Raw genomic sequence first — 55,080 nt, 5'->3', positions numbered from 1 at the left:
AATGATCATGCAGGGCTTCGTCGGTTTCCGCATTCCGGTGTGGGTGCGCCGCCTGGTCACCATGGTACCGGCGTTTATCGTGGTGGCGATGGGCGTCAACGCCACCGACGCGCTGGTCTACAGCCAGGTGGTGCTGAGCCTGGCGCTGCCGGCGCCGATGATCGCGCTGGTGATGTTCACCCGTCGCCGTGACATCATGGGCGAGTTTGCCAACGGCCGCTGGACCAGCCTGGCGGCAGTGGTCGGCACGGTGGTGATCGTGCTGCTTAACGTGGTGTTGCTGTTGCAGACTTTCGGCGTCGATATCCCTGGGTTAGGGTGAGACGCGGGAGCGGGGCCCGGCGAATTTGTTGGCGAACAGTTCGCTGATGAAGTCGACGAAAACCCGAATTTTATGGCTGCGATCCCGCAGGCGCGGATAGAGAATATTGATCGGTGCCCCTGTGGGCGCCCACTCCTGCAGTATCGGTTCCAGTTCGCCTGCCTTCAGATAGTTTTCCAGAGTGCAGTCCAGCAAGTAAACCAGGCCGAGGTGGTTCCTGGCCACCTCGCACAGCGATTGTGAATGGTTGAAACTCAGCAGCGGGCTGGGCGCCAGACGGTAGCGCTCGTCACCACGAATGAACTGCCAGTCGTCCGCCGCCGCCGCGCCTGAACGGATAAATCCCAGCCGCTGATGCTGTTGCAGCTGTTCCGGGTGTTCCGGCCGGCCATGGCGCGCAAAATAATCGGGAGACGCACAGCGCAAATAGCGTGGTTGCAGCAATTGACGGCTGACCATCTCGGGTATGTGGCCGGCGCCGATGCGAATAAATACGTCGGCGCGATCTTCCGCCGGATTGACCAGGCGATCGCTAACCGACACGCTGAGCTGCAATTCCGGGTATTGCGCCAAAAAAGCCGGGAGCGCCGGAGCGATATGCATGCTGCTGAGCATCGTGGCTATCTCGACCCGCAGCGGTCCTCGCGGTTGTTCAAAATCGCCCGACATGTCGTTTTTCAGCCGGTCAAACTGCTGCAGGATGTCTTGTGCGGTGCGATAGCAACGCTCCCCGGCGCTGGTCAGCGAGAAGCGCCGGGTTGAACGCTTGAACAGGGGTTGCCCGAACTGTTTTTCAAGCTGATTGATGCTGTATGTGACGCTGGCCGGGGAGAGCCCCATTTTGGTTGCCGCCTGGCTGAACCCCTCCATTTCCACCACCTGGCAGAATACGCGCAGCGCGTGCAGTTCATTCATGTTAACGGCTTCCATTATTTAAATTATTAAAAGAGTATTTTTAAATATGCCGGCTGTCAATTTGACGCAGCATTGGATAATTTATTTTCAGCGTTTTTATTTATCTGAAATTGCATCCTGTATTGCCATAATGAAATAATGCCGAAGAGGATATTTATATGAAAAAATTAACTGCCGTATTGTTATTGGCGGGCGCGGGCTTGTGCGGCCAAACTTATGCCGCAAGCAGCGAGGCCGCATCGCAAAGTTACAGGGTTTCCGCAGAGGCGGGCGTCGCGGCCGAACAGAAGGCGGTGTATGAGCTGATAAACCGCTACCAGACAGCGCTTAACGCCGGCGATACGCAAACGATTTTGTCACTTTTTGCGCCAGAAAGTTACTCACAATGGAACGAAAAACCGACGGCGGACAGCAATGAAAAGCGCCGCCAACAATATGATGACTTATTTAAAAACGAGAAATTTGAAACAGAGTTTGCTTATGACAGCGTCAACGTGAACGGGAATATGGCCTATGTGCGCACGCACCATCATCGCGGAGCAACGGTTACCCGAATAAGCGACGGTGCTACCCTGATCGATTTAAACCGTGAAGTATTTGTATTGGAGAAACAGCAGGGCCAATGGAAGATCGTGGTCTACACCTTTAATACCAACCCGATTCAAGGGGTGAGCTGAGAGGGACAGATAAAGGCCGCGCAAGCGGCCTTCTTAGGGTGTCGCGCGCGGTTACAGGTTCCCCACGCCGCCATCCATCTGCAGCTCCGCGCCGACCATAAACGCCGACTCATCCGCCGCCAGAAACACTGCCGCTTTGGCCAGCTCCAGTGCGCTGCCCATGCGGCCGATCGGCACCAGCGCGCGGATATCATCGCGCAATGCCCGTTCATCCGCTTCCGCCAGCCCCAGTTTTCCCAGCGCCGGGGTTTCGGTCGGGCCGGGGCTGAGGCCGTTGACGCGGATGCCGCGCGCGTGCAGCTCACCGGACAGCGTTCTGGCCAGCGACAGCAAACCGGCTTTGCTGGCGGCGTAGGCGCTGCTCTGCGGCAGGCCGATATGGGCGCTGACCGAACCGCACAGGATCACCGAAGAAGGGTTGGCCAGCAGCGGCAGCAGCGCCTGGATCAGAAAGAACGGCCCCTTCAGGTTGATGTCCATCAGCCGCTGGTAGCTCTGCTCATCCCACTCCGGCAGCGGGCGGTGCGTGACGTCGCCGGCGTTAACGTACAGCACGTCCAGCCGCGGCCACCGTTGCTCCAACTGCTGCGCCAGCGCACGTTGCTGTGGGATGTCGCCGGCGTCGCTCAGCAGCAACAGCGCCTTGCCCGCCAATGCCTGGCCCGCCGCGTCCAGGGCACGTTGGCTGCGGCCGGTGATCGCCACCGTTGCGCCCTCGGCGATGAATTGGCGGGCGGTTTCCAGCCCGATGCCGCTGGTGCCGCCGGTGATCAATGCGTATTTGCTTTGCAGTCGTGACATAACCGATTCCTCTTTAACGTCTGTTACGGCATTATTTGCGCTATAGTTCCTTTTGCATAGTAGGCACCTTTTGGATACTAAAGGACGAGGTGGGATGAAATGACGGCGCGCGCGCCCTTAGCGGCGAAAAATAATTTGTCGGCGTTGCCGACGGCGGGCGAATCCTGCCCGATGGTGGACTTCGTCAATCTGGTGTCGGGCAAATGGGCGATACCCATCCTGTACCGGCTGATTATGATCGATGGCCCGGTGCGATTCAGCGAGCTGCAGCGGGCGGTGGCGCCTATTGCGCAAAAAGAGCTGACGCGCCAGCTGCGGCTGTTCGAGCAGCGCGGTCTTGTGACGCGGCAGGTGTATCCCGAAGTGCCGCCGCGGGTGGAGTACCAGGTCACCACGCTCGGCAAATCGCTGCGGCCGACGCTGGACTCGCTGGCCGAGTGGATGCGCCGACATGCCCCGCAGCTGATCGGTAGCTAGTCGCCGATGCCCGGCGGGTTGATGGTTGAGCGCTCGACCTTTTCGTCGCCTTCGCCCCAGCGTTCCAGCACCTGAGCATATTCGCCGCTGACGATCGCGCCATTGATCGCGGCGTTGACGGCGTTCACCAACCCGTTGCCTTTTTTGGTGGTGACCGCGACGTAGGCCACGTTGGGGCCGATGCCGACCATTTTGGTTTTGCCGGTCAGCGCCGCCTTGTAGGCGCCGGTGGAGTGGGGGCCGAAGAACGCATCGGCGCGCCCGGACTGAATGCTGAGGTTGGTGGCGGCGTCGTCGGTCACGTAGATCGGCTGTACCGGCGGCAGCCCGGCGGCGCGATTCTGCTTATCCCATCCCAGCAGAATGTTTTCCTGATTGGTGCCGGATCCGACGATGATCCGCAGCCCGGCTACGTCCTGCGGGCGATTGATCGAGGTGATATGGCTGGTGGATTTGACGTAAAAGCCCAGCGTGTCCACCCGGTAGGTGGCGAAGTCGAATTTGGTTTTACGCTGTTTGGTGACGGCGATGTTGAAGATCGCCGCATCGTATTTGCCCGCGCTGATGCCCAAGGGCCAATCTTCCCAGGAGGTGGGCACCAGATTCAGCTCCAGCCCGAGGCTGTCGGCCACCAGGCGGGCGATGTCCGGATCGCTGCCGATCAGCGTTTTATTGTCTTCGGCGAACAGCGCCAGCGGCGGGGAGTTCTCGAATGCTACCGCCACCGTCAGCTTGCCGGGCACCGCGAAGTGAAAGTTCGCCGGGATCAGCGCGATAGCCGCCGGGTTTTTCTCCGTGCGTATCGGCTCTCGGTTAGCCTGCAGGTCGATACCGCCCGTCGTGGCCGCCTGCACGGCAGCGCTCAGCAACAGCGCGCACAGCGCCGCAATCTTCAGTGGCATAGTGCCCTCTATCCTTTGTTAATCATGGGGTTACTATTGGCGGCGGCGCGGGGCAAGTAAAGCAACAATAGTGAATAACCAAAGTGAAAAGATGCACAAGCGGGGCGACGGCCTGCGCGAATCTGCAGCACTCGACGTGGAAAGTGCGCAATCAGGTTGAAAGCAGTAGAATTTGTCACTCATACTGCGTACAGCTAATTGTGTAAAACAAGGAACGCCAGATGGCCGAAGAAACGATTTTCAGTAAAATTATCCGCCGCGAAATCCCTGCTGATGTGGTTTACCAGGATGAACTGGTCACCGCTTTCCGTGACATCTCCCCCCAGGCGCCTACCCATGTGCTGATCGTTCCCAACGTGCTGATCCCAACCGTCAACGACGTGACCGTCGAGCACGAAGCCGCGCTGGGCCGCATGATCACCGCCGCGGCGAAGATCGCCGAACAGGAAGGCATCGCCGAGGACGGCTACCGCCTGATCGTCAACTGTAACCGCCACGCCGGTCAGGAGGTCTATCATATTCATATGCACCTGGTCGGTGGCCGCTCGCTGGGGCCGCTGCTGTCACGTTAAGCGAGGAAATCATGCGCGGTAAAAAAACTCTGCGTTGTCTGATGGCGTTGGCGCTGCCCGCCGCGTTGCTGATGGGGTGCAGTTCGCCATCCGGCATCGCGGTTAACCGGGGGCAAACGGTGGTGATGGATCCTTCGGTGCTGACCGCCGGCATTTTTGCCGATACGCCCTCTGTCTCGAACGCTTCCGGCCGGGTGATGGCGACTTCGGTGCTCAATAACAGCCAACCGACGCCGGTCACCGTGCATTATCGTTTCTATTGGTACGACGCGCAGGGGCTGGATATTCGCCCCTTCGAGAAACCGCGTGAGATCGTCGTGGCGCCTAACTCGGACGCCAAAATCTACTCGATTAACGGTAATCTGGAAGCTAAAAGCGCGCGTCTGTATCTGTACCTGTAAGCGCTTGCCAGGTTTGGAGAAAAAGCATGAAAAAGTACGTCTTAGTGGCGCTGGCCGCATTCACCCTGAGCGGCTGTCTGTCGCGTCCGCCTGAGCCGGATCAGCCGTTGCCGCCGGTCACCGTCGAACCAGAACAGCCGACGCCGCCGGTCGAGCAGCCGCAGCCGCCAACTACCGAGCCGGTGCCGCAGCCGCCGAAAATCCAGCAGCTCGACTGGCTGGGCAGCGTTCAGCCGCTGGTGAATCAGATGTTGAAGGCCGATGGCGTCACGGCCGGCAGCGTGCTGCTGCTGGACAGCGTCAAGAACAACACCAACGGCTCGCTGCAGATGGGCAAAGCCACCGCGGCGCTGTATAAGGCGCTGGCGTCGAACTCCACCTTCAGCGTGGTGCCGGAAGCGAAGCTGACCAGCGCCAGACAAACATTGGGCCTGTCGGCGGATGACAGCTTCGGCTCGCGCAGCAAGGCGATTGGCCTGGCGCGCATCGTCGGTGCGCAGTACGTGCTGTACAGCGACGTCAGCGGCGACGTGAAGTCGCCGGCGTTGGATATGCAGCTGATGCTGGTGCAAACCGGCGAGATCGTCTGGTCGGGCAATGGCGCCGTTAAACGCTGAGGCCGCGCTGCGACGATTGATGGAAACCAGACTGCCGGCGGTGAATACCGCCGGTTGTCATTTCAGCCTGGTGCAGGGGCTGACCGGCGAGAGCTGGCGCATTGACGGTTTGGGCATCACGCTGCTGGCGCGACAAAACAGCGCGGAGAAATGCGCGTTGGGCGTGAGCAGGCGGCGGGAGGCGCAGGTCCTGAGGCGCTGCGCGCCGGGGCTGGGGCCACGGGTTTTCGCGCAGAATAATCAGTGGCTTGTCCTCGAATGGCTCGAAGGTGACGTCGTCACAGAAGCTGAGTTTGACAGGCTGAATCAGCGCGGCGAGCTGGCGGCGATGGCGGCGACGCTGCACCGGCGGCCGCTCAGCGGTTACCGGTTGGATCTGCGGCGGCAGTTCCGCCGCTACTGGCAGCAGCTGGATACGCGGCGTTTAACCCCCGCCTGGCTGAGTTGGCAGCGTCATTTCTTACGCTGCGCGCCGCCGCGGCCATTACGCCTGGCGCCGCTACACATGGACATCCATCCGGGCAATTTGCTCGCGACCGGCGAGGGGCTGCGGCTGATCGACTGGGAGTATGCCGCCGACGGTGATGTGGCGTTGGATATCGCCGCGCTGTTTCGCGGCAACGGCTGGGCGGCCAAGCCGCAGCAGCGTTTTTTGCAACACTACGCGCGTCAGGGCTATCACGACGTCGCCCGGCTGCAGGTGCAGGTGCAGCGCTGGCTGCCGTGGGTGGATTATCTGATGCTGCTGTGGTTTGAAGTGCGCTGGCAGCAGAGCGGCGACGCCGAATTTTTGCGCTGGGGGGCGGCGCTGCGCCGGCGATTCTGTTTATCATCATCCGAATTCTGAACGAACAATAATGAAGTGAGGTGCCCGTGGGCCCAGTAATGCTAGATGTCGCCGGCTACGAGCTGGATGCAGAAGAACGCGAGATTTTGAAACATCCGCTGGTTGGTGGATTGATCTTGTTTACCCGCAACTTCCACGATGCGGAGCAGCTGCGTGAGCTGGTGCGCCAGATCCGCGCCGAATCGAACGATCGGCTGGTGGTGGCGGTAGATCAGGAAGGCGGGCGCGTGCAGCGCTTCCGCGAGGGCTTCACCCGTCTGCCGGCGGCGCAGTCGTTTGCCGCGTTGCACAATGCGCAGGAAGGCGGCCGTCTGGCGCAGGAGGCCGGCTGGCTGATGGCGGCGGAAATGATCGCGCAGGATATCGACATCAGCTTTGCGCCGGTGCTGGACATCGGCCACGGCAGCGCGGCGATCGGCGAACGTTCGTTCCACAGCGATCCGCAGCAGGCGTTGGCGATGGCGGAACGCTTCATCCTTGGCATGCACAGCGCCGGCATGAAAACCACCGGTAAACACTTCCCGGGGCACGGCGCCGTCAGCGCCGATTCGCACAAGGAAACGCCGCGCGATCCGCGGCCGCTGGCGCAGATCCGCGAGCACGACATGGCGATCTTCCGCGAGCTGATCAACCGTCAGCTGCTGGACGCCGTCATGCCGGCTCACGTCATCTATACTGAAGCGGACCCGCGTCCGGCCAGCGGCTCGCCTTACTGGCTGCAGCAGATCCTGCGTCAGGAGCTGGGCTTCGACGGCGTGATTTTCTCCGACGATCTGTCGATGGAAGGTGCCGCCATCATGGGCAGCTATGCCGAACGCGGCCAGGCGGCGCTGGATGCCGGTTGCGACATGATCCTGGTGTGCAACCACCGCGAAGGCGCGGTCAGCGTGTTGGATAACCTGTCCCCGGTCAAAGCAGAGAAGGTGAAGCGGTTATATCATCGCGGTCAGTTCACCCGTCAGGAACTGCGCGACTCCGAGCGCTGGCAGCAGGCGCACAAGGCGCTCAGCGCGCTGAGCGAACGCTGGGAGGAGCACAAGCAGCGTTCGCAAGGGTGAATCCAGGCGCCGCACCGCGGCGCAGAGCGGAAATGATGAGGGCCGCGCCCGCGGCCCTTGGCTTGTTGCGAGGATCCACATGATTATCTATTTGCACGGCTTCGATTCCACCAGCCCCGGCAATCATGAAAAGGTGTTACAGCTGCAGTTTATCGATCCGGACGTGCGCTTTATCAGCTACAGCACGCTGCATCCGCGTCACGACATGCAGCATCTGTTGAAAGAGGTGGACAAGGCGGTGCAGCAGGGCGGCGACGCGCATCCGTTGATCTGCGGGGTCGGCCTCGGCGGTTTCTGGGCAGAGCGCATCGGCTTCCTGTGCGGCATTCGCCAGGCGATGTTCAATCCCAATCTGTACCCGGAAGAACACATGCACGGCAAGATAGACCGGCCGGAAGAGTATCGCGATATCGCCACAAAGTGCGTGGAAGACTTCCGCGAGAAAAATCGCGATCGCTGTCTGGTGGTGCTGTCGCGTCACGACGAGGTGCTGGATAACCGGCGCAGCGCCGAATTGCTGCATCACTACTACGAAATCGTCTGGGATGAACAGCAGACGCACAAGTTCAAAAACATCTCGCCGCATCTGCAGCGGCTCAAGGCGTTCAAGGCGCTGGGTTAACAGTTTCATAACGCTGCCGCGAGCCGCTCTCCCCGTTTTTCACCGACGGAAAGTGCGGCTTTTTTGTGCGTCAAAGCCAGATTTTGCGTGGCAATCGGCAAAATTTAAAACTGTGACTCAGCGCTAACTATTTGAATCGCAATCCCCAAAAAATCCCCTCGTCCAGCCTTTAACCAAAAAAAATTGATGTACGTCAATTTTGGTATGACCAAATAACCTCACATGCTATTCTGGCTTCAGAGAGCCGATTTATTTTACGCGAACCCTATGTATTCTAAGGATATTATTTATTTACCCTGGGATAACAAATGGTTCACATTTAGGGGGTTATTTTGACAACGCCAAAGAAGAAAATCGTTATTGTTGGCGGCGGCGCCGGTGGTCTGGAGCTGGCGACCAGCCTGGGCCATAAACTTGGCCGCAAGAACAAAGCGGAGATCACGCTGGTGGATCGCAACCACAGCCATTTGTGGAAACCGCTGTTGCACGAAGTGGCAACCGGTTCCCTCGATGACGGCGTGGATGCGCTCAGCTACCTGGCGCACGCGCGCAATCACCATTTCAGCTTCCAGCTGGGATCGTTGACCAACATCAACCGCGAAACGCAAACGCTGCAGCTGGCGCAGATCTGCGACGAGCAGGGCGGCGAGCTGGTGCCGGCGCGTGAACTGCCGTACGACATCCTGGTGATGGCGCTGGGCAGCACCTCGAACGATTTCGGTACGCCGGGCGTGAAAGAGCACTGCATCTTCCTGGATAACCCACATCAGGCACGTCGTTTCCACAACGAAATGCTCAACCTGTTCCTGAAGTTCTCGGCGCAGCCGGGGCAAAAAGAGCGGGTCAACATCGCTATCGTCGGCGGCGGCGCCACCGGCGTTGAGCTGTCCGCCGAACTGCACAACGCGGTGAAGCAGCTGCACAGCTACGGTTTCGAAGGCCTGGACAACAGCGCGCTCAACGTGACGCTGGTGGAAGCCGGCGAGCGCATTCTGCCGGCGCTGCCGCCGCGCATTTCCGCTGCTGCGCACCAGGAACTGATTAAACTGGGCGTGCGCGTGCTGACCAACACCATGGTGACCAGCGCGGACGCCAAAGGCCTGAACACCAAGGGCGGCGAGTTCATCGACGCCGATCTGATGGTGTGGGCGGCCGGCATCAAGGCGCCGGACTTCATGAAAGACATCGGTGGCCTGGAAACCAACCGCATCAACCAGCTGGTGGTGGAGCCGACGCTGCAGACCACGCGCGATCCGAACATCTTCGCCATCGGCGACTGCGCCTCTTGCCCGAAAGAGGGCGGCGGTTTCGTGCCGCCGCGCGCCCAGTCGGCACACCAGATGGCCTCGCGCTGCGCCACCAATATCCTGGCGCTGATGAACGGCCAGACGCTGAAGCCATACGTGTATAAAGACCACGGCTCGCTGGTGTCGCTGTCGCGCTTCAGCACCGTCGGCAGCCTGATGGGCAACCTGATGCGCGGCTCGATGATGGTGGAAGGGCGCATCGCGCGCTTCGTTTACATCTCGCTGTACCGCATGCACCAGGTGGCGCTGCATGGTTACATCAAAACCGGCCTGATGATGCTGGTGGGCGGCATTAACCGGGTGATCCGTCCGCGTCTGAAGATGCACTGATCCCGCCTTTGTCGACCAACCCGCGCCGGTTCGCCCGCGCGGGTTTTTTTATGGCAGCGCGAGGCGAGCGGCGGCGGTTGCTTGATTCTTCAGCATAAGCTGTCGCCGATATGGGTAAAATTCTTAAGATTCCTCCTAAACAACGGGAAAACAGCCGTTTTCCCGCATTTTTGGTCCCCTTGTCTTATTGCGGGTCCTCAGATCATTGTGCAGACTTTATCTCGTTTACAGACGGCGCGTCGCGCACGCCGTAAACCGGGATACCGCAAGCCGCCCATGCGCAAAATAATAAGCGCGGTGCCATGCCGGTAACAGACCCCGGAAAAAATGCGTGGTAACACTTTCAGGAGGTTTCCTGTGAACAAGTCAATGTTAGCCGGTGTTGGAATTGGTGTCGCTGCCGCTCTGGGGATTGCCGCGGTAGCCAGCCTCGACGTCTTTTCTGCCGGTCCGCAATATGCGCAGGTGCTCGCCGCAACGCCGATTAAAGAAACCATCAAAACGCCGCGTCAGGAATGCCGCAACGTCACCGTGACGCACCGTGCACCGGTGCAGGATGAAAACCGCATCGCCGGTTCTGTGTTGGGCGCAGTGGCGGGCGGCGTGATCGGCCACCAGTTCGGCGGCGGTCGCGGGCGCGACGTGGCGACCGTGGTAGGCGCACTGGGTGGCGGCTATGCCGGTAACCAGGTGCAAGGGGCGATGCAGAACAACGACGTCAGCACCAGCGTTCAGCAGCGTTGCAAAACGGTCTACGACAAGTCCCAGAAAATGCTGGGCTATGACGTGACCTACAAGATCGGCAATCAGCAGGGCAAGATCCGCATGGATCACGATCCGGGCACGCAAATCCCGTTGGATAAAAACGGCCAGCTGGTGCTGAACAGAGCCTGATCGCCACATTCGAATTAAACCCGCGGGCAGTGTTAGTTCTGATCGTTTAACCCGGTTAAGCGAGCGGCGTTAACATTGACGCGGGTTTCTGTTTTTTGCCTGTCTAAGAATTTGCGATCGTTCTAATGTCTGCGTGCGATATCACTGGGCAAAACTTCAAAAAAGCCCCCGCGTTTGTTATATTATTGTGCAATTAAGCGGTGTTATCGGCGCCAATCGCCACACCGGTCAAACCCGAGTATTTCGTCTCGCAGAGATAACGACATGTTAGATTTTCGCTTTCCGACAGCGTTGCAAATGGTCCTTAGCGTCGCCGTAGCTGAAAAGCAGGGCATGCGTTCGACAAGCGCCACCCTCGCCGCCGCTCTGGAAGCCAACCCCAGCTTTATCCGCAAACTGATGGTCCCGCTGACCAAAGACGGCATCATCGTTTCCACCCTGGGCCGAAACGGCTCTATCCACCTCGGCCGCCCGGCGGAAGAGATCACCCTGCGGGACATCTACCTGGCGGTGATCGACGACAAGCGCATCTGGGCTTCCCGTCCTGAAGTGCCGGCTCGCTGCCTGGTGAGCGCCAACGCCTGCTGGTATTTCAAGTCGGTGGTAAACGAGGCCGAACAGGCTTCGCTTGCGGTGCTGGCGCGCCACACCGTGGCCGATTCGCTGGCCGAACTGGAGCGGGGCGACAAGCGCGCCTGTGCGGAGTACGCTGCTGCGCAAGAGGCTGAAACCGCCGATAAATAATCGCGGTTCGCATGCATAAAAAAAGGTCGGGCAATGCCCGACCTTTTTGCATGTTAAGACGATGATTACGCCGTCTGCGGCTGTGCCTTGCGTGCCACCAGGCGGCGCAGGGTGACGTAGAACACCGGCGTCAGGAACAGCCCGAACAGCGTGACCCCCAGCATGCCGGAGAACACCGTGATGCCGGTGACGCCGCGCACTTCGGCGCCGGCGCCGTGGCCGAGGATCAGCGGGATGGTGCCGGCGATGAAGGCGATGGAGGTCATCACGATCGGGCGCAACCGCAGGCGACAGGCTTCCAGCGCCGCTTCGACGATGCCTTTGCCCTGCATTTCCAGCTCGCGGGCGAACTCGACGATAAGAATGGCGTTCTTACAGGCCAGCCCCATCAGAACGACCAACCCGACCTGCACGAACACGTTGTTGTCGCCGCCGGTCAACCATACGCCGAACAGCGCCGACAGCATGGTCATCGGCACGATCAGGATCACCGCCAGCGGCAGCGTCCAGCTTTCATACAGCGCCGCCAGCGCGAGGAACGCCAGCAGCACCGCTACCGGGAACACCACCAGCGCGGCGTTGCCCTGGGTCGATTGCTGATAGCTCAGATCGGTCCACTGAATGTTCATGCCGTTCGGCAACAGCTTATCGGCCATCTGCGTCAGCGCACCCATCGCCTGGGTAGAGGAGAGCACGCGCGGGTCGGCATCGCCGATCAGGTCCGCCGCCGGGAAGCCGTTATAACGGATCACCGGATCCGGGCCGTAGGTGGTGCCGATGCTGACCATGCTGCCGATCGGCACCATTTCGCCCTTGTCGTTGCGGGTACGCAGGTTGGCGATGTCTTCCACGCTGTCGCGGAACTGGCCGTCGGCCTGCGCCATCACCTTCCAGGTGCGGCCATAGCGGTTGAAGTCATTGATGTAAGACGAACCGAGGTAGGTTTGCAGCGTGCTGAACAGCGCATTGAGCGGCACCCCCTGCGCCTTGGCCTTGTCGCGATCGATTTTGGCGTCCAGCTGCGGCACGTTAGCCTGATAGGAGGAGATCGGGAACCCCATGCCCGGCGTTTGCATAATGGCGCCGGACATCGTGTTGATCGCCGTCTGCAGCGCGCCGTAACCCAGTCCGCCGCGATCTTGCACGTACAGCGAATAGCCGGAACCCTGGCCGATGCCGAGGATCGGCGGCGGCATGATCGAGAAGGCGAAACCTTCCTGGATCTGCGAAATGCGCGCGTTGATCTCGGCGTTGATCTGCGCCGCGGTGCGAGTACGGGTGCTCAATGACTCCAGCGCGAAGAATACCGTGCCGGTATTCGGCGTATTGGTGAACTGCAGCGCGTTCAGGCCGGGGAAGGCCACCGCATCGGTGACGCCGTCCACGCTCATACCGATGGCGCTCATCTTGCGGATCACCGCATCGGTGCGCTCCAGCGAGGCGCCTTCCGGCATCTTCACGCCGCCAATCAGATACAGCTTGTCCTGCGTCGGGATAAAGCCGCCGGGCACGGTCTTAAACATCACCCCGGCGGCGGCAAGCAGCAGCAGGTAAACGACGAACACCGCGCCGCGTCGGCCCAGCACGCGGGACACCCCGTGCTGGTAACGCTGCGAACCGCTGGCGAAGAAGCGGTTGAACGGCCGGAACAGCCAGCCGAACAGCCGGTCGATCAGGCGCGACGGCATATCTTTCGGCGCGCCGTGCGGTTTCAGCAAGCGCGCCGCCAGCGCCGGCGACAGGGTCAGCGAGTTGATGGCGGAGATCACCGTCGAGATGGCGATGGTGACGGCGAACTGCTTGTAGAACTGGCCGGTGACGCCGGAAAGGAACGCCATCGGTACGAACACCGCGCACAGCACCACGGCGATGGCGATGATCGGGCCGGAGACCTCGCGCATCGCCTGGTGCGCCGCCGCCAGCGGCGACAGCCCCTCTTCGATATTGCGCTCGACGTTCTCCACCACCACGATGGCGTCATCCACCACAATACCGATCGCCAGCACCAGCCCGAACAGGCTGAGGGTGTTGAGCGAGAAGCCGAGCAGATACAGTGCGGCGAAGGTGCCGACCACGGAGATCGGGACCGCCAACAGCGGAATGATCGACGCGCGCCAGGTCTGCAGGAACAGAATGACCACCAGCACCACCAGGATCACCGCTTCCAGCAGGGTATCCACCACCGCGCGGATCGAATCGCGCACGAACACCGTCGGATCGTACGGCGCTTTCCAGCTCATGCCGTCCGGGAAGCGGGTTGCCAGCTCGGCCATCTTGCCGCGCACCGCGTCCGACAGCTCGATGGCGTTGGCGCCTGGCGACTGGAAGATGCCGATACCAACCGCATCCTTGTTATTGAGCTGGGCGCGCAGCGCGTAGCTGCCGGAACCCATTTCGATGCGCGCCACGTCGCGCAGCCGCACAATCTCGCCGTTGTCGCCGCTTTTGAGGATGATGTTGCCGAACTCTTCTTCGGTTTGCAGGCGGCCCTGGGCGTTGATAGACAGCAGATAGTCGCTGCGCGTCGGCATCGGTTCCGCGCCCAGCTGGCCGGCGGAGACCTGCACGTTCTGCTCCTGCATGGCGCTCACCACGTCGGAGGCGGTCAGCCCGCGCGCGGCAACCTTGTTAGGATCGAGCCAGATGCGCATCGCGTATTCACCGGCGCCGAAGATCTGCACCTGGCCGACGCCCGGCAGACGGGCCAGCTCGTCCTTGACCTTCAGGGTGGCGTAGTTGCGCAGGTAGAGCGAATCGTACTTGCCGGAAGGCGAGACCAGATGCACCACCAGCGTCAGCGCCGGAGACTGTTTCTGAGTGGTGATGCCCTGGCGGCGTACGTCTTCCGGCAGCCGAGCTTCGGCCTGCGCCACGCGGTTTTGCACCTGCACCTGCGCTTGATCGGGATCGGTGCCGGGGCGGAAGGTGACGGTGGTCACCAGCACGCCGTCGGAGCCGGCGACCGATTTCATGTACATCATGTTTTCGACGCCGTTGATCGCTTCTTCCAGCGGCGTGGCCACCGTTTCAGCGATCTCTTTCGGGTTGGCGCCCGGGTATTCTGCGCGCACCTGCACGCTGGGCGGCACCACGTCCGGGTATTCGCTGATCGGCAGCAGCGGGATGGCGATCGCCCCGGCGACAAAAATCAGTATCGACAGCACCGCGGCAAAGATCGGTCGGTCGATGAAAAAACGGGAAAAGTCCATGGGTCAGAAGTCTCGGCTGGGAGCTTAGTTAAGTGCGGAAGCGGTAGTGGTCATCGCGACGCTTTTCGCGTCGACCGGCATGCCCGGCATAAACACTTTCTGCATGCCGTCGACGATCACCCGATCGCCGTTTGCCAACCCTTTCTGCACGATGCGCAATCCTTCGGCCATGCGGCCCACGTCGATGTCGCGGCGCTGTGCCTTACCGTCTTTATCGACGATGTAAACGAACTTGCGGTTTTGGTCGGTCATCACCGCTTTATCGTCGATCAGCATGGCGTTGAACTCGGCGCTGCCGGGCATCTGCACGCGGGCGAACAGCCCCGGCGTGAAGCGACGATCGCGGTTGTCGAGCAGGGCGCGCATGCGGATGGTGCCGGTACCGGCGTTCAGTTGGTTATCGGTGAAATCCACCAGCCCCTGATGCGGGGTGCCGTCTTCACCCACCAGGCCAACTTTCACCGGCAGGCGGGCATCGTGCCGGCCCTGCTGCTGATAGCGCAGGAAGGTGGCTTCATCCACGTCGAAATAGACGTAAACCTTATCGAGCGACACCAGCGTCGTCAGCACGCTGGCGCTGTCGCCAGCGGTGACCAGGTTGCCGGCGGTGATCATCGCGCGGCTGGCGCGTCCATCGATCGGCGCGGTGACGCGAGTAAAGTCGAGATTAAGCTGCGCCATATCGAGCTGAGCCTGCGCCGCCAGCACGTTGCTTTGCGCCTGTGCGGCGGACGAACGACGCTGTTCCCACACCTCTTGCGAGATGGCCTGGGTGCCGATCAGCTTCTCGGTGCGCGAAGATTCGCTGCGCGCCAGGGTTGCCTGATTGCGCGCTCGCACCAGCTCGGCCTGCGCCTGTTCGCGCGCGGCGCGGTAGGTGCGATCGTCAATGGTGAACAGCACCTGGCCTTTCTTCACCTCGTCGCCTTCGGTGTAGTTGACCCGCTCGATGTAGCCGGAAACTCGCGGGCGCAGCTGTACGCTTTGCACTGCTTCGACCCGGCCATTGAACGCATCCCACTGGCTGATCGGTTTGACCACCACGCTGGCGGCGCTGACCACCGGCGGCGGTGGCGGGGCGTTGTGCGCGACGCTGTTGTCACACCCGGCGAGCAGGGCGGCCAGCAGCGCCACCCCGGAGAGCCGCTGGCCCAGAGCGAAGGCGCGCGTGCGGCCGCCGGCGTTGAACGATGAGTTTGGTTGATTTGCCATTATTTTTATTCCGATAAGTAAGCGCTGTCTGGCCCCATACCCAGCCCTGTTTTCCGGGCTTTCCCTTCATGTATGCCTGCGTTCGGCGGAAGGGGCGTTGTGCCTTGTTATGGCCCAACGTTAGGTTTTGAAACATATTGGTGTCACATTAATGTATCAATATCGGTTACATTAATTGGGTGGAGTATAGAGGCGGCTTTCTGGTAAATGCAATAATAAAAATTGCATTTAAAGCGAAACTGTTGCAACGTATGTGCATCGGGCAGAGGGGGACCCTGCCGAATGATGGGAGCATCAGCATGAACACGACGGGTTTCATTACCGATTTGAAGACGTGGATCGACAACAATCTGGAAGAAAAATTGGATATCAACACCGTAGCGGACCGCGCGGGCTACTCCAAATGGCATCTGCAGCGCATGTTCAAGCGCCAGACCGGCTACGCGTTGGGGGAGTATATCCGTATGCAAAAATTGAAGGTGTCGGCGGAGCGTTTGGCCAACAGCGGTGAACCGATTGTCAGCGTGGCGATCTCGCTCGGCTTCGACTCACAGCAGTCGTTCAACCGCAGCTTCAAGCGCCAGTTCGGCCAAACGCCGGGTGACTGGCGCCGTGCGTTGGCGCAGCCGACGGCGGTGAGATGCACGCACCACTGAACGATTGGGCAGTGGGGATAAAAAAGCCTGAATTTGCGTTCGGGCTTTTTTGTCTTTACCTGTGGGGGATTCAAAAGTTGTCGCAACTGCCTGACTTTGCCACCGTGTCGCTGTCGCGGCAGAATATACGAATCGCCTCGTTGAGAGAGTTTGAACGAGAAGGCGTCCTACCCTCCCATTTTGTTAATTAATGGGAGGGGGAGGGGTTAGTCTCTACTGAATAGATCGTTAATATAACTTACGCTATCGCTATGCTGCGTAGAACGAGGCATTTCATTATTATCATCATAATAATCATGGTCATAGCCATAATCTGGGAAATGTGAGGATACGTCAATGTTATCCATCATCGACTCAATATCTCTTTCATCAAATTCGAAAGGGTATTCATCGAGCAATTCATGAAGATAATTCAAAGCGGTATCTTCCGCCTTGTCAAAATCATGAGGGTCTAGATTTTGAATTTTAGCGGAGTCCCCTAGAATTTCATCAAACCCTGACTCCCAAAATTCTATTATATTTTCCTTAAGTTCTAAGAATTTATCTTCATTTTCAATCTCAGGATAAAATGTTATTAGTTTTGCTAGGGGAAGATAGTCCTCATGATATAAAGTGTATTTTTGACTTGAGGAAAGAGCATAGTCAATAAAGTCAATAGCAAAGTTTTTAGAAAAAAGATGTGGTTGTTTATCAATTGCCCATATAAGGCATTCTCCAACTTCAAAATCATAAGATACATGACTTTCCATTATACTAACAAGTTTAGAGGGAGGGATTTTTTCTAATTTGCTAATGTCAGGCATGTCAGACTTCAGGACGCTATAATAAAGGTGTATCACATAATCATTAATTACCTTGGTTTCTTGGTTGGATAATAAAATGTCTATAACTGAATTGAATATGGGCTCGTCTAACTTTTCATTATTTTTTAAAGAGAATAAAGTATTAATAGATTGGAATGTATCAAGCGCTCCAAAATATAATGAAAGAGTTGTGTCATCTTTTGATAAACGATTTATGATGTAGTCAGAAATTGATGGATTGAAAGGGGATATAGTTGCAATTTTGGGTGACTGATTTAAACGTATATTCCTATTGAGAGTTGATTTTAATGATTCTTTAATAAAGTCATCTATTTTATTAACTTTGGTATAAAAATCACTTGGGTATTTTTTATTGAAAACTTGCTTTAGAGCTTTTTTACATTTAGGTTCTTCGATATTGCCGCCATTTAGGACTACAATGCTTACGAGATCATAAATTTCTTCAGGTATTTGTTTCTTAAAGTATAAATCCCAGATGATTTCTGGGTTGTTTAGTGCCTCTTTTATGTAAGGCCAATATTCTTCTTTTGATATTCCAGATAGTCTATCACTATCAGTTATAATTGATATTAGTCGAGGGTTAAAATTCTTGTGTTTTATTATTTCCCAATAGTTTTTGTTCTGAAAATATACGTCTGAAAACTCAGTTGTAAGTGAGCTATGCCAAATGTGATTGTATAAAATATCGGCTTTTTCGGTTTGGGTGAGTTCAGTTACACTTATTTCATATTCACGTTTTTCTATTTTTTCGAAATTAAAAACTTCGCTAATATTTTTTGCTCGATTAAGTATGTTTGATCTTGTAGTTAAGACTAATCTTTTCGTGCTATCTAATGCTATTCTTCGAATGAAGTTCATTATTTTAGAATCGAAATTCCCCTCAATAACATCTAAGTAGTTTGCGCCAAGAAAGTCATCAAAATAAAAAAACTGTAGTTTGTCTGGATAAAAACAAGACTCTGCTTCATTAATTGAATCTTCAATATGATATATTTCATATTTGTTATTTGAATGAAAAAGAGCTAATTGTTTAGCTAATGTAGTTTTCCCAACGCCGGGAGAGCCAGTTATAACAAGTACATGCTTTGTCTTTAATATATCTAAAGATCCCTCAAACTGCTTTGTCTGAATATATCTAGCTGATTCATCATGTGCAGATTTAATGAGAAATTTGCTTTTTTGCATGATCCCATTATTTAAAATATTAATTAAAACATTAGAGCTTGAAATCCAAAGTTTATAAAAATTGGTCTCAACTGATGGATGTCTTGTTAGTAAGTCATTAATGCCTTCTTTTCCGTATATATCCGTTGTGCTTAATATATAAGGATGAAGCGCGGTTTTTATGCTTTCTTTATTCGCTGGGGTCAGTCCAACACTGGTAATTAATATGTATCTATTGGGGCTTAATTTTTTTATTTTAGGTAATTCATCATTTTTAAGTTTCGATAGTAACCCGTTAAAACCTGTTTTAGCGTAATGCTTTGCTTGAATTATCACAGTGTCATCTGCAGATGAATAAAAACGCCCATCTATCCCTTGATCTCTTCCCGGGGTGAACCGTTCAACTGATGCGTTTTCCTGATGACCTATGAGTTCAACAGCTAGTTTTTCAAATTCTTTGTCGTTGAGAACACTAAAATCATAATCATTCATTTCGTTTATCTTCGTAGATTGCTAAACAATTAATGATTGCATAAGTTTCTCGGTGTTTGAAGGAGTTAGTACACAATTTCTTTAGTTCATTCTTGTCTTTTTCGAGTGCGTCTGGTGCTGGGTGAGTTCAGAACTGAGTCTGTACAATAAACACACTATTATCGCGCGTAGGTGAGGGGGACTGGATAGGGAATCCTCAAATATTGGGAAGTCGCCGAAATTTAGACGTACTACGGGGTGATGTAAGAATGGTGAGACGTTTGGTGCGTCGAATGGCACTGGTGGCCCGTGCGTCAATTGTGGCTGGAGGGTTTTATAAGTTTTGTCCGCTGAGCAGGTCCAGCGCAAACTGGCGTTCTTCGGGCTTGAGCCGGTCAATCAGGAATTTAACCAGCTTGTTGCCGGTCAGCCCGCTGGGGCTGAGTGTGTGAGAAAACGAAGCGTTAAAAACGAAAGTGTGACCGCATTCCACTTCTGAGCAAGCGCAATATAAATCAGCCAGTTTTTTGTCTTTCCAGTCTGATTTACGAATGATGGCCGGTGAGCCGTATTCAGGACATCTAATTTTAAAAACTCGCATGTTCACCATCCCGCACGCCATTGCTAACAATGGGGATGATTTTAACTTAACTACGCTCATTTTTCGCCCTTTTCAGCCGTAATTGCCGGGATTTCCACGTCAAAAATCAAATGCAAATGCGTGGGGATCTCCGGGTCGTTAAGCAGATACCCGACCCCACTGTGGACCCGGAGTTCGACGACGAAAGAACGTGCATTCTTGATGTGGTTAAAAAATCGGCACTTCTCAGCAAGGCGGCAGAGGTCATCGCACCTTTACAGGATGCAATCGATCTTGATGAGGCAACCAGCAAAGAAATCGCAGATTTGAAGGTATGGAAAAAATACCGAGTCCTGGTTAACCGGGTTGATGTAACTAACCCTGAATGGCCGGAGGAACCCCAGTAATGTGGCAGGATTCAGTAATTAAAATTGCAGATGATATCGTGGTGACGCTATCGCTTGCGGAGTTCTATGATGAAGACGCCCAGTACCGGCTTGATAACATTGAGCGCAAGAAACAGAACCTGCTGCAACCGGTGGTGCTGAATAACGGTCACGTCTTTACCATTACCCGCGTCACCGTGCGCCCGGAGTCCATTCCTGCTGGGATTGCGCTGTGCGATCAGCTATCGGCGTGTCTCTGGTGACCGATGAAGTGCAGCAGGCATTGCGTAAAGCCGGTATGGCGCTGTCCCGCTACAACGTAGATCGGTTGATTATCAATCGTTTCGACGATACGTACCTGGCGAGCAATATCAATGCTCCGCGAGCTGTCGATTCCATAAAGCAGGCAATCCATAGTGGTATCACGCGTTACCGTGTGAGGGTACTGGAAGTAATTGATCGCTTTAAAGGATATACCCATGTTGCGATTGTTGGTGGTGGAGCCGGCCTGCTGGCTGATGACATTCGTACTCACGTGAATCTGCGTGAAGACCGTTTCTTTGTGGCCCAAGATCCGCAGTTTGCGCGTGGTTCACGGTTTAAAAGCTATTGGCTGACTGAGGTAGTAATGAACCGAAGAAAAGTACTGATTTATCTGCGCCCTGAAACACATGCCAGCGAGCGCTTCGCGGATACGCGAATTGAGGCGCATCACCGGGGCGATCGCGGTGAACTATCACGAACGGCATTACTGGCAGGTATAGCGCTGGGAGAAATTGACCGCCGGTTGCCGTCGGTACTTGCGGCACTGCTGGCTGACAATACGAGTCAGGAAACATTGCGAACCATACTGTCCTGTCATCGTTTCTGAATATTCAGCCGGGTCCTGCTCCATCTGTAGTGGTGGCGGCTACAGACCCACCTCCTGACGTAACGGAAGAACCCACCAGCAGCGTTTCAGCAAAGAATCTGGCGGGTTCTCTGCCAGAATGATTTGTTTTTAATGTTATATTATCACATTGGCAAGCTAAAAAACAGGACGCTCAGCCTTAACGGTGGGGCGTCTTTTGTTTATTTCATTCTGTTCAATATTCCATAACACAATGAATACATGGATAAATCATGTTTCCTGTATGAACGCCTCCCCGTTTGCAAGGCTTCCGTTGTTCTGACATCGACGAGTAGTTGCAGCTTTGTATTCGGACTTACTGCAGTCAGAGCTACGGGTCACTATGAGATTCGCTGACCTGAGCCTTATTCTCCAAGCGGTCTTTATGCCTATGGAAACATTCAGGTTTGTCAGATAACGGTCTTACCGTCTTTGTCATCACTTTGGCCGCCATAGCAACCTTTCAGCATTCACCCTTTTTAAGAGTTAATGTTTATCAATAACAGCCGTTAATATGGCCTGATACTGACATGATTTTTATCGTACTTACGTTCATGGGCAGGTATCGGCGCTCAGCCTGGGATTTTTCCTCTCGCTGTATAGAGTTTACTCACACGTATCGCTGATCCTTATCGATGACCCATCCCAGTCGCTGGATGAGGTGAATATTGCCTCTTTGACTGATCTTCTTCGCTGCGAGTTCAACAATCGCCAGTTGATCGTTTCCTCGCACGAGGATGACATTTCCTCATATATGCGCTATCGGTTTACCAAGGCCGGTTTGAGCACCCGATCGCTTAGCTAAGGAAGCTCTGGTCGCTGCAGGCTGAGTCATCATGATAGGGGCATATGGAGCGTGCCCACAGGTCTATGGACTGAGATGGTCAGGACAATTGATCGTACCACTTGAAGTGCGAATTACCGGAAATCCAGATGGCATCTTCCCCTTGTTGGAACAGTGCAATCTCAAATCAGAAAAGCCTCAATTGGGTTTTGAATATACAGTGCTGTTGATTCATTCAGATGCTAATGTTTAGGGCCGAAATAAAAAAGATTGGACTACAAACATATCTGATTAAGGCATTTAGTATTGTGCCAGGGACATCGCTACGACTGCTGGCTCACGGATGATATGACAAAGGCGATGACAGCCATTACCCGCAGTATCGATCGCGGGATATGGCGGGATTTGATGCAACGCTCTGGAATGCAGAGCCTGATGGACGCTCAGTCCCGTGACGAGTGGCACAGGAGCTTGGAGAAAGACGATATTCCTGCCGTCAGTGAAGCTAATATCCTGAGCACGTTCGAGCAATTACATCTGAATAAAGGCGAGGTGTTTGAGCGCGGTGTGATAAATGTGTTCAAAGGGTTAAGCTGGAATTTTAAGACGAACTCGCCCTGCAAGTTTGGTACGAAAATCATTGTGACTGGGCTGGTCAAATGTGACCGATGGGGATTTGGGCTGAACTGGGGCTGGCAGCGTGACCGGTTAGCGGACCTTGAACGCATGCTGATGCTTCTGGATGGGAAACCTGTTCCCGACAACCGTGCCGACGTCACCCGTCGACTGGGTGACCATATCCATGCGAATCGGCACAGCAACCGTTACGCGGATGAGATGTTTGCAATCAAGTACTTTCAGAAGGGAATTGCTCATATCACCTTTAAGCGGCAAGAACTGGTCGATAAACTGAATGGCATCATCGCCCGCCACTATCCGGGAGCACTGGCAACGAGATGAAAGGGGAGTAAGCTGTCCGATGTCTTCGCAAGCCAGACAGTAATGGCATACTGGATGGCATGCCGAAAAGATGCACAAAAGAAAAAGCGCATGTTAATTAATAACATGCGCTCGTAATATGGCGGTGAGGGAGGGATTGATTCGCTGCGCTCACCCTGCGGGCCGCCGTTGGCGGTCCAAAACGCAGGCGTTTTGTCGAACCCTGTCGATGATTCTCACCCTCCCGGTCAGTGCGCCATGCATACAAAAAAGCCTGAACGTGAGTTCAGGCTTCTTCGTAGAATATGGCGGTGAGGGAGGGATAGATTCGCTGCGCTCACCCTGCGGGCCGCCGTTGGCGGTCCAAAACGCAAGCGTTTTGTCGAACCCTGTCGAGGGTTCTCACCCTCCCGGTCGGTGCGTTATGCAAACAAAAAAGCCTGAACTTTCGCTCAGGCTTTCTCGTTAGAATATGGCGGTGAGGGAGGGATTCGAACCCTCGATACACTTTCGCGTATACACACTTTCCAGGCGTGCTCCTTCAGCCACTCGGACACCTCACCATATTTTTTTGTTGCGAAATCATCGCTGCAACGGGGCGCTACTATAGGGAGTGGGGCCGATCCGGTCAAGAATAATTTCTGTGTTTTTGTTCGTCCGCTCAAGCCGTGCGCACTTTGCTGAAAACTGCGGCGAACGGCAGGGCAGATGTCATGAAAGGGTGAGAAAATCAGAAGTAGGGCTCGTGGATAACCGGCGGAAATGGGGATCATGATCGCAGAGGCTGGGGAGATGCGCAGTGCACCATGCAAAAAAAAGCCTGGACGCGAATCCAGGCTTTCTCTTTGAATTTGGCGGTGAGAGAGGGCTTGATTCGCTGCGCTCACCCTGCGGGCCGCCGTTGGCGGTCCAAAACGCGGGCGTTTTGTCGAACCCTGTCGAGGCTTCTCACCCCTCTCGGCGGTGAGCCATGCAAAAAAAGCCTGGACGCGAATCCAGGCTTTCTCTTTAAATTTGGCGGTGAGAGAGGGGTTCGAACCCTCGATACACTTTCGCGTATACACACTTTCCAGGCGTGCTCCTTCAGCCACTCAGACACCTCACCGTTTTGTTTTCGATAACGCTTTGCGCTGTCGACGGGCGCTAATGTAGGAGAATCTGATCTCAGCGTCAACCCTCTTATTTCATTCTCATGACTGTTTAGCCAAACTTGCAGCAATTTGCTGATTTACCGAACGATATTCCCACTCGTGGCCACACGTGGGCAGGGTAGACCGCAGTCGGAATCCATAAAAGACGATTGTTTGACCTTTTTCTGTACAGGTAGCTCAATATATCGCCACTGACGTTAGGTTGTCTGCTGTTATATGCATTAATACTGGATTATTAGTCAGATGTGTCGCTAAATGGAATTGTGTCGGCGCGGCGTTTTTGGCAAGGAACATCACAACGCCGCGCAGATTGCCGGGTGACAGGCCGGCGATATCGCAGACAGGGACAGACTCATTACATAATAATGCAGTAGAGGTTCGTTTTGACTCCTTCAGATGCCATGCCGGCGCCGCAAGCGCGCCATGCCATTCCCCCCGGTGCGGGGGCGCTGTTCTTCATCCAGATCTTCGCCACGCTGGGTTTCGCCGTACTCTATTCCACGCTGGTGCTGTACGCCACCAAGCGGCTGGGCTTCAACGAAAGCAGCGCCAACGCCATGATGGGCGTGTTCGGCGCCTTCAACTATGGCCTGCACATGTTCGGCGGCTATCTCGGCGGCCGTTTCCTCAGCAACCGCAACCTGTTCGTGCTCGGCATGGTGCTGCAGGTGATCGGCTGCGCGCTGATTGCCGTCGCGGGCGTGTGGGGGCTGTACTGGGGGCTGGCGATGTTCCTGACCGGCAGCGGCCTTAACGTGACCTGCATTAATATGATGCTGACTCAGCGTTTCAAGCCGGACGATGATCGGCGCGAATCGGCCTTCCTGTGGAACTACGCCGGCATGAACCTCGGGTTCTTCGTCGGCTTTACCGTCGCCGGTTATTTCCAACTGACGGAAAACTACCGCGCGCTGTTCCTGTTTGCCACGCTGGGCAACGCGGCGGCGATTATCGTCGCCGTCTGCCGTTGGCGCATTCTGGCCGATCTCAATACGCCGCTGCACGATGCCAGCCGCAGCCAATACCGTTGGCGCATGCTGGTCGGGCTGGCGGTGTTGGTAGCGCTGGTGCCGATCATCCGTGTGATGCTGACCCACGCCGAGTTCAGCGGCCATTTCGTGATTGTGCTCGGCGCGCTGATCTTCCTGATGCTGTGCGTCGTGACGCTGCGCCACCATCCGCGCGATGAGCGCCGCAGAATGGCGGCTTATCTGATCCTGGCGCTGGGCTCGCTGGTGTTCTGGGCGCTGTACCAGCTGGCGCCGATGGGGCTGATGCTGTTCTCCGAGCACAACATCAATCTGAACGTTTACGGCATTCAGGTGGCGCCGCAGTGGATCCAGAACATCAACACGCTGGTGATCGTGGTGGGCGGCCCGCTGCTGGCCTGGTGGTTCAATCGCCTGCGCGCTCGCGGTTGCAACATCGACATTCCGCTGCAGTTCTCCGGATCGCTGTTCTGTATCGGGCTCGGCATGCTGGTGCTGCCGCTGGGCATCAGCATGGCGGGCGGCGACGGGCTGGTGGCGTTTAAATGGATCGTCATCAGCTATGTGCTGCAAAGCGTTGGCGAATTGATGATCTCGCCGATCGGTTACGCGATGATCGGCAAGCTGGCGCCGCCGCGCTATCAGGGCGTGATGATGGGCTGCTGGATGATGGTGACCGGCGTCGCTTCGGTGTTGGCGGGCTACGTCTCCGGCCTGATGCCGGAAAACAGCGGCAACACGCCGCTGCAAACCAATCCCGGCTACAGCGAAATCTTCAGCGCGCTGGGCTGGGGGGCGACGGGCGTCGGCGTGGCGATGCTGATTCTCATTCCGCTGCTGCGGCGCCTTATCCGGCGCGACGGCCCGTCTGCCGCCTGATTGGCGAGTATGCGCAACAGCCCCACTGGTCGGGGCTGTTTTTATTTTGGGCTTTAACGCTTGCATCCGGCGGCGAATCGCGGAAGGCTGGAGGAAAACCAATAAAAACAAACGGGAGCCCGCAGTATGAACATCATTTATTACCACCCCTTGTTTAACGCCCAGGAATGGCTGGCCGGCATCAAGCAACGCCTACCGCAGGCCGAGATCCGCGAGTGGCAGCGCGGCGACGAGCGGCCAGCCGATTACGCGCTGGTGTGGCGCCCGCCGCACGAAATGCTGGCCAACCGCCGCGATCTGAAAGCGGTGTTCGCCCTCGGCGCCGGCGTCGATGCCATTCTTGATCAGGAGCGCAAACACCCCGGCACGCTGCCCGCCGGCGTGCCGCTGCTGCGGCTGGAGGATACCGGCATGGCGCAGCAGATGCAGGAATATGCGCTGAGCTATGTACTGCGCTATTTCCGCCGTTTCGACGAGTATCAGGCGCTGCAGCAGCGGCAGGAATGGCAGCCGCTCGATCCTCACTCGCTGGATGATTTCACCATCGGCATCCTCGGCGCCGGCGTGCTGGGGCAGAGCGTGGCGCGCAAGCTGACCGAGTTTGGCTTTCGCGTGCGCTGCTGGAGCCGCAGCGCCAAACAGATCGACGGCGTGCAAAGTTTCGCCGGGGAGGCGCAGCGCGCGGCCTTCCTCGACGGCGTCAAACTGCTGATCAACCTGCTGCCCAATACGCCGGAGACCGTCGGCATCCTCAACCGCGAGCTGTTCGCGCAGTTGAGCACGGGCGCCTATCTCATCAACATCGCGCGCGGCGCACACCTGGTGGAGGCCGATCTGCTGGCGGCGCTCGAGCAGGGGCAGCTGGCCGCCGCCACGCTGGACGTGTTCGCCCGCGAGCCGCTGCCGCAGGATCACCCGTTCTGGCGTCATCCGCGTGTCACCATTACCCCGCATATTGCTGCCATCACGTTGCCGCAGCAGGCGATGGATCAGATCGCCGCCAACATCCGCGCGCTGGAGGCGGGGCACACCCCGGCCGGCGTGGTCGACAGGCAGCGGGGTTACTGATCCTTCAGCCGCCGTTCGGTAACTGATAAGCTGTTATCGTCATCGCGCCTGCCCGTACCTTTGCGGGCGGGCCCTCTGGAAGGAGAAACAATGTACCCCGTTGATTTGCACATGCACACCGTCGCCAGCACCCACGCTTACAGCACGCTGCACGATTACATCGCCGAAGCCCAGCAGAAGGGCATCAAGCTGTTCGCCATCACCGATCACGGCCCGGACATGGCCGATGCGCCGCACTACTGGCACTTTATGAACATGCACGTCTGGCCGCGCCGGGTGAACGGCGTGGGCATCTTGCGCGGTATCGAAGCCAACATCAAAAACCTACAGGGCGACATCGACTGCACCGGCCCGATGTTGACCGCCACCGACGTGATCATCGCCGGTTTCCACGAGCCGGTGTTTGCGCCGCAGGATAAAGCGTCCAATACTGAAGCGATGATCGCCGCGATGGCGCAGGGGGACGTGCATATCATCAGCCACCCCGGCAACCCACGTTATCCGATCGACATTCCCGCCGTCGCGGCGGCGGCGGCCAAATACGAGGTGGCGCTGGAGCTGAATAACTCGTCGTTCACCCACTCCCGCAAGGGCAGCGAGGCCAACTGTCGGGCAATCGCCGCCGCCGTGCGCGATGCCGGCGGTTGGTTGGCGCTGGGTTCGGATTCGCACGTTGCCTTTTCGCTGGGCAACTTTGAGCACTGCGAGCGCATCATCGACGAGGTGGGCTTCCCGCAGGAGCGCATTCTCAACGTCAGCCCGCGCCGGCTGCTGGATTTTCTCGAACGGCGCGGCAAGCCGGCGATTGCGGAATTGGCCGATTTGTGACATCGTCCCGGCAAAATTTTCCGTATTGAATAAGGCTTTATCATGAATGAGTTTTCGATTGTCTGCCGCGTGCTGGGTACGCTGTTCTACCGCCAGCCGCAGGATCCGCTGCTGGTGCCGCTGTTTGCGCTGATCAAAGAGGGCAAGCTGCAGCAGCACTGGCCGCTGGAGCAGGATGACCTGCTGAAGCGCCTGCAGCAGGGCTGCGATGTCAACCAACTGGCGACCGACTTCAACGCGATGTTCGTCGGCAGCGAGTGCAGCGTGTCGCCGTTCCGCTCCGACTACGTCGAAGGCGCCAGCGAAGCGGAAGTGCGCACCTTCTTGCAGCAGCGCGGCATGCCGCTGGCGGAGGCACCGGCCGACCATTTCGGCCAGCTGTTGCTGGCGGCGTCCTGGCTGGAAGATCAGTCGCAGGAAGATGAAGCACAGGCGCAGATCGCGCTGTTCGACGAGTTCCTGTTGCCGTGGTGCGGCCGTTTCCTCGGTAAAGTGGAAGCGCACGCCACCACCGGTTTCTACCGCACGCTGGCGCTGATGACTCGTGACGCCATCCAGGCGATGCGCGACGAGCTGGCGGAGTACGAGCAGGACGACGAAGCGGGCGACGAAGAGGCGTAACGCCGCAGCCATCCAGGCGGGCCGCCCGGCCCGCTAAACACAGGTTTGCATCCCCCAGACGTAAATTGACAAAAGATCCCCTAATCTGGCGGTTTACCGTCGGTTCGGCCGCGCCTGCGCGCCGCGTTTTTTCACGCAAGGGGTAGATGATGAAAAGTAACTGGATGCAACAGATTCAAACGTTGATCGGGCAGAAGGCCGGCGCGATGGGCGGGGCGGAAGGCATCGGCAAGCTGCTGGCGCCCACGGCGCTGGGCGGCCTGGTCGGCGTGCTGTTGGCCAACAAGTCCTCGCGCAAGCTGGTGGGCAAGTTCGGCAAGAATGCGCTGATTATCGGTGGCAGCGCGGCGGTGGGCGCAGTGCTGTGGAACAAGTACAAACAGCGGGTGAAAGAGACCCATCAGGACGAACCGCAGTTCGGTTTGCAAACCACGCCGGTGGATCTGCGCGCCAAACGCCTGGTGCAGGCGCTGGTGTTTGCCGCCAAGAGCGACGGCCATATCGATGCCGACGAGCAGCGTGCCATCGATCACAGCCTGGCGCAGTTGCAGGTGGGGGAAGAGGCGCAGGGTTGGGTACAGGAAGCGCTCGATCAGCCGCTCAACCCGGCATTGATCGCCCGCAGCGTGCAAAACGAAGACGAGGCGCTGGAGGTTTATTACCTGAGCTGTCTGGTGATCGACGTCGATCATTTTATGGAGCGCGGCTATCTCGATGCGTTGGCACAGGCGCTGAAGATCCCGGCGGACGTCAAGCAGGGCATCGAGAGCGACGTCAACGAGAAAAAGCGCGAGCTGGCGTAGCGCCGCTTGGCAAGCCGGGGGGAATCGTGTCACTCTTGCCGCAATCTATGTAAGCGGATGATTTAGCAATGATGACCCCACCGAAAGCGGAAAAACGTCCTTATCCCATCACTATCCACGGCGACACGCGCGTGGATGACTACTACTGGCTGCGCGACGACGAGCGCGCAGACCGCCAGGTGCTGGACTACCTGCAGGCGGAGAACGCCTATACCGATGCGATGCTGAAGCCACAGCAGGCGCTGCGTGAAACCCTGTACGAAGAGATGGTGGCGCGTATTCCGCAGCAGGAACATTCGGTGCCTTACGTGCGCCATGGCTATCGCTATCAGACGCGCTACGAGCCGGGCAACGAATACGCGATTTCCGTGCGCCAGCCGCAGGCCGAGAGTGAGCACTGGGAGGTGCTTATTGACGGCAACCAGCGCGCCGAGAATCACGAGTTTTATACCCTGGGCGGGCTGGACGTCAGCCCCGACAACCAGCGGCTGGGGGTGGCGGAGGATTTCCTGTCGCGCCGCCAGTATGACATTCGCTTCAAGAGCCTGGCCGACGGCAGCTGGGCGGACGAAGTGCTGGAAAACACCTCCGGCAGCTTCGAGTGGGCCAACGACTCCTCGACGGTCTACTACGTGCGCAAGCACGCCAAGACGCTGCTGCCGTACCAGGTCTATCGCCACGTGGTGGGCAGCGATCCGCAGCAGGACGAGCTGATCTACGAAGAGCGGGACGATACCTTCTACGTCGGGCTGGAGAAGACCACCTCCGAGCGCTTTATCCTGATCCACCTGAGCAGCACCACCACCTCGGAGATCCTGCTGCTGGATGCCGATCGCGCGGACGCCAAGCCGCAGCTGTTCGTGCCGCGCCGCAAGGATCACGAGTACGCCATCGATCACTATCACCAGCATTTCTATATCCGCTCCAACAAGGACGGCAAGAACTTCGGCCTGTACCAAAGCGAACAGGCGGATGAAGCGCAGTGGCAGACGCTGATCGCCCCGCGCGGCGACGTGATGCTGGAGGGCTTCAGCCTGTTCCGTGATTGGTTGGTGGTGGAAGAGCGTAATGCCGGCCTGACGCTGCTGCGCCAGATCCATTGGCAAAGCGGCGAAGAGAAGCGCATCGCCTTCGACGATCCGACCTACACCACCTGGCTGGCGTATAACCCGGATCCGGAGACCGCGCTGCTGCGCTACGGCTATTCGTCGATGACCACCCCGACCACGCTGTACGAGCTGAACATGGACAGCGGCGAGCGGACGATGCTCAAACAGCAGGAAGTGAAGAACTTCACGCCAGAAAACTACCGCAGCGAGCGGGTGTGGGTGAAGGCGCGCGACGGCGTCGAAGTGCCGGTCTCGCTGGTGTATCGCCAGGACAGCTTCCAGCGCGGCACCAACCCGCTGATGGTGTATGGCTACGGATCTTACGGCAGCAGTATGGATCCGGCGTTCAGCGCCAGCCGCCTGAGCCTGCTGGATCGCGGTGTCGTGTTCGCGCTGGCGCACATTCGTGGCGGCGGCGAGCTGGGGCAGCTGTGGTATGAAGACGGCAAACTGTTCAACAAGCAGAACACCTTCAACGACTTTATCGACGTGACCGAAACGCTGGTCGCCCAAGGATACGGCGACGGCAAGCGGGTGTTCGCGATGGGCGGCAGCGCGGGCGGCCTGCTGATGGGCGCGGTGATCAACCAGGCGCCGCAGCTGTTCCACGGCGTGGTGGCGCAGGTGCCGTTCGTCGACGTGGTGACCACCATGCTGGATGAGTCCATTCCGCTGACCACCGGCGAATACGACGAGTGGGGCAACCCGAACGAGCAGGCCTATTACGACTACATCAAGCAGTACAGCCCGTACGATCAGGTGAAAGCGCAGGAGTACCCGCATCTGCTGGTGACCACCGGCCTGCACGATTCGCAGGTGCAGTATTGGGAGCCGGCCAAGTGGGTGGCCAAGCTGCGCGAGCTGAAAACCGACGATCGGCAGCTGCTGCTGTATACCGACATGGATGCCGGCCACGGCGGCAAATCCGGCCGTTTCAAGGCCTATGAGGATATTGCGTTGGAGTACGCCTTCATTCTGGCGCTGGCGGAGTAACGGCATTCGGCGGGCGGCCTGCGCCGCCCGCCGTGTTAGCCGATCAGATAGTATTTCAGAGTGTGCTTCATGTCCGGGCTCAGATCGTCGATGGATTTCAGCATCCAGCGCAGATAGCCAGGATCTTCCTGGGCGATGCGATCAATCTCCTGCCCGCGATACTTGCCGAACTTGAACTTCTTCAGCAGCACCGGCTGTTCGGTGATCTGCACCATTTGCTCCGGCGTCCAGCCCGAATCCTTGATGATGCGTTGCAGCAGCGCGGCGGTGACGTAGCAGTCATACAGCGCGCGGTGCGGGTACAGCGTGGCGTCTGCCGGCAGCTGCACGTCCAGATTCAGCGCGTAGCGCAGATACTGGTTGCCGTACTTGATGTCCGGATACAACGTGCGCGCCAGCTTGAGGGTGCAGATCCAGGCGCCGTTCATCTCCGGCAACACCCCGCGATCAAAGGCGGCGTTGTGCGCCACATAGTAGGGGCTGCCCTGATAGCGGCCGATCGCCACCGCAATGCGCGGTTTGTCTTCCACCATCTGTTCGGTGATGTGATGAATCGCCATCGCGTCGAGGCTGATGGGGCGGTCCGGGCTGACCAGATCGCTCATCGGGTTGGTCAATTGGCCGTCGAGCAGATCGAGGGAGGCCACTTCCACCACGCCGCCGTCCAGCCCGCAGGTCTCGGTATCTATTACGCGTAACGTCATGCTTTCCTCCGCGTTGCCGTCAGGCTTCAGCTTAACCGGCACAGGCGGCCGTGCCAACCGTCGCGGGTCTTGTCGGCGATGACAAGACCAGGGGCGTCATCCGGTGCGGCAACCAAAAGCGCTCCCGTTTCATCCCAGATGGCGCTGCGGCCTGCCGGGATCCAGCCACCGGTTGGCGCTGCATGGTTGGCCATCAGCGTGACCATGCCATAACGCCGGGCATAGCCTGCCAGCGTGGCGCTGTCTTTCGCGTAACCGGCTTCAGATACCAGCACGCCGGCGGCATAAATCTGCGCACCCGCCAGCGCGGCGGCACTTGCGTGGCCGGGTTGCGAGGTGTCGGCGCAGATAGCCAGTGCGATGCGTTGCCGATGTATTTCCAGCAGCGTGCCGCCATTACCGGGCAAGAACCGTTGTTGTTCCGCGCCGTGCAGATGTTGCTTGGTATAGGCGGCCACCGCGCCTTTGGGGTGAAAGATCAAGGCGGCGATATGCAGCGCCTGGCCGCTGCGCAAGGGCGCGCCGACGATGATCGTCATCTGATGCGATTGCGCCGCCGCAGCGAGCGGTTGCAGACGCGGATCGCCCAGCGTCAGCGCCAGTTCGGCAGCATCGGCCAGCTCATAGCCGCTTAGCGACAGTTCGGGAAAAACCAGCAGTTGCACCTGCTGTTCGGCTGCCTGCGCGACAAATTCAAGGTGACGTTCAAGGTTGCAGGCGATATTGGCCGCAGCGGCGGGGTATTGGGCTGCGGCGAGGGTAAAGCAGGGCATTGGCCATCTCTCCAGTGAGGCAATAAAAAACCCGCCTTGGCGGGTTTAATGACGGATGGAAGGACGCTTACTCACCAGACGGATGCGCTTTTTTGGCGCGTTTCTCCGCACGTTTCTCGGCTGGGGTTTTCAACGGCTTCTTCTTCGCATTTTTTTTGCTATCCATTCCCTTACTCATGATGGCCTCTCGTTACCTATGATTGGGTGGCTTGCTCAGCCATTAACCGCCTAAAGCCGACAGGATGCAAGCGACAAAGTGCCAGTAGTGTGTAACTGGCTGTTTGCACGTGAAATTTTGTTTTTGGATGACCGGGTGCTTAAAATAATTATTATGTTATAATATTACACTTTTAGGGTTCGGAGAACGCAATGACAGTGATGACATTACCGGATGCGCAGCAACTGCTGGCCATGCCGGATTCTGATTACATGAACTCGGTTCAACGGGCTTTTTTCCGCCAGCTGCTGCAGGATGAGCGGCAAAAACTGCTGCTGCACATCGATGAGCTGAAGAAGGCGATCGACAGCGGCGAAGCGACGGGCGATGAAGCCGACAAGGCGGCGCGCGAAGAAGAGCTGCGCCTGTTGTTCCGCCAGTTGGATCGCGAAAGCCGCCTGCTGCCGAAAATCGATGCGGCGCTGGCGCGGTTGCAGAACGGCGAGTACGGCTACTGCCGGGAAACCGGCGAACCCATCGGCTTGGCGCGTCTGTTGCTGCGCCCGACGGCGGAGCTGAGCATCGAGGCGAAAACCGCGCAGGAGATGCGCGAGCCGCATATGCGCAAAGGCGGGTAAGGTTTCAGCCGCCGAGCGTATCCACCAAGAGATCGAGAAAGCGCCTGACGCGGGGTTCCAGCAGGCGCTTATTCGGATAGAGCGCCACAATCCTGACTTCTTCACCCTCCACGGCGCGCAGCACCTGCTGCAGACGACCGGCGGCCAAATCCTCCGCAATCATAAACTCCGGCAGATACGCGATGCCCAACCCGGCCAAGGCGGCATCGTGCAGCGCTTCTCCGCTGTCCAGCCGCAGGCGGCCGCGAACTGGGGCCTTGACCCATTCGCCGCGCTCGTCACGCAGCCGCCAGGGCTGTTTTTGGCTGCGGCTGCTGAACAGCAGAGCCTCGTGCCCGGCGAGCGACTCGACGGTATGCGGTTCGCCACGGGCGGCGAGGTAGGCGGGGGAGGCGCACAGCAGGGCGCGATACCTGGCGAGGGTTCTGGACACCAGCCGGGTATCCGGCGCCGTGACGCCGATCCGCACCGCCAAATCAAATCCTTCTTCCACGACATCTGCCAGACGATCGGAAAAACTGATCTCCACCTGCACCTCAGGCCAGGCGACGAGAAATTTCGGCACCAGCGGCAACAGGATCCGTCTGCCGAAGGCGGAAGGGGCGGTCAACCGCAGCACTCCGCGTGCGGTGCCCTTGTCGCCGGCGACGCTGGCCTCGGCGTCGTCGACCGAAGTGAGGATCTGCAGGCCACGTCGATAAAACTCTCGTCCCTCGTCGGTCAGGCCAAGCGAACGCGTGGTGCGATGCAACAGCCGCACGCTCAGCCGCTGCTCCAGACGCGCGATGGCCTTGCCCGCCGCCGAACGCGACAGCCCCATCGTCTGTCCGCCGGCGACAAAACTGCCGGTATCGACGACGGCCATGAAAACCTGAATGTCATTGAGATTCGCCCGTAGCATGCTGCCCTCCGAGAACCGGTGATAAGATAATTAATTTAACATATTCAATGCATTAACTGCATCTTCAACGTCGTTTCAGTGACGACATCCATTCGCCAATCAAACGATTATAGTCATCATGGAAACGATAAACGGTTGGAGAATCAGCATGAAAAATGGCATCACGCACTATCACCACGGGGTCATTTGGGAAGAGGAGAATGGCGTGTCCCAAGGCTATCGCGTCAAGGACACCCTCTACATCTCGGGGCAGTTTTCCCATGATATGCAGGGGGAGTTTATCGGCGCGGGCGATATCGAACGGCAAACCCAACAGACGTTGGACAATCTGGATCGGGTATTGGCGGGATTCGGTGCCGAACGTTCGAACCTGGCGTATGTGGAGATCTACCTGACCGATGTACTGGCGCACTTTGAACCGTGCGTTGCGTTGTTCAAGCGCTATGTCGGCGATCACCGGCCCGCCGGTTCGCTGATCGGCGTCACCGGGTTGGCTTCGCCTGAGCAATTGGTGGAGATCAGTGCGATCGCGCACCTTAACTGATCGGGCCTGTGGGCGTTTTGCAGGCAGGTCGATGTGATTTTGAGCAAACGCGCGCCGAGTTCTCGGCGCGCGTTCGAGTTTTCGGGTTTTACCGTTGACCTGCCGGGCGGCTTCCGCTTTGATGAAAGCATGACTCACAGAGAGACGGAAAGCGCCATGGAACAATTACGAGGTTTGTACCCGCCGTTAGCGGCATACGACAGCGGTTGGCTGGACACTGGGGATGGCCACCGGATCTACTGGGAGCTGAGCGGTAACCCGAACGGTAAACCGGCGGTCTTCATTCACGGTGGACCGGGTGGCGGTATCTCCCCGCATCATCGTCAACTGTTCGATCCCGAACGCTACAAGGTGCTGCTGTTCGATCAGCGCGGTTGCGGCCGTTCCCGCCCGCACGCCAGCCTGGACAACAATACCACCTGGCACTTGGTGGCCGATATCGAGCGGTTGCGCGAAATGGCCGGCGTCGAGCAGTGGCTGGTGTTCGGCGGCTCCTGGGGGTCTACGCTGGCGCTCGCCTATGCGCAGACCCACCCGGAGCACGTCAGTGAAATGGTGCTGCGCGGCATCTTCACCCTGCGCAAGCAGGAGCTGCATTGGTATTACCAGGACGGCGCTTCGCGCTTCTTCCCGGACAAATGGGAGCGCGTGCTGTCCATCCTATCGGATGACGAGCGTCAAGACGTGATCGCCGCCTACCGGCAGCGGCTGACCTCGGCCGATCCGCAGGTGCAGCTTGAAGCGGCCAAGCTGTGGAGCGTGTGGGAAGGGGAGACGGTCACGCTGTTGCCGAGCCGTGAATCTGCTTCGTTTGGCGAGGATGATTTCGCGCTGGCGTTCGCCCGTATTGAAAACCACTACTTCACGCATCTGGGCTTCCTGGAGAGCGACGACCAGCTGCTGCGTAACGTGCCGCTGATCCGCCATATTCCGGCGGTGATTGTCCACGGCCGCTATGACATGGCCTGCCAGGTGCAGAACGCCTGGGATCTGGCCAAGGCCTGGCCGGAGGCGGAGCTGCATATCGTGGAAGGGGCGGGGCATTCGTATGATGAGCCGGGTATTTTGCACCAGCTGATGATCGCCACCGACCGGTTCGCCGGCAAGTGACGCAAAAACCCGCCGTAATGGCGGGTTTTGTTATTTGACCTTCGGCTCGTACGGCAGGCGCGAAAATCGGTGGGATTCCGCGCGGTAGTGCGCCACGCGCTCGCGAAAATAGTCGCGCAGCGGCTCCGGCTGCTCGCGCTCTACCACTTCCGGGATCACCGGCATGTTGTAGCGCTCTTTGTACGCCACGCCTGAGGCGGCGAGATCCACGTTCACCCTGTCCATCTCTTCTTTGGACAACTCGGCCAGATTGTAACCCACGCTATGCTCCTTACTTACTTTGCCGCATTGAATCTGCGCAGAAGGTAATCCACCCGGCGGCGCTTGGCAAGCCCGTTGCGCCGCCGTCGCGGGCGATATTTATCCAGCAGTAATGCAATCTATTTATTCTTTTAAATAAGAATGATTCGCTTTATGATTAAAATAAAAGATGAAAATAATTATCATGTTAATTCTCAATGTATTGGTGATATTTTAATTTATTGATATTTATGGTTTTTATAATTAATGTGATTTGAGTGTAAATAAGGTGTTTTTATTTTTACGGCAGCAGGGCATAATGCGCGGAAATTAAATTCATGACCTGCAAAATAAAAGGAATCATTATGCTGACGCAAGAAATGACTCAAAAGCTGAATGAGCAACTGAATCTGGAGTTCTACTCCGCCAACCTGTACCTGCAGATGAGCGCATGGTGCAGCGATAAAGGCTTTGAAGGCGCCGCCGCATTTCTTAAAGAGCACTCTCAGGAAGAGATGCAGCATATGCAACGCCTGTTCGACTACCTGAGCGACACCGGTTCTCTACCGCTGCTGGGCAGCATCGCCGCGCCGCCGGTGGCGTTCGAATCGCTGGCGGACGTGTTCCAGCAGACCTACGAACACGAACAGCTGATCACCCGTCAGATCAACGAACTGGCGCACGCCGCCATGACCGCGCACGATTACTCCACCTTCAACTTCCTGCAGTGGTACGTGGCGGAGCAGCATGAAGAAGAGAAACTGTTCAAATCCGTGCTGGATAAGCTGGCGCTGGTGGGCACCAGCGGCAAAGGCTTGTTCTTCATCGACAAAGATCTGAAGAAAATGGGCGCGATGGGCCAGGGCGGCAACGGCCAGGCTTAATCTGCACCAGAACATCGAAAAACCGCGCGCGGGCGAGCCTGACGCGCGGTTTTTTTTACCCTGCGTTTATCGCGGTTATGCGGCGATACGTGCTGCCGGATCGCAAAATGCCAGTGATGCGCTCGACTTGCTGAGGCGTGGTCGTTATGATTTACCGCGATACGCTACAGGGATGGTAGAGTCAAAACAGCGGGTTAGCCGATATAACCCGTTTTTCTGTTTACCCGTGGCGCAATCACTTGCGGTGGGTTGGGGCCGCTGATACATCGCCTTGGCTGTGGCCTTAACCCTTATGACCCTCTTTTACTGTTAAGGGATACCACTGTGATCGGTAAAATTCGTTCCTCCTGTCGCCTGCTTTCCACCGTTTTCGTCCTGTTCGTTGGCCTTTCTTCACAGCAAGCCTTGGCGCACGCTCACCTGAAAGTGGAAACGCCGAAGGCCGACGCCAGCGTCAGCCCGGCGCCGAAGGCGCTGACTCTCAGCTTCTCCGAAGGCATCGAGCCGAACTTCAGCGGCGTGAAAATCACCGGCCCGGACAACACCGTGGTGAAAACCGGCAAGCTGCAGCTCGATCCGAACAATAACACCCAGGTCAACGTGCCGATCGACGGCGAGCTGAGCGCGGGCAAATACAACGTCAGCTGGCATGTGGTGTCGGTCGACGGGCATAAAACCAAAGGCCAGTACAGCTTCACCGTAAACTGATCGTGACTCTGGCGACCCTGTTCGTTCTGTGTCGCTTGGTGCACTTTGCGGCGGTGATGCTGATGTTCGGCATCAGTCTGTTCACCGCCTTATTGTCACCGCAGCGCCTCTCCCCGATCCTCTCCCGCGATGTGCGCCCGCTGCTGCTTGCCGGCACCTGGGCTGCCGGGCTTTCCGCCGTGGCGCTGCTGGCTATTCAGGCCGGGCAGATGGGCGACGGTTGGCACGACGCCTGGCGGCTGGAGGTTTGGTGGGCGGTGCTCGGCACCACCTTCGGCGAAGTGTGGCGCTGGCATCTGGGCCTGTCGCTGCTGGCGATCCTGAGCCTGCTGCTGCCGGAACGGCCGCGCGCGCAGGCGTTGGCGCTGTGTTCGGCGCTGCTGCTGGTGAGCTTGGCGTTTATCGGCCACGCGGCGATGCACGAAGGCACGTTGGGCGCGCTGCACCGCGCCAACCATGCGATACACCTGCTGGCCGCCGGTTACTGGTTCGGCAGCCTGGTGCCGCTGCTGGTTTGCCTGCGCTACCTGCAGCCGCCGCAATGGCGCAGCGACGCCATCACCACGCTGATCCGTTTCTCGCGCTGGGGGCACCTGGCGGTGGCGGCGGTGATCGTCACCGGCATCGTCAACAGCCTGATCATTCTCGGTGGTTGGCCGCTTAACCTCAGCTCGCCTTATCAGCGCCTGCTGCTGATTAAAACCGCGCTGGTGGCGCTGATGGTGATGGTGGCGCTGGCCAATCGCTACGCTATCGTGCCGGCAATGAGCCGCGTGCCGGCGCTGGCGCAGCGCGGCGTGGTGCTGGCCTGCTGGCTCGAAGTCGGGCTGGGGATGGCGGTGCTGCTGCTGGTCAGTTTATTTGCAACCTATGCGCCGGTATGACATTTCAGCTTGCCGCAGGCCGGCAAGCTGCGGGAAAATCGACGCGAATAGCAACCTTAAGGCCAACACATGAAATCGGTATTACTCGGCATTACGCTGCTGGCAACCACGACCGGCGCGCTGGCGGCAGACAAACTGGTGAACATCACTAAACTGGAGTACGGCAAACAGTGGGCGTTCACCAAGGAAGAGGTGACGCTGCAGTGCCGCAGCGGCGGCGCGCTGTTCGTGCTCAACAACAGCACCTTGATGCAATACCCGCTCAACGATGCAGCGGAGCAGCAGGTGAAGAAGGGCCATCAGCGTGCGCAGCCGCTGGAGGTGCTCCTGCTGGACGACCCTGCCGAACCAGGGAAAAAAATGAGCCTGGCGCCGTTCATTGAACGCGCCGAGAAGCTGTGCGCTGACTAACCGCTTGTTTGCCAACGCCTTGCCCAACGTGCGCGGATTGATGCGCATTTGCCGCATAGTTATTTCGTCACGAAACTATCACGCGGCCGCCGGGCGGCTGGCAAAACTGGCGCGGTAGGCTACTCTTAAAGTGCACGGCTGAACAAGCCCTGCATTAAATGCCAACTTTTAGCGCACGGCTCTCTCCCAAGAGCCATTTCCCTAGACCGAATATAGGAATCGTATTCGGTCTTTTTTTGTGTGATTGATTTATAAGTAAATTTCACCTAAGACGCCAGCAACAATCCCCGCTCCTCTTTCGAATCACAGCCACCAACCCGATCTCCATCCCCACCCGCACATATCGCTAATTTAGCCGCACTAAAAGTCATTATGTCATCTATGGCGCTGATAAGCTTCGGTCATTGCTCCCATCACCGGTTAAGCGAGAGTGACATTATGTGGAATATCAAGACATTAGGCGTTGTAAAATGAAACCTGCGTTGAACGATCGGCTGAGTCGGTTGAAGAGGGCGTTGCCCGGCTACCTTGAGGCGTGGCGTGAGGGGATTTTACCCTCTGACTGGGGGCAGGTGGCTAATCCTGAAGTGGTTGCCGCCCTGTTGGCGGAGTGGGAGGCGCTAAGCGAATTGGCGTCTCGGTTCGAAACCGCCACTGAAACTCCCTCCGAACCGGCTGCATTTTGGCAGGCGCGTGCCGAGCAGATGGCGCAGCGCAATCGCGAACTCAGTGCCCAACTGGCGACGCCAGTCCGTTTGCCCGGCGCGCGGGTGGCATTCTTTGGCTATGTGAAAACGGCGGTGATGGACGCCAGGCAGGTGAGGGCGGCGATTCGTGATGCCGGTTTTCTCATTGATACCGATGATAAAAACGACAGCGTACCGTCATGACCTCTGTCCTGTAACGCATGAGTTTGGAGAATAAGCGCGAGCGAATAATGTCGCCTCTGTGATACGGAGCAAGGTTCAATTCATCCAGTCAATTTGTTAGGATCGTCTGACCTACATGACTATTGGTGCAGTACATTGAAAATCAAAGCGTTGTTATTTGTTGCGTTGGCCGCATTGGCCGGCTGCAGCCAGGAGGGAACCTCGATGAATCAGCCCGCAAATGAGAAAGGCGGCCAAACGGAAGTGTTGCTGGTGAACAGCGCGCTGGTGGACTGCGTGGGCGTCGGCCCGATGAAGTGCATGCAGGTGCGTCGCTCCGCGCAGCAGCCGTGGGAGTTGTTCTATACCGGCATCGAGGGTTTCACCTTCGAACCGGGTTATCAGTATCGGCTGAAAGTGCTTGTTACCCCGGTGGAGAACGTGCCGGCCGATGCCTCGTCGCTGCGTTATACGCTGATTGAGCAGTTGGAAAAGAACAAGGCGTAATGATTGCAGACCGGGCGAAGTGCGTCCGGTCTGCTGTTTTATAGCGTCAATCCCATCTCCGCCGCGACCTGCTTCAGCTGGTAGCGTGACGTGCGCGTCAGCAAAGGTTCCTTATCGACATAGTAGGCGTAAGCGATAACGCCAATCGACAGCGCCCAGGCGCGACCGCGACGCCAGGTCTCATCGTCCACCTTCACCGCTCGGCGGAAATGTTCGCGGGCTTCCGGCCCCATCAGGTTCCAGGCGACGATCAGATCGACCGCCGGATCGCCGATGGCGATGCCGCCCCAGTCGATCACCGCCGCCAGTTCACCGTTGTCGACCAGCAAATTGCCGGGTTGAATGTCCGTATGTAGCCAGCATGCGCCGGCGGTGTTTTCACGCACCTGGCTCACATTGTCCCACGTCCGCAGCAGGACGGCGGCATCGAGGTGAGGGGCGCACTGGGCGATAGACTCGCGCGTGAGGGCATCTCTGGCGCTGATCGGGCCGCCGCGATAGGCGGTGATCTCATAGTCTGCGGTCGGGATGGTATGGAGCGTGCGTACGAATTCGCCCAACTGCGTCGCCAGCGCCGGGCTGCATTCGCCGCAGGCGGGCGTGCGACCGCTGATCCAACGGCCGATGCTCCAGGCGAAAGGATAGGCGTCATCCGGCTTGCCCTGGGCTAACGGCGCTGAAATCGGTGCCGGCAGATGAGGGGCCAGCAACGCGGGGTAGCGGTTCTCGCGCGCCAGCGCTTCGGCCGCCGAGGCGGTACGCGGCAGGCGAATGAACAGCGCGTCGCCGAGCCGCAGCATCACGTTGTCGGTACCGCCGGTGGTGACGAGTTCGATGGGTAACGCCGCCCAGGCCGGGAACTGTTCGGCGAGCATAGCTCGGACATGGGGGAGAGAGATTTCGGCCTCATCGGCATGTATTTTGGGAATGGCATTCACCCGGTACGGCTCCTTCACTGGCGCAGGGGGCGGCCCCGACTGGTCTGTTCACTGCGCTTGTTTTCGCACTTTCTTAAGTATATCGAGAAAATCAGGTATATTGTCCTTCGGTTTTTAGCTACCAAGAAAAAATTACTATGATTATCAAACCTAAAATTCGTGGTTTTATCTGCACCACCGCTCACCCGGCAGGCTGTGAAGCCAACGTCCGTGAGCAAATCGCCTACGTTAAGTCGCGTGGCGAACTGAAAAACGGGCCTAAAAAGGTGCTGGTCATTGGTGCATCCACCGGTTACGGTCTGGCCTCGCGCATCAATGCCGCTTTCGGCAGCGGTGCGGCCACCATCGGCGTATTTTTCGAGAAGCCTGGCAGCGAAGGCAAAACCGGTTCCGCCGGTTGGTACAACTCCGCCGGTTTCGACAAGGCAGCTAAAGAAGAAGGCCTGTACGCGAAAAGCATCAACGGCGACGCATTCTCCAACGAGTGCCGTCAAACCGTGATCGATCTGATCAAAAAAGACCTGGGTCAGGTTGACCTGGTGGTTTACTCGCTGGCTTCGCCGGTGCGTAAAATGCCGGAAACCGGCGAAGTGGTGCGTTCCGCACTGAAGCCGATCGGCGAGCCGTACAAATCCGTTGCGCTGGACACCAACAAAGACGTGCTGGTTGAAGCCGTGGTCGAGCCGGCCAACGAGCAAGAAATCGCCGACACCGTGAAGGTGATGGGCGGCCAGGACTGGCAGCTGTGGATGGACGCGCTGGACGAAGCGGGCGTGCTGGCGGATAACGCGCAGTCTGTCGCTTACTCCTACATTGGTACCGATCTGACCTGGCCAATCTACTGGCACGGTACGCTGGGCAAGGCGAAAGAAGATCTGGATCGCGCGGCGCAGGCCATCAACCAGAAGCTGCAGGCCAAAGGCGGCGCGGCTTACGTTGCGGTGCTCAAGTCGGTGGTAACTCAGGCCTCCTCCGCCATTCCGGTGATGCCGCTGTATATCTCCATCGTGTTCAAAATCATGAAGGAGCAGGGCATTCACGAAGGCTGCATCGAGCAGATCCAGCGTCTGTTCGCGACCAAGCTGTACAGCGGTGCGGCGCCGGACACCGACGAGAAACACCGTCTGCGCCTGGATGACTGGGAACTGCGCGATGCCGTGCAGGAAACCTGCCGTGAAATCTGGCAGCAGCTGAACGACAATAACATCAACGAACTGACCGATTACCAGGGCTACAAGGCGGAATTCCTGCGCCTGTTCGGCTTCGGTCTGCAGGGCGTTGATTACGATGCCGATCTGAGCGGCGAAGCCAACTTCGACGTGATCGAACTGGTCTAAGCGCGTCGAGCAGTCAAACAAGGTCGGGTTAGCCCGGCCTTTTTTATTGCCCGCGCATTGGCGTCCACCGCCTGACTCATCAGTCCACTTGATCATTGACAGCAATAAATTATCGTTTTACGATAATTTATTGCTGTTGATTAAGGGATAGAAAATTATGGGCGCTGCGCCAAGGATCCATCTGCCGCTGTACGTGCGTTGTCTGTGTTTGCTCATTATGGCGATGCTGATCGTCAGCACCGGCGTTGAGATGTTCATCATTGTGCGGGATTGGCTGCAGGGCGTAGCCTATCGCGATATCGTCGCCTCTTACCGGGAATATTACCCGGAGCTGCTTGCCTACGCGATCCCGCAGCAACGCTGGGCGCTGTTCGCCACGCTGGTTATCGACATGCTCGGTTATTTGCCCTATTACAGCGCGCTGCTGTGCGGCGCTGGGCTGTTTTATCAATTTTTCCGCGGCAACGTGTGGCATCGCAACAATATGGTGCTGTTGCAGATCATCGGCATCTTGCTGATCGTCGATGTGTTGTTCCCGTCGTTAGCTGGTCTGTTGCAGGTGATGGTATTGACCGCCGATGAAAAAATGCTGTTTATCCTTTATTATGGCGTCAATAGCGAGTCGGTGCGCTCGCTGATCGTAGGCTGCGCAATCCTGGTATTTAGCCGGGTATTTCTGGAAGCGTTGCGGCTGAATGAAGAACAGCTTTCTTTCGTGTGAGAATAGAGTGGCAATAATCGTAAGTCTTGATGTCATGTTGGCCAAAAGGAAGATGCGTTCAAAGGAGCTGGCGGAGCAGGTGGGGATCACCGAGCAAAACCTGTCTCTGTTGAAAAACGGCAAGGTCAAGGGAGTCAGGCTGGAAACGCTGGACAAGATCTGCCGCATTCTCGACTGCCAGCCTGGCGATCTGTTGGCCTGGCAGCCGGACGGCGAAGAGTAAGATCCCAGCGCACTCGGAAGTGCGCTGAACCTGCTGGCCCATTTCTGCGATTAGCGTTATCTTATTGAGCGATATTTGTTTTATTCAGGTTAATTAAAATAACGGGTGATTAACACTTGCGTATTCTTTTTGTCGCTGGCGATGGCATGCGGCGAACGTTATTAAACTAAATAAACTCATTTTTCATTTACCGTCACTACCAATGGCGTTATTTTAAGGGGAATAGTATGACATGGCGTAATTATCTTCTGGCATTGTGTCTGGTATTAAACGGATGCAGTGCCATTTACCCCACTGTTTCATCCTCATCCTCCTCCACTCATCGGGGGAATTGGGGAGCACCGCAGCCCGCAACGCGAGAACAAAAACAGCGTATTATCGCCGGCGAATCCGCCGCTTCCGTGCTGAATGAAGGCCGGGTCGGTATCGGCGGTACGCTGGACTGGTCGAAAATAGGGGGGCGCTAATCGCCACTCTTTATTCGGCGTGGCGCCAGACGTTATCTCAGAGATATTATGGAGCGGTTTATTATTAATTCGCTACTCTGTTTTTCCGATGCGTTATTTATCTTTAAACGATGAATCTCTGCTTGTTGAATTTATATCGACATACCTAGACATCATTACAGGAGTTTTCAATGGCAAAGCGTATTGTCGCCATGTTGATAATGTCGTTGTTGAGTCTGCAAGCAAATGCGGCCCGTTACGATCGGCAATGCGAGGGAGTTTCTCCCGTGCTGTTTCAGAAGAAATTGAAAGAGCTGGCGCATGGCCTGCGACAAGAGATGGCGGTGCCGATACCACCCACGGAGAACGAGGCTGAAACCTTGGCGCGTCTGGCGGAATGCGATGCCGAAAACGCGAAAACGCCGGCGACGGGAGGGCAACATGCGCCCGATCCCGCAGAGCCTCATATGTCTTCACCCAATGGCTGTTGAACGGTTCTCTGCGTCATTTTTCGTGGCGCGCCCCAGTCGGCTTATTCATGGAGCTTGTGTATTGAAAATACCCTCGTTAATCGCTGCGGCGCTGGCGCTGCTGGCCTCATTTTGCAGTCAGGCGTTCATCGATCGCCATTCCTCGCCCGGCGCCTCGACGGAAAGTCCCTCTGCGGCGGGATGCTCGGCGCGGCTGGATGGCTTGTTGCAGCATATTTGGTTGGTTGAACAGATTCAGGCGGAGCGCATGCAGCTGGCGCGGCTGCGTGCGGAGCGGGAAGCGTTGGAAATGTGGTTGCAAACACAGAAAACGGCGAGACGTTCTGCGCAGGGGCACCAGAGCGCCCGATCGGCCTGCGAACAGGGAGCCGATATTGTTCGCTGCCTGTCGCTGCGTCTGCGCCGGACGTCCCTGATGGGGCCGCATCGGCCGTTTGTCGGCGCATATTGCCGGGCCTGGCTGAATGGTCGGCCGCTGAATTGCTAAAGATGAGAACAGGGACTTGTCAGGAGTTTATCGATGAAAATGATAGTGTTGACTGGCGTGGCCTTGTGTTGCGCCAGCTTCGCGCAGGCGCGGGTGGATCTGGAATACCATGCGGCGGCGCCGAAGGACAGTAAGATCACCGAGGAATACCAGAAAAAGCGTGATGCATTGCGTCACAAGGTGTGGAATGTCGATAACCTGACGCTGGTCAACGAGCAGGCGATTGCACGGGAACAGCAGCGCGAGGCAGCAGAGGCCGCCGAGCGGCAGCAGCGGAACCTGGAACAGCAGGAGAAAAAGCAGCGTTGCCTGCGCAGACACTCGAAAGATCCTCACCCCGAGGCGAAGTGTTACATGCACAACTTCTAGCCTTCAACGTCCGGGCGCTTGCAGCGCCCGGCGTCGTTTAGGCCGGGCGGCAATGCTCTTTCAGCATGGCGATCGCATCCGGTTTCAACTGATACAGATAGACCGGTCGGCCAGTGGCGCCGTACAGAATACGGGTGCCGAGAATGCCGCTCTCCGCCAGATAGATGAGGTACTTGCGGCAGGACACCCGCGAAATGCCGATGGCGTTGGCCAGGTTGTCGGTGGAAAATTCGCTGTCGTGCTGCTGTTCGATCCACTCGCACACCGTGCTCAGGGTGATGCTGGTTAGCCCTTTCGGCAGCTTCTTGCTCTCCTGGCCGCCGGGCTGGCGGCGTAGCAGGCTGTCGACGTCAGCCTGCGAAAACTCGCGCTGCGCCAAAAGCTGCGACTGTTGCCGGTAGTGGCTCAGTGCCTCCTTGAAGCGGCTGAACTGGAACGGTTTGATCAGATAATCCACCACGCCGTAGTGCAGCGCTTTTTGCACCGTGTTCACGTCGCTGGCGGAGGAGATGATGATCACATCGGTCTTCTCACCCAGTTCGCGCAGGCCGGGCAGCAGATCCAGCCCGTTCTCCTGCTGCATGTAGATATCCAACAACACCAGATCGATGCTGACGCTGGCATCGGCCAGCAGGGCGCGCGCCTGGCTCAGAGTGGCGACCGTCGCTTGGCAGTGAAAACCGCCGACCTGGCTCAGGTAGTATTTGTTCAGCTCCGCCACCATCGGGTCGTCGTCGACAATCAGTACGTTAATCATGGGCTCTGCTCTTGGCCTGATAGGGAAGGTGCACGAAAAATTGGGTCAGCTCGCCCGGTTCGGATTCGAAATCGATGCTGCCGCCCAGTTTCTCCAGATGGCTGCGGATCAGCGCCAGGCCGATGCCGCGTCCCGTTCCCTTGGTGGAAAATCCGTGTTCGAAGATGCGCGCGCCGATCGCCGGATCGATGCCGGGGCCGTCGTCGCTGACGATACAGTGTAATTGATCGTCGTGGTGATGGAAGCTCAGGCCGATCTCGTGGCCCTCAACGCCGTCGATGGCGTCGATGGCGTTTTCGATCAGGTTGCCGAGCACGCTGATCAGCACATGGGTGGTCTCCGCATCGTCGGTTTCTGGCAGCAGGCTGGTTTCCTCGATGGTCAGTTCGATGCCGGCCTCATGGGCGCGGCTGATCTTGCCGATGAAGAAGCCCGCCACTTCCGGCGAATGGATCTTGCGCAGCAACGCGCCGATCTCTTCCTGGTAGTTGCTGGCGGTGTTGATGATGTAGTTTTCCAACTGCTGATAGGCCTTCATGTGCAGCATGCCGAGTATCACATGCAGCTTGTTCATAAATTCGTGCGACTGCACCCGCAGGGCGTCGGCGTAGTGTGCCATGCCGCTCAGGCGCTGCAGCAAGCGGCTGACCTCGGTCTTGTCGCGGAAGGTGGCGATGGCACCGGTCACCTTGCCGTTGACGATCACTGGCACGGTATTGGTCAGCAGTTCGCTGCCGTTGAAGCTGATCTGCCGATCGCGCAGCGGTTCGCCGCTGGCCAGCACCTCCGCCAGATGCAGCTGCGCCGGCCAATGCTTGCTGGCGGCTTCCAGCAGCAGGTTTTCCACCGGCCCGCTCTGGCGCAGCAGGCGCTTGGCTTCGTCATTGACGATGGTGATGCGGGATTCATTATCGACCGCGATCACGCCTTCTTTAATCGACTGCAGCATGGCGTTGCGCTGCTCGAACAGGTTGGAGATTTCGTAAGGCTCGAAACCCAGCATGATGCGTTTGAGCGCAGAGACCAGGAAGAAGGTGCCCAGGCTGCCGACCAGCGCGGCGAAGGCGATGGTCCAATAGATGATCCAGCGGCTCTCCGCCACCACCCGCTGCACGGTGTCCAGCGCGATGCCGAGTGCCACTACGCCGATTTGTTTTTTCTGATCGTCATACACCGGCACGAACACCCGCAGGGCCGGAGCCAGCGTGCCGCGGTTGATGGCGCTGTTGACGTTGCCTTGCAGCGCCGGCGCCAGATCGTCGCCGATAAAATGTTTGCCGATCAGCCAGGGTTTGGGGTGCGAATAGCGGATGCCCTGCATATCCACCACCACCACGAACAGCAGCTCGTTTTGATGGCGCACCTGCTCGGCGAAGCGCTGAATGGCGCCGCTTTGATCGCGCCGCTGCAGGCCGTCGATCACGGTGTTGGAGAGCGCCAGCGTGTTGGCGACGGCGATGGCTTTTTGCTGCAGCTGATCTTGCCCCTCGCGGCTCATCTGCACGAAAAACAGCGCGAATACCACCAGCAGCACCGAAGCGATGATGGCGGACACCATCAGCGTGATGGAGGTGCTCAGCTTGAGCGGCACCCGTTGTTTTGGCATGGCGGTTCTCCGAATGGCGATTTCACGGCATATTCTAGCGAGGAATGAGGCAAGCTGCAGTTACCGGCAGCAGGTTATAGCATGCTGCCGGGGTGCGGAGGGGTTATTTTAGTTACAAAAGCGGGTCATTGCTGGTGGTAGAGCTCCAGCGCCTGTTGGCCGCTGGCACCTTGATGGATGATCGCCATCAGGGCGCGCACCACCTGCGACGGATTGCTGTGTTGGTAAACGTTGCGGCCATAGACCATGCCGGAAGCGCCCTGGGCCATCAGCGCGGCGGATTTTTCCAGCACCGGCCCCAGCTCCCCCTTGCCGCCGCCACGCACCAGCGTCGGGCAGCGCGCCGCTTCCACCACGCGGTGAAAATCCTCCACCCGATCGGTCGGATCGGCCTTGATGATGTCGGCACCCAGCTCGCGCGCCAGCCGCACCAGCGGCACGATCTTCTCCACGTCACCCAGCGATCCGTAGGCGGCGCCCTGGCCGGCTGGCGCCATTACCAGCGGTTCGATCATCAGCGGCATGGCGTAGCGATCGCAGGCGTGGCGCAGGCGGCCGATGTTCTCCACGCATTGGCGGAAAATGCCGGGTTCATCCGGGATCATATACAGATTGACCACCACCGCGGCGGCGTCCATTTGCAGCGCGGCGAGGATCGGCGCTTCCGGGTTGTGCAACACCGCCCACATCTCACGGTGGCGCGCGGCGTTATAGGCGTTGCCGACGTCGGTGCGCAGCACCAGCGCCGGTTTTTCACGCTGCGGCGCGCGCTGCAGCAGCTCCGCCTGGCCGTAGTTGACCTGAATGGCGTCGGGGCGCGCGGCGATCAGGTTGCCCATCACCCGTTCGATATCTTCCAAGCCGATTAAGAAATCCGGTTCGTTGGCGATGCCGTGATCGATCGCCACATCCAGGCACTTGCCGTTGTTGAACAGGCGGTTCATCCGCACCTTACTGCTGAGCTGCATGTCAGGTCCTCCTGAGATAGGGATATGTCCATTATTGCCGAGTAAGAATGGTCGGGAAACGCGGAAACCGCAAACTGCGTAGCCGCTCGCAGTTTTTGCCGGCGCACGAAAGGGGAACGCTCGCCGGTGGCTTTCATTTCATTTGTTAGATCCGTGTCATGTTTTTGTTAATAAGCCATTCCAAAATGCATGTTTCGCTTGTTTGGGTTAAAAAGTTTCAATAATCTAAATTATGAAATAAACATTTAAAAACGCGATAAAGACGCCGTTTGCTGTGCCAGGGGTTTATTTCAATTGATTGTTTTTAATCTGTTTTGAGATATCGATCACCATTTTTTTCACGGCCTTAATACGGCGATAACGCGGTAATTTCGCCGTATCAAAGGGATAACACCGACCGTATTGTTGTTTGAATGTAAAAAATATTTTTCATTAGCTGTCAACCAACAGACCTCTTCATTCTAACGATTAAAGGGTAACGAACATGAAGCTGAAGAAACTGATCGCCGCCTCGGTACTGATGTGTATGCTGCCGGCCAGCGTGTTGGCGAAAGACATCAAGATCGGCGTTTCCATGGCTTACTTCGATGACAACTTCCTCACCATTCTGCGCCAGTCGATGCAAAGCAAAATGAAGGCCGACGGCAACGTCAGCGGCCAGTTCGAAGACGCCAAGGGCGACATTGCGCAGCAAATTCAACAAATCGAAAACTTCGTCAGCCAGGGCGTCGACGCCATCATCCTCAACCCAGTGGATACCCAGGGCGTCAAGCCGATGATCAAGCTGGCCGAGAAGGCCAAGATCCCGCTGGTGTTCGTCAACCGCAAGCCGGAAGTGGCGCTGCCGGCCGGCATGGCCTACGTCGGCTCCGATTCCAAGCTGGCCGGCAAGCTCCAGATGGAAGAGCTGGCCAAGCTGATGAACGGCAAGGGCAACGTGATGATCCTGATGGGCGAGCTGTCGAGCGAAGCCACGCGCGACCGCACTCGCGGCGTGGAAGAGGTGGCGGCCAACTACCCCGGCATCAAAATAGTCGACAAACAAACCGCTAAGTTCTTCCGTAAAGAGGCCGTGGACGTCACCACCGACTGGATTTTGTCCGGCCAGCAGATTGACGCCATCGCCTCCAACAACGACGAAATGGCCATCGGCGCTATTTTGGCGCTGAAGCAAGCCAAGAAATCCGGCGTGCTGGTGGCCGGCGTTGACGGCACGCCGGACGCGCTGGAGTTCATCAAGAAGGGCGATCTGGCGTTGAGCGTGTTCCAGGACGCCAAAGGCCAGGGCGAGGGCGCGGTGCAAACCGCCGTTCAGCTGGTGAAAGGCGAGAAAGTGGAGAGCAACGTGCTGATCCCTTACCAGCTGATCACCCAGGCCAATTACCAGCAATTCGCCGATAAAAACAAGAAATAAGCCTTGAAGCCCGCCGCGGGCGCCGGTGTGGGGCGATCGCGGCGGAAAACGTGGGTCAGTGCGGAGGTAAGCGGTATGTACCCTTATGTTCTTGAGGCCGAAGGCATCAGCAAGCAGTTCCCCGGCGTCAAAGCGCTGGATAAGGTCTCGATTAAAATCAAACCCGGCAGCGTGCACGCGCTGATGGGGGAAAACGGCGCGGGCAAATCGACGCTGATGAAATGCCTGATCGGCATTTACCACCCGGACGAAGGCTCGATCAAAATCAAAGGCCGGCCGGTCACCTTCAGCGATACGCTGCAGGCGCTGCATTCGGGCATTTCCATGATCCATCAGGAGCTGAACCTGGTGCCGGACATGACGGTGGCGGAAAACATCTGGTTGGGGCGCGAGCCGGCGCGGCTGGGGTTCGTCAACCACGAGCAGCTGAACGAACAGACCCGCGAGCTGCTGGCGCGGCTGAACATCAAACTGCAGCCGGATACGCTGGTGGGCGAGTTGAGCATCGCCAATCAGCAGATGGTGGAGATCGCCAAGGCGGTGTCCTACAACGCCGACGTCTTGATCATGGATGAACCGACCTCGGCGCTGACCGAAGGCGAAGTGGTGCACCTGTTCGCCATCATCCGTGAACTGCGCGAGCAGGGCAAAGGCATCATCTATATCAGCCACAAGATGGACGAGATCTTCGCCATCACCGACGAAGTGAGCATTTTCCGTGACGGCACCTTCATCGCCTGCGACAAAACCGAAAACCTGACCAAACAGTCGCTGATCACCATGATGGTGGGGCGCGAACTGACGCAGATGTTCCCCAAATTCAACAACAATATCGGCGAGGAAGTGCTGCGGGTGGCGGGGCTGCGCCGCAGCGGCTGGTTTCATGACGTGTCGTTCAGCGTCAAACGCGGCGAGATCCTCGGCGTCGCCGGGCTGGTGGGCGCCGGGCGCAGCGAAGTGATGGAAAGCCTGTTCGGCATGCACCCGGCGGACGGCGGCGAGATCTTTATCGAAGGCCAGGCGGTGAAGGTGGATTCTCCGGCGAAGGCGATCGAGAGCGGGCTGGCGTTTCTCACCGAAGACCGCAAGAAATCCGGCCTGTTTCTGGTGTTGTCGGTGGTCGAGAACATGAGCATCGTCAACCTGTCGGAATACATCGGCAAGAACGGTTTCGTCAGCCATGTGCAGATGGCCAAAGACTGCATGGATCAGATCAAAAAGCTCAACATCAAAACGCCGACCATGGATCAGATCATCAATAACCTCAGCGGCGGCAACCAGCAGAAGGTGCTGATCGCGCGTTGGCTGCTGGCGCAGCCGAAAATCCTGATCCTCGACGAACCAACGCGCGGCATCGACGTGGGGGCGAAAGCGGAAATCTACCGCCTGATCAGCGAACTGGCCAACCGCGGCGTCGCCATCATTCTGGTCTCCTCCGAGCTGCCGGAGATCCTCGGCATGAGCGACCGGGTGATGGTGATGCACGGCGGCCGCATTACCGGCATTTTGGACAAAGACGACGCGGACCAGGAGAAGATCCTGGCGCTGGCCTCAGAATAACGAAGGGTGAACATCATGAGTAACGTAAAGATTGAGAAGCCGCTCTCCGCCGATTCAACGGGCAAGGGAGGGCTGTTCTCCGGGCTGAGCGGCAAAATGCCGAAGGACACCGGTATCTTCATCGTGATGATCGGCATCGCGCTGATCTTCGAAATCCTCGGCTGGTACATGCGCGATCAGTCGTTCCTGCTGAACCCGAACCGCCTGCTGCTGATCGTGCTGCAGGTGGCGATCATCGGCATCATCGCGGTGGGCGTCACCCAGGTGATCATCACCACCGGCATCGATCTCTCCTCCGGCTCGCTGATTGCGCTGACCGCGGTGGTGGCGGCCAGCCTGGCGCAGACCTCGGACAGCATCTCGCCGATGTACCCAGGGTTGCTCGATCTGCCGGCGGCGATCCCGATCGGCGCCGGGATTGGGGTGGGCATCGTCTGCGGCTTTATCAACGGCTTCCTGATCACCCGCACCGGCATTCCGCCGTTCATCGCCACGCTGGGGATGATGGTATCGGCGCGCGGTCTGGCGCAGTACTACACCAAGGGCAACCCGGTTAGCTTCCTGTCGGACGGCTTCACGTCAATCGGCCAGGGCGCGATGCCGGTGATCATCTTCCTGGTGATTGCAGTGATCTTCCACATCGCGCTCAAACACACCCGCTACGGCAAATACATCTACGCCATCGGCGGCAACATGACCTCGGCGCGGGTCTCCGGCATCAACGTCAATAAGTACCTGGTGACGGTTTACACCATCGCCGGCGGCCTGGCGGGGTTGGCGGGCGTGGTGTTGGCGGCGCGCGTCAGCAGCGGCCAGTCGAGCATGGGGATGTCCTACGAGCTGGACGCCATCGCCGCAGCGGTGATCGGCGGCAGCAGCCTGATGGGCGGCGTCGGGCGCATCACCGGCACGCTGATCGGCGCGGTGATCCTCGGCCTTATCAAAAGCGGCTTCACCTTTATCGGCGTCGATTCTTACATTCAGGACATCATCAAAGGCGTGATTATCGTCGCCGCCGTGTCTATCGACATGCGGCGCAACCGCAAAAAACACTGATTGCCGTGAATTGCCGCCGGCGCCAAGGTGGGCCGGCGGCGTTTTTTTACCCGGGGGACACATCATGAACTTTCTGAAAGGGCTGTGGCTGGCGGTGGCGCTGTGCGCTTCCGCGCCGGCATGGGCGCAAACCATCGGCGTATCGATGGCCTATTTTGACCAGAACTTCCTCACCATTATCCGCCAGGCGATCGACAAGGAGGCCAAGGCGCGCGGCATTACCGTACAGTTCGAAGACGCGCGCGGCGACGTCGGCCGCCAGACCGATCAGGTGCAGAGCTTTATCAGCGCCGGGGTGGACGCGATTATCGTCGATCCGGTCAACTCGGCCAGCACCCCGGTGATGACCAAAATGGTGCAGGCCGCCGGCGTGCCGCTGGTGTACGTGAACCGCACGCCGGGCGACGCCAAACTGCCGCAGGGCGTGGTGTTCGTCGGCTCCGACGAGCGGGAGTCCGGCACGCTGCAGATGGAAGAGCTGGCGCGGCTGGCTAACTATCAGGGCAACGTGGCGGTAATGATCGGCAACCCGACCGACGCCGGCGCGCTGCAGCGCACCAAAGACGTGGAGCAGGTGGTGGCCAAATACCCGAAAATGAAGGTGGTGCAGAAACAGAGCGCCAACTATTCACGCAGTGAAGGCATGGATCTGATGATGAACTGGCTGACCAACGGCGAAGCGATCGACATCGTCGCCGCTAACAACGACGAGATGGCGATTGGTGCGATCATGGCGCTGCAGCAGGCGGGCAAGGCGGATAAGAAAGTGCTGATCGGCGGCATCGACGCCACGCCGGACGGCCTCAAGGCACTGGCCTCCGGCAAGATGCAGGTCACGGTGTTCCAGGACGCGGTCGGCCAGGGCAAGGCCTCGGTCGATGTGGCGCAGCGCATGATCAACGGTGAAAAACTCGAGCCGTATTACTGGATCCCGTTCGAGCTGGTGACGCCGGCCAATCAGGGGAAATATGCGGCCAAACCGTGAGTTCGCCGTCGGATCCGCGTTGCCGGGGCGCTGCTTGCAGCGCCTTTTTTATTGCGCCAATTGCATGTCCGCTTGCGGCCAGCGCGGCGTCGAACCTTGCCTCACACTGAGGATCTTTAAACAGCGTGAGGATGAGCGATGAACGCATTAAACGGCAAGGTGGCGGTGATCGGCGGCGCCAGTTCAGGGATCGGCAAAGCGGCAGCGCTGCTGTTCGCCCGGCAGGGGGCGGCGCTGGTGTTGGGCGCCCGGCGCGCGCCGCTGTTGGCCGAGCTGGTGGAGGACATTCGGCGCGAGGGCGGCCGGGCATTGGCGGTGGCGGGTGACGTGCGCGATGAAGCCTTCGCCGAACGGCTGACGGCGACGGCGGTCGACGAATTCGGCGGCCTGGATATCGCCTTCAACAACGCCGGCACGTTGGGGCCGCTGGGGTCGTCGCTGGCGCTCAGCGCGTCAGAATGGCGCGAGGTGCTGGAAACTAACCTGTCCAGCGCCTATTACGGCGCCAGGCATCAAATTCCCGCCATGCTGGCGCGCGGCGCGGGCTCGGTGATCTTCACCTCCACGTTCGTCGGCCACACCGCGGCGTTTCCCGGCACGGCGGCCTATGCGGCCGGCAAATCGGGGCTGATCGGCCTGACGCAGGCGCTGGCGGTGGAGTTTGGCGGGCGCGGCATTCGGGTGAACGCGCTGCTGCCGGGAGGCACCGATACGGCGATGGGGCGGCAGATGAGCAATACCCCGGAAGCCTTGGCGCAGGTGGCCCGGCTGCACGCGCTGAAGCGGCTGGCGATGCCGGAGGAGATCGCGCAGGCGGCGCTGTATTTGGCGTCTGACGCCTCCTCGTTTGTCACCGGCACCGCGATGCTGGTGGACGGCGGCGTGTCCATTCAGCGCGGCTGAGGTTGGCATGGCCCGTGGCCTGGCGCCACGGGCATACGGGAGAGCGTTACCAGCCTTTGACGGCGTCGCCCTTGTAGATTTCGGCGGCGCTGGCCGCCACTTCGTCGGTCTGATAGGCCTTGACCAGATCCTTCACTTTCTCGCTGTCTTTGTTGTCGATGCGGCTGGCGAAGATGTTGACGTACGGCGAGTTTTTGTCTTCGACAAACAGCCCGTCCTTGGCCGGCGACAGGCCAATCTGGCTGGAGTAGTTGGTGTTGATGACAGCCAGCGTCACTTTCTGATCGTCCAGCGCGCGCGGCAGCTGCGGCGCTTCAATTTCGACGATCTTCAGCTTTTTCGGGTTGCCGACGATGTCGAGCGCGGTCGGCAGCAGGCCGACGCCGTCTTTCAGGGTAATCAGCCCTTGTTTTTGCAACAGCAGCAGCGAGCGGCCCAGATTGGTCGG

At 57.9% G+C, this 55,080-nt stretch carries 56 protein-coding genes, 2 tRNA genes, 3 other RNA genes and 4 pseudogenes (2 of these 65 only partly in view); 44 read left to right on the top strand and 21 right to left on the bottom strand.

Translation table 11 applies throughout. The features are described from left to right. On the top strand, window positions 1-322 hold the end of the coding sequence (locus tag RE418_RS21345; RefSeq protein WP_213928160.1) for an Nramp family divalent metal transporter. 983 nt of this gene lie to the left of the window's left edge; only the last 322 of its 1,305 coding nucleotides appear in the window; the start codon falls outside the window, past its left edge; the stop codon is at window positions 320-322. Here the strand turns inward: RE418_RS21345 and RE418_RS21340 are convergent. Continuing rightward, window positions 314-1,237: a LysR family transcriptional regulator gene (locus RE418_RS21340; RefSeq protein WP_399675539.1), complete on the bottom strand. Its 924-nt coding sequence runs from the start codon at window positions 1,235-1,237 to the stop codon at window positions 314-316. The genes RE418_RS21345 and RE418_RS21340 overlap by 9 nt on opposite strands. Before the next feature lie 158 nt (window positions 1,238-1,395). On the opposite strand from RE418_RS21340, the gene RE418_RS21335 reads away from it, so the two are divergent. Then, window positions 1,396-1,914: a DUF4440 domain-containing protein gene (locus tag RE418_RS21335; RefSeq protein WP_060447386.1), complete on the top strand. Its 519-nt coding sequence runs from the start codon at window positions 1,396-1,398 to the stop codon at window positions 1,912-1,914. A gap of 51 nt (window positions 1,915-1,965) precedes the next feature. Here RE418_RS21335 and RE418_RS21330 read toward each other — a convergent pair whose 3' ends face one another. Then, entirely contained in the window at window positions 1,966-2,715 is a 750-nt protein-coding gene (locus RE418_RS21330) for an SDR family oxidoreductase (RefSeq protein WP_089180772.1), read from the bottom strand. 99 nt (window positions 2,716-2,814) lie between these two features. On the opposite strand from RE418_RS21330, the gene RE418_RS21325 reads away from it, so the two are divergent. Next, on the top strand, window positions 2,815-3,192 hold the full coding sequence (locus RE418_RS21325; RefSeq protein ID WP_072271517.1) for a helix-turn-helix domain-containing protein: 378 nt from the start codon (window positions 2,815-2,817) through the stop codon (window positions 3,190-3,192). Here RE418_RS21325 and RE418_RS21320 read toward each other — a convergent pair. Further along, window positions 3,189-4,094: a transporter substrate-binding domain-containing protein gene (locus RE418_RS21320; RefSeq protein WP_025302427.1), complete on the bottom strand. Its 906-nt coding sequence runs from the start codon at window positions 4,092-4,094 to the stop codon at window positions 3,189-3,191. The two genes, RE418_RS21325 and RE418_RS21320, sit on opposite strands and share 4 nt — an antisense overlap. A 221-nt stretch (window positions 4,095-4,315) precedes the next feature. Here RE418_RS21320 and hinT point away from each other — a divergent pair, with 221 nt between their 5' ends. From hinT to RE418_RS21275, 9 genes are all read left to right on the top strand, one after another. Continuing rightward, the gene (gene hinT / locus RE418_RS21315) at window positions 4,316-4,666 is read left to right on the top strand and encodes a purine nucleoside phosphoramidase (protein WP_004928776.1); all 351 of its coding nucleotides are present in this window, start codon (window positions 4,316-4,318) and stop codon (window positions 4,664-4,666) included. Window positions 4,667-4,677: 11 nt separating this feature from the next. Further along, window positions 4,678-5,067, top strand: a complete 390-nt coding sequence (locus RE418_RS21310) for a YcfL family protein (RefSeq protein ID WP_025302428.1) — start codon at window positions 4,678-4,680, stop codon at window positions 5,065-5,067. Window positions 5,068-5,093: 26 nt separating this feature from the next. After that, entirely contained in the window at window positions 5,094-5,684 is a 591-nt protein-coding gene (gene lpoB / locus RE418_RS21305; protein WP_025302429.1) for a penicillin-binding protein activator LpoB, read from the top strand. After that, window positions 5,665-6,531 carry a phosphotransferase gene (locus RE418_RS21300; protein ID WP_089180773.1) on the top strand — a complete coding sequence of 289 codons (867 nt, stop codon included), beginning with the start codon at window positions 5,665-5,667 and terminating at the stop codon, window positions 6,529-6,531. Before lpoB ends, RE418_RS21300 begins: the two co-directional genes overlap by 20 nt. Window positions 6,532-6,569: 38 nt before the next feature. Continuing rightward, entirely contained in the window at window positions 6,570-7,589 is a 1,020-nt protein-coding gene (gene nagZ / locus RE418_RS21295) for a beta-N-acetylhexosaminidase (RefSeq protein WP_089180774.1), read from the top strand. Window positions 7,590-7,668: 79 nt separating this feature from the next. Beyond that, a complete protein-coding gene (ycfP, locus tag RE418_RS21290) occupies window positions 7,669-8,211 on the top strand; it encodes an alpha/beta hydrolase YcfP (protein WP_015377468.1) in 543 nt (180 codons plus the stop codon). A gap of 332 nt (window positions 8,212-8,543) precedes the next feature. Beyond that, window positions 8,544-9,848 carry an NAD(P)/FAD-dependent oxidoreductase gene (locus tag RE418_RS21285; protein WP_004928794.1) on the top strand — a complete coding sequence of 435 codons (1,305 nt, stop codon included), beginning with the start codon at window positions 8,544-8,546 and terminating at the stop codon, window positions 9,846-9,848. A gap of 357 nt (window positions 9,849-10,205) precedes the next feature. Next, complete coding sequence (locus tag RE418_RS21280) at window positions 10,206-10,742, top strand: glycine zipper 2TM domain-containing protein (protein ID WP_167325016.1); 537 nt, start codon at window positions 10,206-10,208, stop codon at window positions 10,740-10,742. Window positions 10,743-11,006: 264 nt separating this feature from the next. Then, entirely contained in the window at window positions 11,007-11,486 is a 480-nt protein-coding gene (locus tag RE418_RS21275; RefSeq protein WP_025302433.1) for an Rrf2 family transcriptional regulator, read from the top strand. Window positions 11,487-11,551: 65 nt separating this feature from the next. Here the strand turns inward: RE418_RS21275 and sdeB are convergent, their stop codons facing one another. Together sdeB and sdeA are read right to left on the bottom strand one after the other, a co-directional pair. Next, window positions 11,552-14,695, bottom strand: a complete 3,144-nt coding sequence (gene sdeB / locus RE418_RS21270) for a multidrug efflux RND transporter permease subunit SdeB (protein WP_043141659.1) — start codon at window positions 14,693-14,695, stop codon at window positions 11,552-11,554. A 24-nt stretch (window positions 14,696-14,719) separates the two neighbouring features. Beyond that, window positions 14,720-15,907, bottom strand: coding sequence for a multidrug efflux RND transporter periplasmic adaptor subunit SdeA (gene sdeA, locus RE418_RS21265; protein ID WP_043141656.1), 1,188 nt, complete (start codon window positions 15,905-15,907; stop codon window positions 14,720-14,722). Window positions 15,908-16,206: 299 nt separating this feature from the next. Between sdeA and RE418_RS21260 the strand changes: the two genes are divergently transcribed. Continuing rightward, window positions 16,207-16,563: a helix-turn-helix domain-containing protein gene (locus tag RE418_RS21260; RefSeq protein WP_033642706.1), complete on the top strand. Its 357-nt coding sequence runs from the start codon at window positions 16,207-16,209 to the stop codon at window positions 16,561-16,563. 206 nt (window positions 16,564-16,769) lie between these two features. On the opposite strand, the gene RE418_RS21255 is transcribed toward RE418_RS21260, so the two are convergent. Further along, entirely contained in the window at window positions 16,770-19,043 is a 2,274-nt protein-coding gene (locus tag RE418_RS21255) for a restriction endonuclease (protein ID WP_151428371.1), read from the bottom strand. A 313-nt stretch (window positions 19,044-19,356) separates the two neighbouring features. Then, window positions 19,357-19,632, bottom strand: a complete 276-nt coding sequence (locus RE418_RS21250; RefSeq protein WP_080350755.1) for an ogr/Delta-like zinc finger family protein — start codon at window positions 19,630-19,632, stop codon at window positions 19,357-19,359. 203 nt (window positions 19,633-19,835) lie between these two features. Here RE418_RS21250 and RE418_RS21245 point away from each other — a divergent pair. From RE418_RS21245 to RE418_RS21230, 4 pseudogenes are all read left to right on the top strand, one after another. After that, window positions 19,836-20,009: pseudogene (locus tag RE418_RS21245) on the top strand (tail fiber assembly protein); the annotation flags it as partial. A 32-nt stretch (window positions 20,010-20,041) separates the two neighbouring features. Then, window positions 20,042-20,605: pseudogene (gene parM, locus RE418_RS21240) on the top strand (plasmid segregation protein ParM domain-containing protein); the annotation flags it as partial. Between the two features lie 11 nt (window positions 20,606-20,616). Next, a pseudogene (locus tag RE418_RS21235) lies at window positions 20,617-20,981 on the top strand (plasmid partitioning/stability family protein). A gap of 992 nt (window positions 20,982-21,973) precedes the next feature. After that, a pseudogene (locus tag RE418_RS21230) lies at window positions 21,974-22,621 on the top strand (DUF4942 domain-containing protein); the annotation flags it as partial. 119 nt (window positions 22,622-22,740) lie between these two features. Here the strand turns inward: RE418_RS21230 and RE418_RS21225 are convergent. From RE418_RS21225 to RE418_RS21205, 5 genes are all read right to left on the bottom strand, one after another. Continuing rightward, a non-coding RNA gene (locus RE418_RS21225) (RtT sRNA) lies at window positions 22,741-22,860 on the bottom strand. 46 nt (window positions 22,861-22,906) lie between these two features. After that, a non-coding RNA gene (locus RE418_RS21220) (RtT sRNA) lies at window positions 22,907-23,026 on the bottom strand. Window positions 23,027-23,073: 47 nt separating this feature from the next. Next, window positions 23,074-23,163 (bottom strand) — tRNA-Ser (locus RE418_RS21215). A gap of 289 nt (window positions 23,164-23,452) precedes the next feature. Continuing rightward, window positions 23,453-23,573: non-coding RNA, RtT sRNA (locus tag RE418_RS21210), on the bottom strand. A gap of 42 nt (window positions 23,574-23,615) precedes the next feature. Continuing rightward, a tRNA-Ser gene (locus tag RE418_RS21205) sits at window positions 23,616-23,705 on the bottom strand. Between the two features lie 447 nt (window positions 23,706-24,152). On the opposite strand from RE418_RS21205, the gene RE418_RS21200 reads away from it, so the two are divergent. The 6 genes from RE418_RS21200 to RE418_RS21175 all read left to right on the top strand — a co-directional run bounded on the left by RE418_RS21200 (window position 24,153) and on the right by RE418_RS21175 (window position 31,041). Beyond that, on the top strand, window positions 24,153-25,619 hold the full coding sequence (locus tag RE418_RS21200; protein ID WP_049203463.1) for a peptide MFS transporter: 1,467 nt from the start codon (window positions 24,153-24,155) through the stop codon (window positions 25,617-25,619). A 126-nt stretch (window positions 25,620-25,745) separates the two neighbouring features. Further along, window positions 25,746-26,687 carry a glyoxylate/hydroxypyruvate reductase GhrA gene (gene ghrA, locus RE418_RS21195; protein ID WP_049295393.1) on the top strand — a complete coding sequence of 314 codons (942 nt, stop codon included), beginning with the start codon at window positions 25,746-25,748 and terminating at the stop codon, window positions 26,685-26,687. A gap of 90 nt (window positions 26,688-26,777) precedes the next feature. Next, complete coding sequence (locus tag RE418_RS21190) at window positions 26,778-27,515, top strand: phosphatase (protein WP_025302439.1); 738 nt, start codon at window positions 26,778-26,780, stop codon at window positions 27,513-27,515. 42 nt (window positions 27,516-27,557) lie between these two features. Further along, on the top strand, window positions 27,558-28,136 hold the full coding sequence (locus RE418_RS21185; RefSeq protein WP_019455786.1) for a molecular chaperone: 579 nt from the start codon (window positions 27,558-27,560) through the stop codon (window positions 28,134-28,136). Window positions 28,137-28,285: 149 nt separating this feature from the next. Beyond that, window positions 28,286-28,939 carry a tellurite resistance TerB family protein gene (locus RE418_RS21180; protein ID WP_033642711.1) on the top strand — a complete coding sequence of 218 codons (654 nt, stop codon included), beginning with the start codon at window positions 28,286-28,288 and terminating at the stop codon, window positions 28,937-28,939. A gap of 68 nt (window positions 28,940-29,007) precedes the next feature. Then, on the top strand, window positions 29,008-31,041 hold the full coding sequence (locus RE418_RS21175; RefSeq protein ID WP_089180775.1) for a S9 family peptidase: 2,034 nt from the start codon (window positions 29,008-29,010) through the stop codon (window positions 31,039-31,041). Window positions 31,042-31,076: 35 nt separating this feature from the next. Here RE418_RS21175 and exoX read toward each other — a convergent pair whose 3' ends face one another. Continuing rightward, the gene (exoX, locus tag RE418_RS21170) at window positions 31,077-31,745 is read right to left on the bottom strand and encodes an exodeoxyribonuclease X (RefSeq protein WP_025302442.1); all 669 of its coding nucleotides are present in this window, start codon (window positions 31,743-31,745) and stop codon (window positions 31,077-31,079) included. Between the two features lie 26 nt (window positions 31,746-31,771). Next, window positions 31,772-32,518, bottom strand: coding sequence for a carbon-nitrogen hydrolase family protein (locus RE418_RS21165; protein ID WP_399675534.1), 747 nt, complete (start codon window positions 32,516-32,518; stop codon window positions 31,772-31,774). A 369-nt stretch (window positions 32,519-32,887) separates the two neighbouring features. Between RE418_RS21165 and dksA the strand changes: the two genes are divergently transcribed. Next, the gene (gene dksA / locus RE418_RS21160) at window positions 32,888-33,313 is read left to right on the top strand and encodes an RNA polymerase-binding protein DksA (protein ID WP_043141630.1); all 426 of its coding nucleotides are present in this window, start codon (window positions 32,888-32,890) and stop codon (window positions 33,311-33,313) included. 4 nt (window positions 33,314-33,317) lie between these two features. On the opposite strand, the gene RE418_RS21155 is transcribed toward dksA, so the two are convergent. Further along, complete coding sequence (locus RE418_RS21155) at window positions 33,318-34,214, bottom strand: LysR family transcriptional regulator (protein ID WP_049295396.1); 897 nt, start codon at window positions 34,212-34,214, stop codon at window positions 33,318-33,320. 148 nt (window positions 34,215-34,362) lie between these two features. Here RE418_RS21155 and RE418_RS21150 point away from each other — a divergent pair, with 148 nt between their 5' ends. Both RE418_RS21150 and pip read left to right on the top strand, forming a co-directional pair. After that, entirely contained in the window at window positions 34,363-34,758 is a 396-nt protein-coding gene (locus RE418_RS21150; protein ID WP_025302446.1) for a RidA family protein, read from the top strand. A 156-nt stretch (window positions 34,759-34,914) separates the two neighbouring features. Continuing rightward, on the top strand, window positions 34,915-35,868 hold the full coding sequence (gene pip, locus RE418_RS21145; RefSeq protein WP_025302447.1) for a prolyl aminopeptidase: 954 nt from the start codon (window positions 34,915-34,917) through the stop codon (window positions 35,866-35,868). 30 nt (window positions 35,869-35,898) lie between these two features. Here pip and RE418_RS21140 read toward each other — a convergent pair whose 3' ends face one another. Next, window positions 35,899-36,129: a DNA polymerase III subunit theta gene (locus tag RE418_RS21140; protein ID WP_043141621.1), complete on the bottom strand. Its 231-nt coding sequence runs from the start codon at window positions 36,127-36,129 to the stop codon at window positions 35,899-35,901. 344 nt (window positions 36,130-36,473) lie between these two features. Here RE418_RS21140 and ftnA point away from each other — a divergent pair, with 344 nt between their 5' ends. From ftnA to RE418_RS21110, 6 genes are all read left to right on the top strand, one after another. Then, window positions 36,474-36,992, top strand: a complete 519-nt coding sequence (gene ftnA / locus RE418_RS21135; RefSeq protein WP_025302449.1) for a non-heme ferritin — start codon at window positions 36,474-36,476, stop codon at window positions 36,990-36,992. Between the two features lie 324 nt (window positions 36,993-37,316). Further along, window positions 37,317-37,700 carry a CopC domain-containing protein YobA gene (gene yobA / locus RE418_RS21130; protein WP_043141618.1) on the top strand — a complete coding sequence of 128 codons (384 nt, stop codon included), beginning with the start codon at window positions 37,317-37,319 and terminating at the stop codon, window positions 37,698-37,700. Between the two features lie 2 nt (window positions 37,701-37,702). Next, window positions 37,703-38,584 (top strand): copper homeostasis membrane protein CopD, encoded by an 882-nt coding sequence (gene copD / locus RE418_RS21125; RefSeq protein WP_213928136.1) that lies wholly within the window; start codon window positions 37,703-37,705, stop codon window positions 38,582-38,584. A gap of 69 nt (window positions 38,585-38,653) precedes the next feature. Continuing rightward, window positions 38,654-38,995, top strand: a complete 342-nt coding sequence (locus tag RE418_RS21120; protein WP_089180777.1) for a YebY family protein — start codon at window positions 38,654-38,656, stop codon at window positions 38,993-38,995. A gap of 470 nt (window positions 38,996-39,465) precedes the next feature. Beyond that, window positions 39,466-39,885 carry a hypothetical protein gene (locus RE418_RS21115; protein WP_230201378.1) on the top strand — a complete coding sequence of 140 codons (420 nt, stop codon included), beginning with the start codon at window positions 39,466-39,468 and terminating at the stop codon, window positions 39,883-39,885. Between the two features lie 135 nt (window positions 39,886-40,020). Further along, window positions 40,021-40,371: a DUF4377 domain-containing protein gene (locus RE418_RS21110; protein ID WP_025302454.1), complete on the top strand. Its 351-nt coding sequence runs from the start codon at window positions 40,021-40,023 to the stop codon at window positions 40,369-40,371. 38 nt (window positions 40,372-40,409) lie between these two features. Here RE418_RS21110 and RE418_RS21105 read toward each other — a convergent pair whose 3' ends face one another. Next, on the bottom strand, window positions 40,410-41,246 hold the full coding sequence (locus tag RE418_RS21105) for an aminoglycoside phosphotransferase family protein (RefSeq protein ID WP_049209429.1): 837 nt from the start codon (window positions 41,244-41,246) through the stop codon (window positions 40,410-40,412). Between the two features lie 200 nt (window positions 41,247-41,446). Between RE418_RS21105 and fabV the strand changes: the two genes are divergently transcribed. From fabV to RE418_RS21070, 7 genes are all read left to right on the top strand, one after another. Beyond that, window positions 41,447-42,646: an enoyl-ACP reductase FabV gene (gene fabV, locus RE418_RS21100; protein ID WP_025302456.1), complete on the top strand. Its 1,200-nt coding sequence runs from the start codon at window positions 41,447-41,449 to the stop codon at window positions 42,644-42,646. Window positions 42,647-42,803: 157 nt separating this feature from the next. After that, entirely contained in the window at window positions 42,804-43,367 is a 564-nt protein-coding gene (locus RE418_RS21095; RefSeq protein ID WP_033642723.1) for a DUF2975 domain-containing protein, read from the top strand. A 7-nt stretch (window positions 43,368-43,374) separates the two neighbouring features. Continuing rightward, window positions 43,375-43,590, top strand: a complete 216-nt coding sequence (locus tag RE418_RS21090) for a helix-turn-helix transcriptional regulator (RefSeq protein WP_025302459.1) — start codon at window positions 43,375-43,377, stop codon at window positions 43,588-43,590. A 227-nt stretch (window positions 43,591-43,817) separates the two neighbouring features. Next, entirely contained in the window at window positions 43,818-44,057 is a 240-nt protein-coding gene (locus RE418_RS21085) for a hypothetical protein (protein WP_072008265.1), read from the top strand. A 170-nt stretch (window positions 44,058-44,227) separates the two neighbouring features. Then, window positions 44,228-44,527 carry a hypothetical protein gene (locus RE418_RS21080; protein WP_089180778.1) on the top strand — a complete coding sequence of 100 codons (300 nt, stop codon included), beginning with the start codon at window positions 44,228-44,230 and terminating at the stop codon, window positions 44,525-44,527. Between the two features lie 61 nt (window positions 44,528-44,588). Further along, window positions 44,589-45,014, top strand: coding sequence for a hypothetical protein (locus RE418_RS21075; protein ID WP_089180779.1), 426 nt, complete (start codon window positions 44,589-44,591; stop codon window positions 45,012-45,014). Between the two features lie 33 nt (window positions 45,015-45,047). Then, window positions 45,048-45,383 (top strand): hypothetical protein, encoded by a 336-nt coding sequence (locus RE418_RS21070; RefSeq protein WP_025302462.1) that lies wholly within the window; start codon window positions 45,048-45,050, stop codon window positions 45,381-45,383. A gap of 37 nt (window positions 45,384-45,420) precedes the next feature. Here the strand turns inward: RE418_RS21070 and dcuR are convergent, their stop codons facing one another. The 3 genes from dcuR to RE418_RS21055 all read right to left on the bottom strand — a co-directional run bounded on the left by dcuR (window position 45,421) and on the right by RE418_RS21055 (window position 48,714). Beyond that, the gene (gene dcuR / locus RE418_RS21065; RefSeq protein ID WP_004940959.1) at window positions 45,421-46,140 is read right to left on the bottom strand and encodes a two-component system response regulator DcuR; all 720 of its coding nucleotides are present in this window, start codon (window positions 46,138-46,140) and stop codon (window positions 45,421-45,423) included. After that, window positions 46,133-47,746: a sensor histidine kinase gene (locus RE418_RS21060; RefSeq protein ID WP_089180780.1), complete on the bottom strand. Its 1,614-nt coding sequence runs from the start codon at window positions 47,744-47,746 to the stop codon at window positions 46,133-46,135. The genes dcuR and RE418_RS21060 overlap by 8 nt, the downstream gene beginning before the upstream one ends. Before the next feature lie 125 nt (window positions 47,747-47,871). Further along, window positions 47,872-48,714: a class I fructose-bisphosphate aldolase gene (locus tag RE418_RS21055; protein WP_025302464.1), complete on the bottom strand. Its 843-nt coding sequence runs from the start codon at window positions 48,712-48,714 to the stop codon at window positions 47,872-47,874. Between the two features lie 484 nt (window positions 48,715-49,198). Between RE418_RS21055 and RE418_RS21050 the strand changes: the two genes are divergently transcribed. The 5 genes from RE418_RS21050 to RE418_RS21030 all read left to right on the top strand — a co-directional run bounded on the left by RE418_RS21050 (window position 49,199) and on the right by RE418_RS21030 (window position 54,632). After that, a complete protein-coding gene (locus RE418_RS21050; protein WP_025302465.1) occupies window positions 49,199-50,128 on the top strand; it encodes a sugar ABC transporter substrate-binding protein in 930 nt (309 codons plus the stop codon). 75 nt (window positions 50,129-50,203) lie between these two features. Then, window positions 50,204-51,688: a sugar ABC transporter ATP-binding protein gene (locus tag RE418_RS21045; RefSeq protein WP_025302466.1), complete on the top strand. Its 1,485-nt coding sequence runs from the start codon at window positions 50,204-50,206 to the stop codon at window positions 51,686-51,688. 15 nt (window positions 51,689-51,703) lie between these two features. Then, window positions 51,704-52,744, top strand: coding sequence for an ABC transporter permease (locus RE418_RS21040; RefSeq protein ID WP_049204184.1), 1,041 nt, complete (start codon window positions 51,704-51,706; stop codon window positions 52,742-52,744). Between the two features lie 64 nt (window positions 52,745-52,808). Next, window positions 52,809-53,729, top strand: a complete 921-nt coding sequence (locus RE418_RS21035) for a sugar ABC transporter substrate-binding protein (RefSeq protein ID WP_089180781.1) — start codon at window positions 52,809-52,811, stop codon at window positions 53,727-53,729. A gap of 138 nt (window positions 53,730-53,867) precedes the next feature. Next, complete coding sequence (locus RE418_RS21030) at window positions 53,868-54,632, top strand: SDR family oxidoreductase (protein WP_089180782.1); 765 nt, start codon at window positions 53,868-53,870, stop codon at window positions 54,630-54,632. A 46-nt stretch (window positions 54,633-54,678) separates the two neighbouring features. On the opposite strand, the gene metQ is transcribed toward RE418_RS21030, so the two are convergent. Then, window positions 54,679-55,080 carry the final stretch of a methionine ABC transporter substrate-binding lipoprotein MetQ gene (gene metQ / locus RE418_RS21025; protein WP_089180783.1) on the bottom strand. It continues 414 nt past the right edge of the window, so the window shows 402 of its 816 coding nt (coding positions 415-816); the start codon falls outside the window, past its right edge; it ends in the stop codon at window positions 54,679-54,681.

The sequence above is a fragment of the Serratia sp. szju genome (assembly GCF_044594185.1).
GTDB lineage: Bacteria > Pseudomonadota > Gammaproteobacteria > Enterobacterales > Enterobacteriaceae > Serratia > Serratia bockelmannii.
This window is presented reverse-complemented; position numbering and strand designations above follow the sequence as displayed.

Bases quoted from the DNA above. Each gene is read 5' to 3' on its own strand.
- RE418_RS21340 (WP_399675539.1), bottom strand. From the start codon at position 1,237: ATGAATGAACTGCACGCGCTGCGCGTATTCTGCCAGGTGGTGGAAATG.
- RE418_RS21335 (WP_060447386.1), top strand. From the start codon at position 1,396: ATGAAAAAATTAACTGCCGTATTGTTATTGGCGGGCGCGGGCTTGTGC.
- RE418_RS21330 (WP_089180772.1), bottom strand. From the start codon at position 2,715: ATGTCACGACTGCAAAGCAAATACGCATTGATCACCGGCGGCACCAGC.
- RE418_RS21325 (WP_072271517.1), top strand. From the start codon at position 2,815: ATGACGGCGCGCGCGCCCTTAGCGGCGAAAAATAATTTGTCGGCGTTG.
- RE418_RS21320 (WP_025302427.1), bottom strand. From the start codon at position 4,094: ATGCCACTGAAGATTGCGGCGCTGTGCGCGCTGTTGCTGAGCGCTGCC.
- hinT (WP_004928776.1), top strand. From the start codon at position 4,316: ATGGCCGAAGAAACGATTTTCAGTAAAATTATCCGCCGCGAAATCCCT.
- RE418_RS21310 (WP_025302428.1), top strand. From the start codon at position 4,678: ATGCGCGGTAAAAAAACTCTGCGTTGTCTGATGGCGTTGGCGCTGCCC.
- lpoB (WP_025302429.1), top strand. From the start codon at position 5,094: ATGAAAAAGTACGTCTTAGTGGCGCTGGCCGCATTCACCCTGAGCGGC.
- RE418_RS21300 (WP_089180773.1), top strand. From the start codon at position 5,665: ATGGCGCCGTTAAACGCTGAGGCCGCGCTGCGACGATTGATGGAAACC.
- nagZ (WP_089180774.1), top strand. From the start codon at position 6,570: ATGCTAGATGTCGCCGGCTACGAGCTGGATGCAGAAGAACGCGAGATT.
- ycfP (WP_015377468.1), top strand. From the start codon at position 7,669: ATGATTATCTATTTGCACGGCTTCGATTCCACCAGCCCCGGCAATCAT.
- RE418_RS21275 (WP_025302433.1), top strand. From the start codon at position 11,007: ATGTTAGATTTTCGCTTTCCGACAGCGTTGCAAATGGTCCTTAGCGTC.
- sdeB (WP_043141659.1), bottom strand. From the start codon at position 14,695: ATGGACTTTTCCCGTTTTTTCATCGACCGACCGATCTTTGCCGCGGTG.
- sdeA (WP_043141656.1), bottom strand. From the start codon at position 15,907: ATGGCAAATCAACCAAACTCATCGTTCAACGCCGGCGGCCGCACGCGC.
- RE418_RS21260 (WP_033642706.1), top strand. From the start codon at position 16,207: ATGAACACGACGGGTTTCATTACCGATTTGAAGACGTGGATCGACAAC.
- RE418_RS21255 (WP_151428371.1), bottom strand. From the start codon at position 19,043: ATGAATGATTATGATTTTAGTGTTCTCAACGACAAAGAATTTGAAAAA.
- RE418_RS21250 (WP_080350755.1), bottom strand. From the start codon at position 19,632: ATGGTGAACATGCGAGTTTTTAAAATTAGATGTCCTGAATACGGCTCA.
- RE418_RS21200 (WP_049203463.1), top strand. From the start codon at position 24,153: ATGCCGGCGCCGCAAGCGCGCCATGCCATTCCCCCCGGTGCGGGGGCG.
- ghrA (WP_049295393.1), top strand. From the start codon at position 25,746: ATGAACATCATTTATTACCACCCCTTGTTTAACGCCCAGGAATGGCTG.
- RE418_RS21190 (WP_025302439.1), top strand. From the start codon at position 26,778: ATGTACCCCGTTGATTTGCACATGCACACCGTCGCCAGCACCCACGCT.
- RE418_RS21185 (WP_019455786.1), top strand. From the start codon at position 27,558: ATGAATGAGTTTTCGATTGTCTGCCGCGTGCTGGGTACGCTGTTCTAC.
- RE418_RS21180 (WP_033642711.1), top strand. From the start codon at position 28,286: ATGAAAAGTAACTGGATGCAACAGATTCAAACGTTGATCGGGCAGAAG.
- RE418_RS21175 (WP_089180775.1), top strand. From the start codon at position 29,008: ATGATGACCCCACCGAAAGCGGAAAAACGTCCTTATCCCATCACTATC.
- exoX (WP_025302442.1), bottom strand. From the start codon at position 31,745: ATGACGTTACGCGTAATAGATACCGAGACCTGCGGGCTGGACGGCGGC.
- RE418_RS21165 (WP_399675534.1), bottom strand. From the start codon at position 32,518: ATGCCCTGCTTTACCCTCGCCGCAGCCCAATACCCCGCCGCTGCGGCC.
- dksA (WP_043141630.1), top strand. From the start codon at position 32,888: ATGACAGTGATGACATTACCGGATGCGCAGCAACTGCTGGCCATGCCG.
- RE418_RS21155 (WP_049295396.1), bottom strand. From the start codon at position 34,214: ATGCTACGGGCGAATCTCAATGACATTCAGGTTTTCATGGCCGTCGTC.
- RE418_RS21150 (WP_025302446.1), top strand. From the start codon at position 34,363: ATGAAAAATGGCATCACGCACTATCACCACGGGGTCATTTGGGAAGAG.
- pip (WP_025302447.1), top strand. From the start codon at position 34,915: ATGGAACAATTACGAGGTTTGTACCCGCCGTTAGCGGCATACGACAGC.
- ftnA (WP_025302449.1), top strand. From the start codon at position 36,474: ATGCTGACGCAAGAAATGACTCAAAAGCTGAATGAGCAACTGAATCTG.
- RE418_RS21120 (WP_089180777.1), top strand. From the start codon at position 38,654: ATGAAATCGGTATTACTCGGCATTACGCTGCTGGCAACCACGACCGGC.
- RE418_RS21115 (WP_230201378.1), top strand. From the start codon at position 39,466: ATGAAACCTGCGTTGAACGATCGGCTGAGTCGGTTGAAGAGGGCGTTG.
- RE418_RS21105 (WP_049209429.1), bottom strand. From the start codon at position 41,246: ATGCTCGCCGAACAGTTCCCGGCCTGGGCGGCGTTACCCATCGAACTC.
- fabV (WP_025302456.1), top strand. From the start codon at position 41,447: ATGATTATCAAACCTAAAATTCGTGGTTTTATCTGCACCACCGCTCAC.
- RE418_RS21095 (WP_033642723.1), top strand. From the start codon at position 42,804: ATGGGCGCTGCGCCAAGGATCCATCTGCCGCTGTACGTGCGTTGTCTG.
- RE418_RS21085 (WP_072008265.1), top strand. From the start codon at position 43,818: ATGACATGGCGTAATTATCTTCTGGCATTGTGTCTGGTATTAAACGGA.
- RE418_RS21080 (WP_089180778.1), top strand. From the start codon at position 44,228: ATGGCAAAGCGTATTGTCGCCATGTTGATAATGTCGTTGTTGAGTCTG.
- RE418_RS21070 (WP_025302462.1), top strand. From the start codon at position 45,048: ATGAAAATGATAGTGTTGACTGGCGTGGCCTTGTGTTGCGCCAGCTTC.
- dcuR (WP_004940959.1), bottom strand. From the start codon at position 46,140: ATGATTAACGTACTGATTGTCGACGACGACCCGATGGTGGCGGAGCTG.
- RE418_RS21060 (WP_089180780.1), bottom strand. From the start codon at position 47,746: ATGCCAAAACAACGGGTGCCGCTCAAGCTGAGCACCTCCATCACGCTG.
- RE418_RS21055 (WP_025302464.1), bottom strand. From the start codon at position 48,714: ATGCAGCTCAGCAGTAAGGTGCGGATGAACCGCCTGTTCAACAACGGC.
- RE418_RS21050 (WP_025302465.1), top strand. From the start codon at position 49,199: ATGAAGCTGAAGAAACTGATCGCCGCCTCGGTACTGATGTGTATGCTG.
- RE418_RS21045 (WP_025302466.1), top strand. From the start codon at position 50,204: ATGTACCCTTATGTTCTTGAGGCCGAAGGCATCAGCAAGCAGTTCCCC.
- RE418_RS21040 (WP_049204184.1), top strand. From the start codon at position 51,704: ATGAGTAACGTAAAGATTGAGAAGCCGCTCTCCGCCGATTCAACGGGC.
- RE418_RS21035 (WP_089180781.1), top strand. From the start codon at position 52,809: ATGAACTTTCTGAAAGGGCTGTGGCTGGCGGTGGCGCTGTGCGCTTCC.
- RE418_RS21030 (WP_089180782.1), top strand. From the start codon at position 53,868: ATGAACGCATTAAACGGCAAGGTGGCGGTGATCGGCGGCGCCAGTTCA.